The 56,514-nt window shown below is 60.6% G+C and carries 51 protein-coding genes and 1 rRNA gene (2 of these 52 running past the window's edge); 29 read left to right on the forward strand and 23 right to left on the reverse strand.

Annotated elements, in window-relative coordinates:
- The 3 genes from K529_RS17760 to K529_RS17770 all read right to left on the reverse strand — a co-directional run.
- Positions 1-496 (reverse strand): 16S ribosomal RNA (locus tag K529_RS17760) (it extends 968 nt beyond the left edge of the window).
- Positions 497-1,356: 860 nt separating this feature from the next.
- Positions 1,357-2,661 carry a guanine deaminase gene (gene guaD / locus K529_RS17765; protein WP_046002587.1) on the reverse strand — a complete coding sequence of 435 codons (1,305 nt, stop codon included), beginning with the start codon at positions 2,659-2,661 and terminating at the stop codon, positions 1,357-1,359.
- Positions 2,662-2,794: 133 nt separating this feature from the next.
- The gene (locus K529_RS17770) at positions 2,795-4,054 is read right to left on the reverse strand and encodes a urate hydroxylase PuuD (protein WP_046002588.1); all 1,260 of its coding nucleotides are present in this window, start codon (positions 4,052-4,054) and stop codon (positions 2,795-2,797) included.
- Positions 4,055-4,163: 109 nt separating this feature from the next.
- Here K529_RS17770 and K529_RS17775 point away from each other — a divergent pair, with 109 nt between their 5' ends.
- Positions 4,164-5,078 carry a LysR family transcriptional regulator gene (locus tag K529_RS17775; protein WP_005643915.1) on the forward strand — a complete coding sequence of 305 codons (915 nt, stop codon included), beginning with the start codon at positions 4,164-4,166 and terminating at the stop codon, positions 5,076-5,078.
- A gap of 60 nt (positions 5,079-5,138) precedes the next feature.
- Here the strand turns inward: K529_RS17775 and uraH are convergent, their stop codons facing one another.
- Positions 5,139-5,495, reverse strand: coding sequence for a hydroxyisourate hydrolase (gene uraH, locus K529_RS17780; RefSeq protein WP_005640629.1), 357 nt, complete (start codon positions 5,493-5,495; stop codon positions 5,139-5,141).
- Between the two features lie 198 nt (positions 5,496-5,693).
- Here uraH and puuE point away from each other — a divergent pair, with 198 nt between their 5' ends.
- The 3 genes from puuE to K529_RS17795 all read left to right on the forward strand — a co-directional run bounded on the left by puuE (position 5,694) and on the right by K529_RS17795 (position 9,130).
- Positions 5,694-7,109, forward strand: a complete 1,416-nt coding sequence (gene puuE, locus K529_RS17785; RefSeq protein ID WP_005640631.1) for an allantoinase PuuE — start codon at positions 5,694-5,696, stop codon at positions 7,107-7,109.
- Positions 7,106-7,612 (forward strand): ureidoglycolate lyase, encoded by a 507-nt coding sequence (locus K529_RS17790; RefSeq protein WP_005640633.1) that lies wholly within the window; start codon positions 7,106-7,108, stop codon positions 7,610-7,612. Before puuE ends, K529_RS17790 begins: the two co-directional genes overlap by 4 nt.
- Positions 7,613-7,690: 78 nt before the next feature.
- On the forward strand, positions 7,691-9,130 hold the full coding sequence (locus K529_RS17795) for a uracil-xanthine permease family protein (RefSeq protein ID WP_005640635.1): 1,440 nt from the start codon (positions 7,691-7,693) through the stop codon (positions 9,128-9,130).
- Positions 9,131-9,199: 69 nt separating this feature from the next.
- Here K529_RS17795 and K529_RS17800 read toward each other — a convergent pair whose 3' ends face one another.
- Positions 9,200-10,030, reverse strand: coding sequence for a bifunctional allantoicase/(S)-ureidoglycine aminohydrolase (locus K529_RS17800; protein ID WP_005640636.1), 831 nt, complete (start codon positions 10,028-10,030; stop codon positions 9,200-9,202).
- Between the two features lie 209 nt (positions 10,031-10,239).
- Between K529_RS17800 and K529_RS17805 the strand changes: the two genes are divergently transcribed.
- The gene (locus tag K529_RS17805; RefSeq protein ID WP_046002594.1) at positions 10,240-11,508 is read left to right on the forward strand and encodes a glycerate kinase type-2 family protein; all 1,269 of its coding nucleotides are present in this window, start codon (positions 10,240-10,242) and stop codon (positions 11,506-11,508) included.
- Here the strand turns inward: K529_RS17805 and hpaR are convergent.
- Entirely contained in the window at positions 11,505-11,939 is a 435-nt protein-coding gene (gene hpaR, locus K529_RS17810) for a homoprotocatechuate degradation operon regulator HpaR (protein ID WP_005659260.1), read from the reverse strand. The two genes, K529_RS17805 and hpaR, sit on opposite strands and share 4 nt — an antisense overlap.
- A 128-nt stretch (positions 11,940-12,067) precedes the next feature.
- Between hpaR and K529_RS17815 the strand changes: the two genes are divergently transcribed.
- From K529_RS17815 to K529_RS17845, 7 genes are all read left to right on the forward strand, one after another.
- Positions 12,068-12,463: a 5-carboxymethyl-2-hydroxymuconate Delta-isomerase gene (locus K529_RS17815; protein ID WP_046002589.1), complete on the forward strand. Its 396-nt coding sequence runs from the start codon at positions 12,068-12,070 to the stop codon at positions 12,461-12,463.
- Entirely contained in the window at positions 12,460-13,971 is a 1,512-nt protein-coding gene (gene hpaE, locus K529_RS17820) for a 5-carboxymethyl-2-hydroxymuconate semialdehyde dehydrogenase (RefSeq protein ID WP_046002590.1), read from the forward strand. Before K529_RS17815 ends, hpaE begins: the two co-directional genes overlap by 4 nt.
- Before the next feature lie 98 nt (positions 13,972-14,069).
- Positions 14,070-15,050 carry a 3,4-dihydroxyphenylacetate 2,3-dioxygenase gene (gene hpaD, locus K529_RS17825; RefSeq protein WP_005628864.1) on the forward strand — a complete coding sequence of 327 codons (981 nt, stop codon included), beginning with the start codon at positions 14,070-14,072 and terminating at the stop codon, positions 15,048-15,050.
- A gap of 76 nt (positions 15,051-15,126) precedes the next feature.
- Positions 15,127-16,539, forward strand: a complete 1,413-nt coding sequence (locus tag K529_RS17830; protein ID WP_005628862.1) for a pyridoxal phosphate-dependent decarboxylase family protein — start codon at positions 15,127-15,129, stop codon at positions 16,537-16,539.
- On the forward strand, positions 16,539-17,396 hold the full coding sequence (locus K529_RS17835) for a fumarylacetoacetate hydrolase family protein (protein ID WP_005628859.1): 858 nt from the start codon (positions 16,539-16,541) through the stop codon (positions 17,394-17,396). The genes K529_RS17830 and K529_RS17835 overlap by 1 nt, the downstream gene beginning before the upstream one ends.
- The gene (gene hpaH, locus K529_RS17840) at positions 17,393-18,193 is read left to right on the forward strand and encodes a 2-oxo-hept-4-ene-1,7-dioate hydratase (RefSeq protein WP_046002591.1); all 801 of its coding nucleotides are present in this window, start codon (positions 17,393-17,395) and stop codon (positions 18,191-18,193) included. The genes K529_RS17835 and hpaH overlap by 4 nt, the downstream gene beginning before the upstream one ends.
- 12 nt (positions 18,194-18,205) lie before the next feature.
- Entirely contained in the window at positions 18,206-18,970 is a 765-nt protein-coding gene (locus K529_RS17845) for an aldolase/citrate lyase family protein (protein ID WP_046002592.1), read from the forward strand.
- Between the two features lie 49 nt (positions 18,971-19,019).
- Here K529_RS17845 and K529_RS17850 read toward each other — a convergent pair whose 3' ends face one another.
- The 4 genes from K529_RS17850 to K529_RS17865 all read right to left on the reverse strand — a co-directional run bounded on the left by K529_RS17850 (position 19,020) and on the right by K529_RS17865 (position 24,452).
- Positions 19,020-20,972, reverse strand: a complete 1,953-nt coding sequence (locus K529_RS17850) for an amidohydrolase (protein WP_046002593.1) — start codon at positions 20,970-20,972, stop codon at positions 19,020-19,022.
- Between the two features lie 137 nt (positions 20,973-21,109).
- Positions 21,110-21,433 carry a hypothetical protein gene (locus tag K529_RS17855; RefSeq protein WP_005635187.1) on the reverse strand — a complete coding sequence of 108 codons (324 nt, stop codon included), beginning with the start codon at positions 21,431-21,433 and terminating at the stop codon, positions 21,110-21,112.
- A 166-nt stretch (positions 21,434-21,599) separates the two neighbouring features.
- Positions 21,600-23,243, reverse strand: coding sequence for a DUF4139 domain-containing protein (locus K529_RS17860; RefSeq protein ID WP_046002595.1), 1,644 nt, complete (start codon positions 23,241-23,243; stop codon positions 21,600-21,602).
- 186 nt (positions 23,244-23,429) lie between these two features.
- On the reverse strand, positions 23,430-24,452 hold the full coding sequence (locus tag K529_RS17865) for an aspartate-semialdehyde dehydrogenase (RefSeq protein ID WP_005613058.1): 1,023 nt from the start codon (positions 24,450-24,452) through the stop codon (positions 23,430-23,432).
- A gap of 262 nt (positions 24,453-24,714) precedes the next feature.
- Here K529_RS17865 and K529_RS17870 point away from each other — a divergent pair, with 262 nt between their 5' ends.
- A complete protein-coding gene (locus tag K529_RS17870) occupies positions 24,715-25,866 on the forward strand; it encodes a DUF3095 domain-containing protein (protein ID WP_005613055.1) in 1,152 nt (383 codons plus the stop codon).
- 72 nt (positions 25,867-25,938) lie between these two features.
- On the opposite strand, the gene K529_RS17875 is transcribed toward K529_RS17870, so the two are convergent.
- Positions 25,939-26,589 (reverse strand): carbonic anhydrase, encoded by a 651-nt coding sequence (locus K529_RS17875; protein WP_005613053.1) that lies wholly within the window; start codon positions 26,587-26,589, stop codon positions 25,939-25,941.
- A 153-nt stretch (positions 26,590-26,742) separates the two neighbouring features.
- Here K529_RS17875 and K529_RS17880 point away from each other — a divergent pair, with 153 nt between their 5' ends.
- The 3 genes from K529_RS17880 (at position 26,743) to K529_RS17890 (ending at position 29,410) form a co-directional block, all read left to right on the forward strand.
- Positions 26,743-27,123 carry a hypothetical protein gene (locus tag K529_RS17880; RefSeq protein ID WP_225264454.1) on the forward strand — a complete coding sequence of 127 codons (381 nt, stop codon included), beginning with the start codon at positions 26,743-26,745 and terminating at the stop codon, positions 27,121-27,123.
- Positions 27,124-27,254: 131 nt separating this feature from the next.
- Positions 27,255-28,673, forward strand: coding sequence for a leucyl aminopeptidase family protein (locus K529_RS17885; RefSeq protein ID WP_080929613.1), 1,419 nt, complete (start codon positions 27,255-27,257; stop codon positions 28,671-28,673).
- Positions 28,670-29,410 (forward strand): C40 family peptidase, encoded by a 741-nt coding sequence (locus tag K529_RS17890; protein ID WP_005688401.1) that lies wholly within the window; start codon positions 28,670-28,672, stop codon positions 29,408-29,410. The genes K529_RS17885 and K529_RS17890 overlap by 4 nt, the downstream gene beginning before the upstream one ends.
- A 177-nt stretch (positions 29,411-29,587) precedes the next feature.
- On the opposite strand, the gene K529_RS17895 is transcribed toward K529_RS17890, so the two are convergent.
- The 3 genes from K529_RS17895 to K529_RS17905 all read right to left on the reverse strand — a co-directional run bounded on the left by K529_RS17895 (position 29,588) and on the right by K529_RS17905 (position 31,380).
- A complete protein-coding gene (locus K529_RS17895; RefSeq protein ID WP_046002911.1) occupies positions 29,588-29,932 on the reverse strand; it encodes a DUF2794 domain-containing protein in 345 nt (114 codons plus the stop codon).
- 31 nt (positions 29,933-29,963) lie between these two features.
- Entirely contained in the window at positions 29,964-30,677 is a 714-nt protein-coding gene (locus K529_RS17900; RefSeq protein ID WP_065317497.1) for an ArsR/SmtB family transcription factor, read from the reverse strand.
- A gap of 85 nt (positions 30,678-30,762) precedes the next feature.
- Positions 30,763-31,380, reverse strand: coding sequence for a TetR/AcrR family transcriptional regulator (locus K529_RS17905; protein ID WP_005616767.1), 618 nt, complete (start codon positions 31,378-31,380; stop codon positions 30,763-30,765).
- 239 nt (positions 31,381-31,619) lie between these two features.
- Between K529_RS17905 and K529_RS17910 the strand changes: the two genes are divergently transcribed.
- The 4 genes from K529_RS17910 (at position 31,620) to K529_RS17925 (ending at position 35,598) form a co-directional block, all read left to right on the forward strand.
- A complete protein-coding gene (locus tag K529_RS17910) occupies positions 31,620-32,552 on the forward strand; it encodes an AEC family transporter (RefSeq protein ID WP_005616764.1) in 933 nt (310 codons plus the stop codon).
- A gap of 244 nt (positions 32,553-32,796) precedes the next feature.
- Complete coding sequence (gene fghA, locus K529_RS17915; protein ID WP_065317507.1) at positions 32,797-33,630, forward strand: S-formylglutathione hydrolase; 834 nt, start codon at positions 32,797-32,799, stop codon at positions 33,628-33,630.
- Positions 33,631-33,634: 4 nt separating this feature from the next.
- A complete protein-coding gene (gene sthA / locus K529_RS17920; protein ID WP_046002903.1) occupies positions 33,635-35,149 on the forward strand; it encodes a Si-specific NAD(P)(+) transhydrogenase in 1,515 nt (504 codons plus the stop codon).
- Complete coding sequence (locus K529_RS17925; protein WP_046002904.1) at positions 35,146-35,598, forward strand: YaiI/YqxD family protein; 453 nt, start codon at positions 35,146-35,148, stop codon at positions 35,596-35,598. The genes sthA and K529_RS17925 overlap by 4 nt, the downstream gene beginning before the upstream one ends.
- Before the next feature lie 7 nt (positions 35,599-35,605).
- Here the strand turns inward: K529_RS17925 and K529_RS17930 are convergent, their stop codons facing one another.
- Entirely contained in the window at positions 35,606-36,094 is a 489-nt protein-coding gene (locus tag K529_RS17930) for an SMI1/KNR4 family protein (RefSeq protein WP_005650400.1), read from the reverse strand.
- 682 nt (positions 36,095-36,776) lie between these two features.
- Here K529_RS17930 and K529_RS17940 point away from each other — a divergent pair.
- The 3 genes from K529_RS17940 to K529_RS17950 all read left to right on the forward strand — a co-directional run bounded on the left by K529_RS17940 (position 36,777) and on the right by K529_RS17950 (position 39,257).
- Positions 36,777-37,244: a c-type cytochrome gene (locus tag K529_RS17940; RefSeq protein WP_005650395.1), complete on the forward strand. Its 468-nt coding sequence runs from the start codon at positions 36,777-36,779 to the stop codon at positions 37,242-37,244.
- A gap of 136 nt (positions 37,245-37,380) precedes the next feature.
- The gene (gene idi / locus K529_RS17945; protein WP_005650393.1) at positions 37,381-37,935 is read left to right on the forward strand and encodes an isopentenyl-diphosphate Delta-isomerase; all 555 of its coding nucleotides are present in this window, start codon (positions 37,381-37,383) and stop codon (positions 37,933-37,935) included.
- A gap of 68 nt (positions 37,936-38,003) precedes the next feature.
- Positions 38,004-39,257 (forward strand): flavin-dependent oxidoreductase, encoded by a 1,254-nt coding sequence (locus tag K529_RS17950; RefSeq protein ID WP_005650391.1) that lies wholly within the window; start codon positions 38,004-38,006, stop codon positions 39,255-39,257.
- A 97-nt stretch (positions 39,258-39,354) separates the two neighbouring features.
- Here the strand turns inward: K529_RS17950 and glpK are convergent, their stop codons facing one another.
- The 3 genes from glpK to panB form a co-directional block, all read right to left on the reverse strand.
- Entirely contained in the window at positions 39,355-40,839 is a 1,485-nt protein-coding gene (gene glpK, locus K529_RS17955) for a glycerol kinase GlpK (protein WP_046002575.1), read from the reverse strand.
- Between the two features lie 108 nt (positions 40,840-40,947).
- Entirely contained in the window at positions 40,948-41,790 is an 843-nt protein-coding gene (panC, locus tag K529_RS17960; RefSeq protein ID WP_046002574.1) for a pantoate--beta-alanine ligase, read from the reverse strand.
- 13 nt (positions 41,791-41,803) lie between these two features.
- Entirely contained in the window at positions 41,804-42,634 is an 831-nt protein-coding gene (gene panB, locus K529_RS17965) for a 3-methyl-2-oxobutanoate hydroxymethyltransferase (RefSeq protein ID WP_005629067.1), read from the reverse strand.
- A 226-nt stretch (positions 42,635-42,860) separates the two neighbouring features.
- Here panB and K529_RS17970 point away from each other — a divergent pair, with 226 nt between their 5' ends.
- The 5 genes from K529_RS17970 (at position 42,861) to K529_RS17990 (ending at position 48,432) form a co-directional block, all read left to right on the forward strand.
- On the forward strand, positions 42,861-44,339 hold the full coding sequence (locus tag K529_RS17970; protein WP_005629066.1) for an ABC transporter substrate-binding protein: 1,479 nt from the start codon (positions 42,861-42,863) through the stop codon (positions 44,337-44,339).
- Between the two features lie 137 nt (positions 44,340-44,476).
- A complete protein-coding gene (locus tag K529_RS17975) occupies positions 44,477-45,424 on the forward strand; it encodes an ABC transporter permease (RefSeq protein ID WP_046002573.1) in 948 nt (315 codons plus the stop codon).
- A 124-nt stretch (positions 45,425-45,548) separates the two neighbouring features.
- Positions 45,549-46,364: an ABC transporter permease gene (locus K529_RS17980; RefSeq protein ID WP_009176077.1), complete on the forward strand. Its 816-nt coding sequence runs from the start codon at positions 45,549-45,551 to the stop codon at positions 46,362-46,364.
- On the forward strand, positions 46,361-47,971 hold the full coding sequence (locus K529_RS17985; RefSeq protein ID WP_046002572.1) for an ABC transporter ATP-binding protein: 1,611 nt from the start codon (positions 46,361-46,363) through the stop codon (positions 47,969-47,971). Before K529_RS17980 ends, K529_RS17985 begins: the two co-directional genes overlap by 4 nt.
- Entirely contained in the window at positions 47,968-48,432 is a 465-nt protein-coding gene (locus tag K529_RS17990) for a GNAT family N-acetyltransferase (protein WP_005620466.1), read from the forward strand. The genes K529_RS17985 and K529_RS17990 overlap by 4 nt, the downstream gene beginning before the upstream one ends.
- A 24-nt stretch (positions 48,433-48,456) precedes the next feature.
- On the opposite strand, the gene pncB is transcribed toward K529_RS17990, so the two are convergent.
- From pncB to pncA, 3 genes are all read right to left on the reverse strand, one after another.
- Positions 48,457-49,746: a nicotinate phosphoribosyltransferase gene (gene pncB / locus K529_RS17995; protein ID WP_005620468.1), complete on the reverse strand. Its 1,290-nt coding sequence runs from the start codon at positions 49,744-49,746 to the stop codon at positions 48,457-48,459.
- A 62-nt stretch (positions 49,747-49,808) separates the two neighbouring features.
- Complete coding sequence (locus K529_RS18000; RefSeq protein WP_005620470.1) at positions 49,809-52,079, reverse strand: PAS domain-containing sensor histidine kinase; 2,271 nt, start codon at positions 52,077-52,079, stop codon at positions 49,809-49,811.
- Between the two features lie 85 nt (positions 52,080-52,164).
- Positions 52,165-52,758, reverse strand: a complete 594-nt coding sequence (pncA, locus tag K529_RS18005) for a bifunctional nicotinamidase/pyrazinamidase (protein ID WP_227512293.1) — start codon at positions 52,756-52,758, stop codon at positions 52,165-52,167.
- Positions 52,759-52,963: 205 nt separating this feature from the next.
- On the opposite strand from pncA, the gene trhO reads away from it, so the two are divergent.
- Entirely contained in the window at positions 52,964-53,857 is an 894-nt protein-coding gene (trhO, locus tag K529_RS18010; protein ID WP_005620474.1) for an oxygen-dependent tRNA uridine(34) hydroxylase TrhO, read from the forward strand.
- Here the strand turns inward: trhO and K529_RS18015 are convergent.
- Positions 53,854-55,542 (reverse strand): O-linked N-acetylglucosamine transferase, SPINDLY family protein, encoded by a 1,689-nt coding sequence (locus K529_RS18015; protein ID WP_005620476.1) that lies wholly within the window; start codon positions 55,540-55,542, stop codon positions 53,854-53,856. The genes trhO and K529_RS18015 overlap by 4 nt on opposite strands.
- Before the next feature lie 279 nt (positions 55,543-55,821).
- On the reverse strand, positions 55,822-56,514 hold the 3' portion of the coding sequence (locus K529_RS18020) for a nucleoside hydrolase (protein ID WP_005620478.1). Its footprint extends 231 nt past the window's final position; only the last 693 of its 924 coding nucleotides appear in the window; its start codon lies beyond the right edge, outside the window — the gene reads right to left on this strand; the stop codon is at positions 55,822-55,824.

A 56,514-nucleotide genomic window follows, 5' to 3' on the forward strand; every position in this document is an offset into this window, starting at 1 on the left:
CAACGCTAACCCCCTCCGTATTACCGCGGCTGCTGGCACGGAGTTAGCCGGGGTTTCTTTACCTGCTACAGTCATTATCTTCACAGGCGAAAGAGCTTTACGACCCTAAGGCCTTCATCACTCACGCGGCATGGCTGGATCAGGGTTGCCCCCATTGTCCAAGATTCCCCACTGCTGCCTCCCGTAGGAGTCTGGGCCGTGTCTCAGTCCCAGTGTTGCTGATCATCCTCTAAAACCAGCTATAGATCGTAGACTTGGTAGGCCGTTACCCCACCAACTATCTAATCTAACGCGGGCCGATCCAAAGGCGATAAATCTTTCCCCCGAAGGGCACATAGGGTATTACTCACCGTTTCCAGTGGCTATTCCCTACCTTTGGGTACGTTCCCACGCGTTACTAACCCGTCCGCCGCTAGATCCGAAGATCTCGCTCGACTTGCATGTGTTAGGCCTGCCGCCAGCGTTCGTTCTGAGCCAGGATCAAACTCTCAAGTTGAAAGCAACTTACGTTGCTATCCTTGACGTTCGAACCTCTGCACATCACTGGTTGCTTTAACAAAATCAATCAACCACGGGGGGCTGACTAACTTGCGATCTGACCCGGCTAGGAACCAGAATTGCAACCAATTATTCTCTGTCTGTTGTGCTTGGTTTCAAAAGAAACCGAAGCCGAACAAGACAGTGAAGCTGACACTCCATCATCGAACTTGCGTCCTAAGAGCGTTGATATACAGACGTTGATCCATCGAAATGAACCAAACCGCCCACATATCTCTTCAGTTATCCAACAATGTCAAAGAGCAAACATCCAAGACCCAAAAGCAGACCGTCGCGCAAATATTGCAGCGCCACCGCCCACATCCAACCATGAATGCCCCAGTCTCTCCTGAGCGTCTAAACCGTCTTTCCGGCCCGTCATCTCCCGTCGCTCCCGCCTCGCCTCGCTGGCTCAGCGTCCCGTCCGGTGTCTCTCAGCAGCGCCTCAGCGCCGCCGGTGAAGGGGGTTCTATGGTTAGACCAACAAACCCGCAACCCCAAAATTCAAAAATCACACAACAAAAGTGAAGTTTCTATCATTACTACATAATATCAATAACTTAACCACTCACATTTCCTCAAGCACACACCCAGACCACACTCCAAAAACCTCAAACCAATCACCCCCACACACCCAAATCCCCCATCAACACCCCTTATCCACAACCAAACCCCACTTACCCACAGACTCGGCACCGGAATCAAACAAGATCCGCCCGGAATCACACCAAAGCCCCCGACTCAAATCCACAAACCAAAACGGGCGCAGAGGAAAAAAACCGCCGCGCCCGTCACATTCCATAGATACCTTGCTGGACGTCAGCTTCTTGGCTTCATCGCCTCGCCCGCCACATAGGTTTCTGCAACGGCGCGATCATCGCCGAGCATCTGCAGGATGAACAGCTCTTCGCTCAGCGAGGTTGCCGCCTCTGCCCTCAGCGCCATTGCCGGAGTGGCTTTTGCATTCAGCACCACGATGTCGGCCTCCGTTCCAACATCCAAGGTGCCGATCTGATCGACCTGCCCCAGCACCTCAGCATTGCCACGGGTGATCCAGTGGAAGGCCCGCAGCGGGTGCAGCTTCTGGTTCTGCAATTGCAAGATCTTGTAGCCCTCATTCAGGGTCTGCAGCATAGAGTAACTGGTGCCCGCGCCAATGTCGGTGGCGATGCCATTGAGGATGCCCTTGGCGCGCAGGCCCGCATCATCGAACAACCCGCTGCCGAGGAACAGATTGGACGTCGGGCAAAACACCGGTTTACCCCCGGTTGCGGTCAGAAGCTCGATCTCGCGCGGCTCTAGGTGGATCGCATGCCCCAAGAGGGTCTTGTCACTGACAAGCCCGTAGCGTTCATAGATGCCCAGATAGTCCGGCGCATCCGGATAGAGGCTGAGAGTAAAATCGATCTCGTCGCGGTTCTCAGACAGATGCGTCTGCACATAGGCGTCGGGGTGTTCGGCAACCAAGGCCCCGGCGGCCTCCAATTGTGCGGGCGTCGAGGTAATCGCGAACCGAGGCGAAATCGCGTATGACCGCCGCCCCTTGCCGTGCCAGCGCTCGATCAGCGCCTTGGTCTCGTCATAGCCCAGCTGCGCCGTATCAGTCAGACCCTCGGGTGCATTGCGATCCATCATCACCTTGCCGCCGATCATCCGCATATTGCGGCCGGCGGCTTCGGCGAAATAGGCGTCGGCCGAGGTGGGGTGCACGGAACAGAAGGCGACTGCCGTGGTGGTGCCATGCCCCAGGATCAGATCGAAGAACCCGCGGGCCATCCGTTCCGCGTGCGCAGGGTCTGCAAACTGCACCTCCGCAGGGAATGTATAGGTGTTGAGCCAATCGAGCAGTTGTTCGCCCCAGGAGGCCACCACCTGCACCTGTGGGAAATGCAGATGCAGATCAATAAAGCCGGGCATCAGGAGATGCGGGCGATGATCCACCACCTCTGCCTCGGGGACCTCGCGCACAATATCGCTGTAGTCGCCATGGGCCGTGATGCGGCCCTCTCGGATCAGGATCGCGCCATCTTCGCGATAGCTATAGGCGGCGGTATCCTCGGGGCCGGTTGGCTCGGCGTGAAAACTCAGCGTGCGGCCACGCAGGATTTTGGCAACAGCGGACATTCGGCTCGCCTTTCGTCAGATATATAGAGAGAGTGTCAGCCCCGGCCACACCGCACGCGCGGTGTCTGGCCCGGCGGGCGTCGGATGGGCGCAGGATCAGGGCGGGAGTCGCAGCCCCGGCCTCGGGGGTGGCTCAGTTGCCCGCCATATAGAAGGGCAGGTCTTTTGCGCCATCGGCATACCATTTGCGGATCAGCGCGCGCTCTTCGTCTTCCATATAGGTCACATTGGCGGGCGGCATCGCGTGGGTCGCGCCAGCCTGCAAGTAAATCTGACGCGCGTGTTTGGCCACATCCGCAGGAGTCTCCAGCAGCACATTCTTGGGCGCGCGGCGGATACCGTCATAATAAGGCTCGCGCGAGTGGCACATGGCGCAGCGCCCCGGCACCGTATTCATCACATCCTCAAAATGTTCCGAGCCAGCAAAGGCCAGCTCGGTTTGGGTCAGCTCTCGTGCCTCGGATTCCTCATAGGTGTCCTGCACGAGGGGGGCTTGGCTCAATGCCATGATGGCAATGAACAACAGTATGGTCACAGGCCAGGTCCAGGTCGGATTGCCGGTGCCAGCGTGGCAGGTGTTGAAGTAATGACGGATCGTCACCCCCATCAGGAACACCAGCGCCGCGATCAGCCAGTTATACTCGGTGGCAAAGGCCAGCGGGTAGTGGTTGGACAGCATCAAGAAGATCACCGGCAAGGTCAGATAGTTGTTATGGGTCGAGCGCAGCTTGGCGATCTTTCCATACTTTGCATCCGGCGTGCGGCCTTCCTGCAGGTCTTTCACCACGATGCGCTGGTTCGGCATGATGATGAAGAACACATTGGCCGTCATGATGGTGGCGGTAAAGGCCCCCAGATGCAGCATCACGGCACGACCCGTGAAGATCTGATTGTAGCCATAGCCCATGGCCACCAGCAGCACGAACAGCAGCACCATCAGCAGCGTCGGCTTCTCGCCCAAGGGCGATTTGCACAGGAAGTCATAGACCAGCCAGCCCACGCTGAGCGATGCGCCCGAAATCAGGATGCCCTGCCAAAGGGCCAGATCGGCCTTTCCAGCGTCGATCAGATAAAGCTCGCCGCCCGCCCAGTAAACGATCATCAACAGGCCAGCACCAGAGAGCCATGTGGCGTAACTCTCCCATTTAAACCAGATCAGATGGTCCGGCATGTTCGCCGGTGCCACCAGATATTTCTGGATGTGGTAAAAACCACCGCCATGCACCTGCCATTCCTCGCCATGGGCACCGACCGGCAAATGCGGGACTTTCCGCAGCCCCAGATCAAGCGCCACAAAATAAAAGGACGATCCGATCCAGGCGATGGCGGTGATGACGTGTAGCCAGCGGACGGCAAAGGCAAGCCAGTCCCACATGATTACAAGCTCTTGCATAGCTCACTCCTTGCGCGTTTGCCCTGACCCTAGGCGAGCGGGTTATTTTCGTGTATCAGGAAAAAATTCCAAGCTGCTTCAAACATAAGCTAACAATGAAATCCCCGTCATGGCCTATCTGAACAATATCCGCACTTTCGTCCGCGTCTATGAGCTCGGCAATATGTCCGCCGCAGCGCGGGATATGCGTATTTCTGCCGCCGTGGCCTCGTCACGGATTTCGCAGCTCGAAGAACACCTGAAAGTGCGCCTGTTCCAGCGCACCACCCGGCTGCTGCACCCCACGGAACAGGGCCAGTTGTTCTACCATGGTGCGGTCAAGATCCTCGAGGCCGTCGAAGAAGCCGAGGCCGACATCTCCAATGTGACGCAGACCCCGCGCGGCACGCTCTATGTGGCGGCACCTTTGGGGGTCGGACAGCGGTTGATTGCCCCGGCGGTGCCGCAGTTCAACGCGGCCTACCCGCTCATTAATATTCGCCTGCGCCTGTCGGATCGCAAACTCGACCTCGCGGCCGAAGGGCTGGATGCGGCTTTCTTTCTGGGCCTGCCCGAAGATTCCAACCTCAAGATCCGCAAGATCACTGATTGTCCGCGCGTGCTCTGCGCATCGCCTGCCTATATCAAGGCGCGCGGCATGCCGACATCCAGCGCCGAGCTGAAAACCGAGGCCCATGATTGCCTCAACCTGCGCTACCCCGGCGCGCCGGAATTTCAGTGGCCCCTGCATGGCCCCGAAGGCATCCGCCGGGTCGCCGTTTCAGGCCCCTATGAATCAGACCACGGCGATGTGCTCACCCAATGGGCGCTGGACGGCCATGGGATCATTCTGAAACCGGTGTTTGAAATCTCCGAGCATCTCGCCTCCGGTCGCTTGGTCCCGGTGCTGCCGGACGAGCCGCCCGCCACCATTCAGATGGCCTGTCTTTATATGCACCGCCGCCATCAGGACCCCAAGGTGCGGTTGTTCCTCGATTTCATGGTGGACCACATCCTTGCATCTCTTCCGGCGGATGCCGCCTGAGCCATGAAAAAGGGCAGCACCTTGCGGCCTGCCCTTCATCTTTTCCCAAATACCTATGCGTCAGCTGCCGCGATAGGTGGAATACCCATGGGGCGACAGCAGAAGCGGCACATGATAGTGGCTCTCTGCCTCGCTCATGCCGAACCGGATCGGCACCTCGTCCAGAAACAGCGGATCATCCCCCGCCTGACCCGAGGCGCGCAGGTAATCCCCGCAGAAGAAAATCAGCTCATACGTGCCGGTCATGAAGGTCTCGGCAGGCAGGATCGGGGAATCGGTGCGCCCGTCGGCATTGGTCACGGTCTCGGCGATCTTCTTATGGGAATTACCGCTCACCTTATATAGCGCGATCTTGATGCCCTCCGCGGGGCACCCCCGCGCCGTGTCCAGAACATGTGTGGTCAGATATCCGCTCATCTGTTGCCTTTCCTCTCAGGCCCTTGGGCGCGCTGCCCCTCGGCCGATCATATGCTGCTGAATTTGCCGCCATATTGCGCCCGCGCTGCCCGAGATGCACGCACGAGCATCAAACAGCACTTTCAAAAATTGCGGTAAAGCCCAAGGACCATTTCCTATGTATAACAATGAAACGACAAATAAACCGGAGACTCGCAATTGACACGCTATCCCCGCGATATGCGTGGATATGGGGCGCAGGCCCCTCATCCCGCTTGGCCCAATTCCGCAAAGATCGCCGTCCAGTTCGTGCTGAACTACGAAGAAGGTGGCGAGAACTGCACCCTGCACGGCGATGCGGCCTCCGAGGCATTCCTCTCTGACATCCCCGGTGCGGCGCAATGGCCCGCCCAGCGCCACTGGAATATGGAATCGATTTATGAATATGGCGCGCGCGCAGGCTTTTGGCGCCTGCACCGCCTGTTCACTGGCGCTGGTATCCCGCTGACCATCTATGGCGTCGCCACTGCCCTTGCTCGCAGCCCCGAACAGCTGCAGGCGATGAAGGACGCAGATTGGGAAATCGCCTCCCACGGCCTCAAATGGGTCGAACATAAGGACATGCCCGAGGATGAAGAACGCGCCGCCATCAAAGAGGCGATCCGCCTTCATACCGAGGTGGTCGGCGACCGTCCCCGCGGCTGGTACACCGGGCGCTGCAGCGCCAATACCGTGCGCCTCGTGGCCGAGGAGGGCGGCTTTGATTACATCTCGGACACTTATGATGACGACCTGCCCTATTGGCTGGAAGTCGGCGACCGCGATCAGCTGATCATTCCTTACACGCTAGAGGCCAACGATATGCGCTTCGCCACGGCCCCCGGCTGGGTCACGGGCGAGGATTTCGGGCAATATCTGACCGATGCCTTTGATGCGCTTTATGCCGAAGGCGACGCAGGCGCGCCCAAGATGATGACCATTGGCTTGCATTGCCGTCTGGTGGGACGTCCGGGCAAAATCGCCGCGCTCAAACGCTTTATCGATCATATCCAGAGCCACGAGGGCGTCTGGTGCCCGCGCCGTCTTGAGATCGCTGAACATTGGGCCAGCACCCATCCCCATCAGCGTCGCACCCGTCCCAGCCAAATGGACCGCGAGACATTTGTGGCCACTTATGGGTCGATCTTTGAACATTCCCCCTGGATTGCGGATCGCGCCTTTGACCTCGAACTTGGCCCGGCGCATGACTGCGCGACGGGTGTGCACAACGCGCTGTGCCGCATGTTCCGCACCGCAAGCGAGGAAGAGCGCCTCGGCGTGCTGACAGCGCACCCCGATCTTGCGGGCAAACTCGCCGCAGCCGGTCGCCTAACGGCCGAGAGCACCTCGGAACAAGCCAGCGCCGGGCTGAACCTCTTGACCGACGAGGAACGCGAGACGTTCACCGCGCTCAACACCACATATGTGGAAAAACACGGCTTTCCCTTCATCATCGCGGTGCGCGACCACGATAAGGCCTCGATCATGTCAGCCTTCCAGCGCCGCATCGACAATGACCGCACCACGGAATTTGCCGAGGCCTGCAAACAGGTCGAACGCATCGCCCAGTTCCGCCTGATGGATATCCTGCCATGAGCCGCGCGCTTATTGCCCGCCCCCTGACCGCCGAGGCGTTTGCCCCATTTGGTGATGTGCTGGTGCCCAAGGCGCAGCCGGATAAGATCATCAATCAGGGCAAATGTGGCCGTCACCATGATCTGGCGCAGTTGGATTTTGCGCAGGGTCGTGCCGGCATCAGCCTCTTTGTCTCCGAGGCGCGCCACCTGCCCTACACCGTGGATCTGGTGGAGCGTCACCCCGAAGGCAGTCAGGCCTTCGTGCCCCTTGATGGGGTGCCGATGATTGTGATCGTCGCCCCCGATGTGGGCGGCACACCCGGCACGCCATTGGCCTTCCTGAGCCAGCCGGGCCAGTCGATCAACCTGCATCGCGGTGTCTGGCACGGCGTACTCGCGCCGTATGAAGCCCCCGGCCAATATATTGTCGTCGACCGGATCGGCGATGGCACCAACCTCGAAGAACACTGGTTTGATGACCCGTGGATCGTCACCGAGATCACATTGGACACGGAGAGCTAGCCTCCGATCTCGCAATCCGGATCATCCCGACCCGCCAAATGAGGCCGGGAGATTCCCCCAACCAACAGGGAACAGAAAATGTCTGATACGTCTATCGGGACGCCGGAGCAGCTCCGCGATCCCGACTATATGCCCCCATTGGGCAAAGCCATCCCGCTGGGCATCCAGCATGTGCTGGCGATGTTCGTCTCCAACGTAACGCCTGCCATCATCGTCGCCGGGGCTGCCGGGTTTGGGTTTGGCTCCAACTCTCCCGACTTTCCGGAACTCCTCTACCTGATCCAGATGTCGATGCTCTTTGCCGGTATCGCCACCTTGTTTCAGACTTTCTCTGTTGGCCCCATCGGGGCGAAACTGCCGATTGTGCAGGGCACATCTTTTGCCTTCCTGCCAATCATGATCCCGCTGGTGGCGGGCAAAGGCGTCGATGGTCTGGCCGCGCTCTTTGGCGGGGTTCTTATCGGTGGCCTGTTCCACGCCTGTCTCGGCCTTGTGATTGGCAAGATCCGCTTTGCGCTGCCCCCCCTTGTGACCGGTCTTGTGGTCACCATGATCGGTCTGGCGCTGGTCAAGGTCGGCATCCAATACGCTGCCGGCGGTGTTCCCGCGATTGGCACCCCTGAATATGGCTCATTGCTGAACTGGTCAGCAGCGATTGTGGTGATCGTGGTCACGCTGGGGCTGAAGTTCTTCACCCGCGGCATGCTCTCTGTGGCAGCGGTGCTCTTGGGGCTGGTTGTCGGCTATATCTACGCGCTGATGGTCGGCATACTGAGCTTTGACTCCATCGCAGGCAGCTGGAGCAACGCCGCCGCCTTTGCGCTGCCGCAGCCGTTTAAATACGGGTTTGAGTTCTCCTTCGCCGCCATCTTGGGCTTCTGCCTGATGGCCTTTGTCTCTGCCGTTGAAACCGTGGGCGATGTCTCGGGCATCACCAAAGGCGGTGCGGGGCGCGAAGCCACCGACAAGGAGATCGAGGGCGCAACCTTTGCCGATGGGTTTGGCTCCGCCCTTGCGGGCGCATTTGGCGCAATGCCCAACACCTCCTTCAGCCAGAACGTGGGCCTGATTGCCATGACCGGCGTCATGAGCCGCCACGTGGTCACCTGCGGGGCGATCTTCCTGATCATCTGCGGCCTCATCCCCAAGGTCGGCGCCGTAATCCGCACCGTCCCGATTGAGGTTCTCGGCGGCGGCGTCATCGTGATGTTTGGCATGGTGGTCGCAGCCGGTATCTCGATCCTGTCGGATGTGGACTGGAACCGGCGCAATATGGTGATCTTTGCGATCTCGCTCTCCGTCGGGCTTGGCCTGCAACTGGAACCGGGCGCGCTTCAGCATATGCCCGACACCGCGCGCATCCTGCTGACCAGCGGCCTGTTGCCCGCCGCCGTGATCTCTATCGTGTTGAACCTGATCCTGCCCGAAGAGCTGGCGGATGAGTCGACCGAAGAAGTCTCCGGCGGCATGTCGGGCCACTCCAAAGGCTCGCTTGGCACCTCGCGCGACGCGCATTGAGAGGCACCAGAATAACAGCAAAAGGGCCGCATCGCGCGGCCCTTTTTCCGTTTAATAACCTGTCTGCCTTCAGCGCAATGGCGCGAGCGGCATGTGGCGGTTCACATCCTTATAGAGCAGATAGCGGAACTTGCCCGGCCCACCCGCATAACAGGCCTGCGGGCAGAAGGCGCGCAGCCACATATAATCGCCCGCTTCCACCTCGACCCAATCCTGATTGAGCCGGTAAACCGCCTTGCCTTCCAGCACATAGAGCCCATGCTCCATCACATGCGTCTCAGCAAAGGGAATGACCGCGCCCGGCTCAAAGGTAACAATCGTCACATGCATGTCGTGACGCAGGTCAGCCGGGTCAACAAAGCGCGACGTGGCCCATTTGCCCTCGGTGCCGGGCATCGCCGTGGGTGTCACATCCTGCTCATTGGTCACAAAGGCCTCGGGCTGATCCAGCCCCTCCACCGCCTGATAGGCCTTGCGCACCCAGTGAAACCGCACTGGCGCATCGCTTGTGTTCTTCAGCGTCCAATCTGAGGCGGGCGGCACAAAGGCATAGCCTCCCTCACTCATCTGATGCGCTGTCCCATCAATGGTCAGCTCCATCTGGCCCTCGACCACAAACAAGACCGCCTCAACGCCGGTTTCGGTTTCAGGCCGTGTGGAGCCACCACCGGGCAGCACCTCGGCGATATAGTGCGAAAACGTCTCGGCAAATCCCGACAGGGGCCGCGCGATCACCCAGAACCGTGCCTTATCCCAAAACGGCAAAAGGCTGGTGACGATATCGCTGTTGGTGCCCTTCGGGATCACCGCATAAGCCTCGGTAAACATCGCCCGGTCCGTCAGGAGCTGGGTCTGCGGCGGCAGCCCCCCGTGGGGCGCGTAATAGGTGGGTTTTGTCATCGCATAACCTTCTTGAAATCTCTGTGCCCATCAAACCGTGCCCACGGCGTTAGGCCAATCCCTATGATGGCCCCTTTCGCATGAAGGATTATATGGCTCGATTTGAAAGCCGCGCGGCTTTTGCCCTCATATCTTGCGCCAACCTGCCATTGACCCGCACAAAAAGAGCCGCGCAATATGGCGCAACTTTCACCATAAAGGGGCCGCTGATGACCCACAGCCTGCAACAGACCGCGCTGGAGCTTTTTCAATCGGCCATTGACCGCGCCGATCCTGCCGCCGCCGTGCAGGCCCAACTCAGCGCAGAGCCACTTGCCCCGCTTGCGCCGGGTGGCCGCCGCATCGTGATTGCGGTGGGCAAAGCCGCTGTTCCGATGATGCGCGCAGCTCTTGCCGCCCTGCCGGACGCACCGTCCGAGGCTCTTGTCATCACCAACCCCGAAAACCACGCAGATGTGCCCGGTGCTGAGGTCATCGCGGGCGCGCACCCGGTTCCCGACCAAACCAGTGCGGCAGCAGGAGCGCGCGTGCTCTCCCTCGTCAAGGATCTCAACGCATCAGATCAGCTCTTTATGCTGATTTCAGGTGGCGGCTCGGCGCTGATGGTGGCCCCTGCCCCCGGCCTGACCCTCGCGGATAAGGCCCGCGTGAATGAGGTTCTGCTGGCCTCGGGCCTCGACATCAACCGGATGAACCTGATCCGCCAGTCCCTCTCGGACCTCAAAGGGGGCGGCCTCTGCCGTGCCGCCGCCCCGGCCCGCGTCACCGCCTTCATTCTGTCGGATGTCATTGGCGACGATCTGCGTGCCATTGCCTCTGGCCCCACGGTTGCTCCCTTGGGCAGCAGAGGTGACGCCCGCGCCTTGCTGCAGTCCGAGGGGCTCTGGAACCAGCTCCCCGCTGCGGTTCAGGCGCATCTCAACACCCCCGAGGACAGCGCCAAAACACCCCCTGCACAAAATGTCCTGATCGGCTCCAATCGTTTCAGCCTGGAGGCGATGCGCGACCGGGCCAAGGCCTCAGGCTGGCATGTCCCCGATCTGGTGGATGATCTCACCGGCGATGTGTCAGACGCCGCCCAACGCATTCTCGATGTTGCAACATCCACCACCACAGACCGCCCTACCGCGTATCTGTTTGGCGGTGAGACCACGGTGCGCCTGACTGGAACGGGGCGCGGCGGGCGCAATCAGGAACTCGCACTGGGGATCGCGCAGGCGGCAGATAAGCTTCCGGGCGAGTGGGTCTTTCTTTCAGGCGGCACAGATGGGCGCGACGGGCCCACGGATGCAGCCGGTGGCCTTGTCACCTCGCAAACATGGGGGGCGATCACCGCCTCAGGTGCCGACCCAGCGGCGCTCTTGGCGAATAACGACAGCTACGCCGCCCTCAAAGCCGTAGATGCTTTGGTAACTGTTGGCGGCACCGGCACCAATGTGGCCGATGTGCAGATCCTTCTGATGCGGCCCACCGCCTAGAGATCAAGCCCGTTCAGCTTGCGCAACAGATCCAGCAGCGCCTCATAATCCTCTGTCCCCATCTTCTCGCGCGTGCGCTCAATCAGGGCGAGGCTGGCGTCGATGTTTTCCTCGATCACCCGCATGCCAGACTCGGTCAGCGTAATCACCTGCCGCCGCCGGTCGGTCTCATCGCGTGCGCGGTCAATCAGACCCTTTTCCTGCAGTTTTTGCAAAATCCGCGTCAGACTCGGCAACAACAGGCAGGCCTGATCGGCAATCTGCGTCGGGTCGATCGGGCCGCTTTCCTGCACCACCCGCAACACGCGCCATTGTTGTTCGGTCAGATCCTGTCCGTTCAACAACTGTCGCACCGGCCCCATCACCCGTTCGCGCGCGCGCAACAAGGCAATAGGCAAAGATCGATCGGTTCTGGGCAATGCATGTGTCATGCTCCCCTGTATCGCCGCCAAACCCTGCCTTGGCAATCACTTATCAAAGTTAAGTATTTTTCAAGGCACCCGTTGACAGGGATGCCGCACAAACATAACATGTTAAGCAGTTTGGGAGGAGGACCCGAATGCCCCATATCACCTTGGACTACGCGCCCCGGCTGGCGCAGCTTATCGACATGCAAGGCCTGTGCGATCACATCCGCCGCGCCGCCATCGACACCGGTATTCTTCCCATGGCGGGCGTGCGGGTGCGCGCTTTTGCCGCCGACTATATCAGCATCGCCGATGGCAACCCCGACCACATGTATCTTGATATCTCGGTGCGCCTGCGCGGCGGTCGCACGCTGGAGGCCCGCAAGGCCGCCACCCAACAGATCTTTGACGCCGCCCGCGCCTTCCTCGCGCCTGCGATGAAAACCCACCCCATCGCGCTGTCGCTGGAGATGCGCGACATCGACCCCGAGCTTTCCCCCAAATGCGGCACCATCCGCGACCATCTGAGCACAGGAGACCCCGCATGAGCGACCTCGCCTCCAACCTCGACAAACTCGCAGGTTTTCTTGAAAAACACCGGGCCTCCGGCATCACCAACCTGATCAACGGCGAGGCCCGCCCCGCCGCCTCTGGCCAGACGTTTGAGACGACCTCGCCTGTCGACGAAAGCGTGATCTGCTCGGTTACCCGCGGTGGCGCAGACGACATTGATGCCGCCGCAAAGGCCGCCAAAGCCGCCTTCCCCGCCTGGCGCGACCTGCCTGCGACCGAACGCAAGGCGATCCTGCATCGCATCGCCGATGGCATCGTTGCCCGCGCCGAGGAAATCGCGCTCTGCGAGTGCTGGGATACCGGTCAGGCGCTGCGTTTCATGTCCAAGGCCGCCCTGCGCGGTGCTGAGAACTTCCGTTTCTTTGCCGACCGGGCGCTCTCGGCCCGCGATGGCCAGATGCTGCCCTCGCCGACGCTGATGAACGTCACCACCCGCGTGCCCATCGGCCCCGTCGGTGTCGTCACGCCGTGGAACACGCCCTTTATGCTCTCCACGTGGAAGATCGCGCCCGCCCTCGCCGCAGGCTGCACTCTGGTCCATAAACCGGCGGAATTTTCCCCGCTCACCGCTCGCATCCTTGCCGAGATTGCCCATGACGCAGGCCTGCCCGCAGGGGTCTGGAACCTCGTCAATGGCTTGGGCGAGGAAGCAGGCCGTGCCCTCACCAAACACCCCGACATCAAGGCCATCGCCTTTGTCGGCGAGAGCAAAACCGGCTCGATGATCATGGCCCAAGGCGCGCCGACCCTGAAACGGGTGCATTTTGAACTCGGCGGCAAAAACCCGGTGGTGGTCTTTGACGACGCCGATCTGGACCGCGCGCTCGATGCCGCGATCTTCATGATCTATTCTCTGAACGGCGAACGCTGCACCTCTTCCTCGCGCCTGCTCATTCAGGACAGCATCGCCGAGGAATTTGAGGCCAAACTGATCCAACGTGTAAACAGCATCAAGGTCGGCCACCCGCTTGATCCCAAAACCGAGGTCGGCCCGCTCATTCACAAGGTCCACTTCGACAAGGTGACCTCCTATTTCGACATCGCGCGGCAGGACGGCGCAACCGTCGCCGCAGGCGGCAGCCGCCACGGCGACACCGGTTGGTTTGTGACGCCCACGCTCTTCACCGGGGCGACCAATCAGATGACCATCGCCCGCGAGGAAATCTTCGGCCCGGTCCTCACCGCTATCCGCTTCACCGACGAAGACGAAGCGCTGAACATCGCCAATGACACCCAATATGGCCTCACCGCCTATGTATGGACCAACGATGTGACCCGCGCCATGCGCTTCACCAACCAGCTTGAGGCCGGGATGATCTGGGTGAACTCGGAAAACGTCCGCCACCTGCCCACGCCTTTTGGTGGCGTCAAAGCATCCGGCATCGGGCGCGACGGCGGCGACTGGAGCTTTGAGTTCTACATGGAACAAAAGCACATCGGCTTTGCGATCGGGCACCACAAGATCCCCCGCCTCGGCGACTGAGACCTTCAGATTCTCCCAAATATCCCGGGGAGCGCGAGGGGCAGAGCCCCTCGCATGTCGCCCTAACATTCGGCCTGTCTATTCGGAGGAGACCCGACATGCCCATTCCCGCACCGACCCTCTATCCGCCCTTCAACATCACCCGCCTCAGCCATGTTGAATACGGCGTCACCGACCTTGCAGCCTCCCGCGCCTTCTACGTCGACATCCTCGGCCTGCAAGTCACGGCAGAGGACGACAGCCGCATCTACCTGCGTGCGATGGAGGAACGTGGCCATCACTGTATCATCCTGCGCCAATCCGACACGGCGGGCGTCTCCTGCCTTGGCTTCAAACTTTTTGATACCCCCGAACTCGATAAGGCCGCCGCCTTCTTTGAGGGCAAGGGCCTGCCGGTGGAGTGGATCGAACGCCCCTTCATGGGACCGAGCTTCCGCACCCGCGATCCATGGGGTGTGCCGCTGGAGTTTTACGTCAAGATGGACCGCCTGCCGCCGATCCATCAACAGTACAGGCTCTATAATGGCGTAAAACCCCTGCGCATCGACCACTTCAACATGTTCTCGGCCAATCTCGACGAGGCCATCGCCTTTTATGGCGAGATGGGTTTTCGCGTCACTGAATATACCGAGGATGACGAGTCTGGCCGCGTCTGGGCCGCATGGATGCACCGCAAGGGCGGCGTGCATGATGTGGCCTTCACCAATGGAACCGGCCCGCGTCTGCATCACACCGCCTTTTGGGTGCCAACCCCGCTCAACATCATCGACCTCCTCGATCTGATGTCGACCACCGGCTATGTCGCCAATATCGAACGCGGCCCCGGTCGCCACGGCATTTCCAACGCGTTTTTCCTTTATGTGCGCGACCCCGATGGTCATCGGATTGAGATCTATTGCTCGGACTATCAGACCTGCGACGCGGATCTGGAGCCGATCAAATGGTCCCTCACCGACCCGCAGCGCCAGACCCTCTGGGGCGCACCCGCACCGCGCAGTTGGTTCGAAGAAGGCTCGCTGTTTGACGGTGCAGAAATCCGCGAAAGTGACCTCAAAGCGCAGCCGATCATCGCGCCGTAAGAAGACAAAGGGACAGCGCCCGATCCTGGAAAGGTCGGGCGCTGTCCGGGCTTAAGCCCGGACAAGGGAGCACAAAATGAACTGGACCGATTTCGCATCCTGGGGCCGCAAGGTCGCCGACTGGGCGCAGGATTATCACCTCACCGTGGGCGAACGCCCGGTGCGCGCGCAGACCAAACCCGGCGATATGCTGAACGCCCTGCCCGAAACCCCGCCGGAACACGGCGAGGGGATGGAGGCGATCTTTGCCGATTTTGAGGAAAAGGTGATGCCCGGCATCACCCATTGGCAGCACCCGCGCTTCTTTGCCTATTTCGCCTCCAACGCCGCCGCGCCCTCGGTGCTCGCAGAATTCCTGACCTCCGCCATCGCGCCGCAATGCATGCTCTGGCAGACCTCTCCGGCAGCAACCGAGATGGAAACTCGGATGATGGATTGGCTACGCCAATCCCTTGGCCTGCCCGGGGAATTTCGCGGCGTCATTCAGGACAGCGCTTCCTCCGCGACCCTTGCCGCCGTCCTGACCATGCGCGAACGGGCCTTGAACTGGCAGGGCAATCAACAAGGGCTCGCGGGCCAGCCCACCTTGCGTATCTATTGTTCGGCGGAGGTGCACACCTCGGTGGACCGTGCGATCTGGGTTGCGGGCATCGGTCAGGCCAACCTCGTGCGCGTACCCATCAAGGGCGACTGGCGCGGCATGGATCCCGCCGCGCTTAACGCAGCCATTGAGGCCGACAAGGCCGCGAGCCTTCACCCCGCTGGCGTCATCCTCTGTGTGGGCGGCACCGGCACCGCTGCAACAGATCCCATCGCGGACTGCATCAAAGTGGCTCAAAATCACGGGCTTTACACCCATGTGGATGCCGCTTGGGCCGGTTCCGCGATGATCTGCCCGGAATTTCGCACCTATTGGCCCGGCGTTGAGGGCGCCGACAGCATCGTCTTCAATCCGCACAAATGGCTCGGCGCGCAGTTTGATTGCTCGGCGCATTTCCTGAAGAACGCGGATGATCTGGTGCGCACCCTCGCCATCAGCCCGGAATACCTCAAGACCCACGGTCACGACGGCATCGTTAACTATTCGGAATGGTCGGTGCCGTTGGGTCGCCGCTTCCGCGCGCTGAAGATCTGGTTCCTGATCCGCACCTACGGCATTGAAGGATTGCGACAACGCATCCGCAATCACGTTGCATGGTCGCGCCAGCTTCACGACGCGCTTGCGCAAGAGCCGGATTTTGAAATCGTCACCCCGCCGATGTGGTCGCTCTGGACCTTCCGCTACGCGCCTGATGGGGCCACGGACCTTGATGCGCTGAACCTTGAGCTGGTCAACAGGATCAATGACGACGGCCGCATCTACCTCACCCAGACCCGCGTCGACGGCGCGCTGGTGATCCGGTTTCAAGCGGGCGCGTTTGAAACAACCGAGGCTGACATCATGCGCGCCCATGATGTGATCACAGAACTTGCACGAGGACTGACCTGATGCGTTTTGCCACCTACACCGCCGCCGCTGAAACCTTCTATGGCGTCATCACCGACGCGGGCGCAATCGCCCTCTCGCCAGAGTTTCCCGAGTGGCCCACCTTACGGGAGGTTATTGAAAACAAGGGCCTCCATACCCTCGCCCAAGCCGCGCAGGGGCGGGATGTGACCCATTCCCTCGACCAGATCACCTATCAGATCCCGGTGCCCCGCCCGGAAAAGATCATCTGCGTCGGCGTCAACTTCCCCAATCGCAACGAAGAATATAAGGACGGACAAGACGCCCCGCCGAACATGTCGCTGTTTCCACGATTTGCGCGCAGCTTTACCGGGGCGGACCGTCCCCTGATCCGCCCGCCGGAAAGCCCGCAACTGGATTATGAAGGCGAGATCGCCATTGTGATTGGCAAGGGCGGACGCCGCATCACTGAGGCAGATGCCTATGACCATATCGCCGCGATAACCCTCTGTAATGAAGGCACAATCCGCGACTGGGTGCGCCATGCTAAATTCAACGTGACGCAGGGCAAGAATTGGGACAGCTCCGGTGCAATCGGCCCGTGGCTGGTGCCCTTTACCGCGCCAGCGCAGCTTGATGACGTGCGCATCACCACCAAGGTCAATGGCGAGTCGCGCCAGGATGATCGCACCTCCCGGATGCTGTTCCCGATCCGCCGTCAGATCGCCTATATCTCCACCTTCACCACGCTGGTTCCGGGCGACATCATCGTCACCGGCACCCCCACCGGCGCAGGCGCACGGTTTGATCCGCCAAAGTTCCTCCAACCCGGCGACGTGATCGAGGTAGAGGGCGAAGGCATCGGCATTCTGCGCAACACGGTGGAGGATGAGGCATGACCCCGGATCAACACGCAGAGGCCGCCGCCCAGCTGCTGCGCGCCGAGCAGACAGGTCAGCAATGCGGTCTCCTTTCGCTCGCCTATCCGGGCATGACGCTGGATGATGCCTATGCGGTGCAAAAGGCGCTGGTGGCGCAGAAACTTGCGCAAGGTCGCCGCAAAATCGGCTGGAAGATCGGCCTCACCAGCCGCGCCATGCAGCAGGCGCTGAATATCACCACGCCGGACTCGGGCGTGCTCCTCGATGACATGGTGTTTGAAAATGCCAGCACCGTGCCAGAGGGGCGTTTTATCCAACCCCGCGTCGAGGCCGAGATCGCCTTTGTGATGAAATCCCCGCTTGCAGGACGCGATTGCACCCGCGAGGACATCCTGAAGGCCACCGATTATGTGGCCCCGTCGCTGGAGATCCTCGACACCCGCATCCTGCGCGCCGATCCCGCCACGGGGCAGGCGCGGATCATCACCGACACCATCAGCGACAACGCCGCCAATGCGGGCATTGTGATGGGCGCAAACAGGCACGCGGTCGACGCCTTTGATCTGCGCCGCGTCGGTGCGATCCTGAAACGCGATGGCGTGGTGGAGGAAACCGGGCTGGGTGCGGGCGTGCTGGACGATCCGGTCACATCCGTACTGTGGCTCGCGCGGCGCATGGCGGACTATGGACAACAGATCGAGGCGGGCGATATCGTGCTGTCGGGGTCGTTCATTCGCCCTGTCGAGTGCCCCGCCGGAACAGAACTCCACGCCGATTTTGCCGATTTCGGCACCGTTGAAATTTCATTTCAGTAAAAGAGGTTAGACATGGCTGCGCCCGTAAATCACTTCAAACAGGCCCTCAAAGAGGGTCAGCGCCAGATCGGTTGCTGGTGTACCTTTGGCGAGGCTATCACCACCGAGTTGATGGGCACCGCAGGGTTTGATTGGCTGGTGGTGGACGGCGAACACGCGCCCAATGACATCCGCTCGATCCGCGACCAGCTGGTTGCACTTGCGACCTCGTCGGCCGAACCGGTGGTCCGCGTGCCGATCGGCGAGGCATGGCTGATCAAACAGGTGCTCGACGCTGGTGCGCAGACCGTGCTGGTGCCGATGGTGGAAACCGCAGATCAGGCCGCCGAGTTGGTGCGTGCGTGCCACTACCCGCCCCACGGCACCCGCGGCGTCGGCGCGACGGGTGCGCGGGCGACCCGGTTTGGCGCGGTGCAGAACTACATTCCCACGGCGGATGCGCAAATCTGTATCCTGTTGCAGGTAGAAAACCGCAAGGGCATTGAAAACCTGGATGAAATCCTCGCACTAGAGGGTATCGACGGGATCTTTATTGGCCCCTCGGATCTGTCGACCGACATGGGTCATGAGGGCAATTCCGCCCACCCGGAGGTGCGCGCCGTGATTGCTGACGCGATCAGCAGGATCAAGGCTGCGGGCAAGGCGCCCGGCATCCTTGGTGTCACGGATGAGGCGACGCAGGCCTATGCCGATATGGGCGCGCAGTTCCTCGCGGTGGGGATTGATGTGCTGTTGCTGGCACAGGGCGCACGAGCACTCGCGGCCAAGTGGCGCTGACGCAAACCTCTTGGGCAGACCTGCTGCGGACTGCCCCAAGCCTGATCGCTTAGGGGATTAACGTGTCTTTTGCGCGCTCAAACCCCGGCGCAAGCGTTGCAAAAAGATAATCCGACACGCAGGTCGCCCCATGGCGTGGCGTGCTGGCGGCCCTCAGCGCCACCCGACGCCGCACTCCGCTCAGGCTGGTCGGCATCTCGCGCGTCAGGGCCGCCCGACGCAACAGTTCCGAGCCAGTGTCGAGCCGACCCGGCACGGGACGCCACTGCAAGAGCGAGCCTTCGTCACGTTCGGATGCATCATAGACCACCACATCCTCTTTGATGGTGCGCAACACCCGGATCTGGTCGATGGTTTCGGGATCTACCGCCGTCGGGTCGGCAGAGAGCACCACAAGATCTGCCAGCTTCCCCACCTCGAGCGAGCCTTTGCTGTCTTCCTCGAAATGCTGCCACGCAGGCCAGATCGTCATCGCCTTTAACGCGGTCATCGCGTCGACCCGATGAGCCGGACCAATGATATCACCACTGCGGCTGCGCCGGGTCACGGTCGCATCGAGCACCCGCATCGAGTCGGGAAACGCCACCGGCGCGTCATGGTGACTGGAAAACCGCATGCCCCGTTGCAACACCCAGCCCGTCGGAGAAATATCGTCCGCAGCCTCCGGCCCCACCGTGCGATCCCGATGCCAATCTCCCCAGTAAAACGTGTGCATGGGAAACAGCGACGGAAAGATATCAAGCGCCTTGATCCGATCCACCTGATCCTCACGCAGGAATTGGCCATGGATCAAAACGGCGCGCCGGTCCTCATTGCCGTGCCGCGTGGCCGCCGCATCAATCGCCGCAAGCAGCAGATCGCTCGCCGCCTCGCCATTGGAATGGGTGAGGATCTGCACGTCGTTCTCAAAGGCCCAGTCAATGGCATCAAAGACCTGATCGGGGCTGGCAGCCGGATAGCCCACATAGTCGCCGCGCATCTGCGGGGGCGGCGCGTAATAGGGCCGGTCCCGCCACGCGGTAAACCCCTGCGGAGACCCATCAATGGTGAGTTTCGCGCCCCCGACGCGCAGCCGGTTGACGTAATCACGAGACTGTTGTGCGACAATAAAGTCCCGATCCACCAGAACGTCGGGATAGGCCACCACATCGACCTTCAGCCCATCGGTCTGCGCCGCCAGTGCCTGCATGACCTGCACTTGGCCGGTGCTGGCGCGCCCCTCTTGCGCCGTGGTGTAGCCGTATGAGGCCACCAGATCGACACCCGCGCGCACCATCTCGATCGAGCCCTCCGCATCAAGCCCACCCAGAATTCGTCCCAGCGCCACAAAATGCGGCGTCTCTTCCAGCACGCCATTGGGGGTCTTGCCATCCGCCTCGCGCCGGATCACGCCACCGGGCATCTCTTCGCTCTGCGCAGTGATCCCCGCCAGTGCAAGTGCTGCGGTATTTGCCACCGCGAGGTGACCGGATTGATGCACGATATAGACGGGGATATCGGCACGCACCGCGTCCAGATCCTGCCGGGTGGGATGTGCCAGTTCTGCCAATTGGGAATCGTCATAGCCAAACCCCACAACGGCCCCGAACCGCTCCACCTGTTCCGGTCGTGAGTCGATAAAGTCACGCAGGATGTCTTGCAGCTCAGCGATGCTGTTGCCGCGGCCATCAGGCGCGGGCAGCAGATTGGCCGCCATGGCCTGCAACCCAACAGCGGCCACATGACCATGGGCATCCACAAAACCCGGCAACAACGCAGCGCCTTCAAGATCAACCACGCGGGTTGAATCGCCGCGCCACGACATGACCTGCTGTTCTGCGCCGACCGCGGTGATCCGGCCATCGCGCACGGCCACAGCCTCGGCGCGCGGGGCGCTGTCATCCATGGTCAGGACCGGACCGCCCAGATAGATTGTATCGGCCACTTCCTGCGCCGAGACCGTCCCAGCGCAAAGCGCAACACATAGGGGCAACAGCCCCAGTTTCAGTCCTGAACCTGACATTGCCGCACCCCTGAATCGTTGATCGAGATGCGGAAATATTGCCACGCGTGCGCGATTTCGACAAGGCGCAACCGGAGGCTGCAAACACCCATCACCCACTCAGGGCAGGACGGGAGGCAAAGCCCGTCTTTCAGATGTCAGTGCATCTGCAAAGGGCTACCAAAGCGTTCTTCCAGCTCTGCACGGGGATGGCCCAGCAGTCCGAATGTGCAGATTTCAACCCGGCTTTGCAGATCAACCAGACGCAGACGCCCCGCGCGCGGTTTCATGTCAAACCCCTTGCCACGCAGCATTTCGCGCAGGGTTGGCCAGCTGTCGGCACGGGTCAGCGGCTCGTTCAAATTGGCTCTGAGCAGCATCATCGACTCGGAATCCAGACGCGCCCGCGTGCTGGCGCAGCCCCACGCGGTTTGCCCATAGGCCATGTCTTCACTGTCGTTCTTCTGATCACCATAACTCATCAAATCACCCTCCAATCCACTCTGACTCAAGGGTACTTGCTTCAGAGGCGAAATTGGGGCGCTCAAAGGTTGGCTTGGCGGCGCAAAGGTACAGTTTGTCGCACTTTTGACAGGTTCAAACCGCCTGACCTGCCCGATTGAGCAGGTCAGACTAAGGCCACTTCGGTTAGCGCAGCACCTTGCCTTCGGGCCAGCCAAGGCGGGTGTTGAGGGTAATCACGCGGGTCTCTCCCGGCTGCATTTCCAGATCCCAGGCAAGGATGCCGCGCTGTTTGTCGACGTTTTCCTCTGATGGGGTGGGCTTGGCGGACCATGTGATTTCCAGATCCTCCTGTTCGCTGAAGGGCACCAGATCAAGCACCCGCAACGGCCAGACCTGACCGGTGAGGTTTTCCACCTCGATCTCTGCCACGGTGTCGCGCTGGTTGCTGCGCGAGATCACGCCGCGCCCGCCTTCGCTCTGATCCAGAAGATCCCGTTTGATGCGCAACCCATCAATGGGGCCAAAGCCCAGATCCCGCTCGGCCTCGGGGGTCAGCCCCACGAAATACCCGGACCCGATCAGCTCTCCGTCGACAAGAAAGCGGCTGTTGGCGCTGGCGAGCAACTCCTCGCCGCTGGTGTTCACAATGCGCGCGATGCGAAAGGCGGTGGGATCGCGGCGCGGCGCTGCACGGGCGGAGACCTCTGCGCTAAAGGTGACGTCCGGCAGGTTCAGATAGGCCAGCTCCGCCCCCGAGCGCAGGTTGACCGGCACGTCAAAGCTGTAGGAAACCCCCGCCTCGCTGGCGACGACACCAAATGACGAACCAGCTTCCTCAACTATTACCGGGGCCTCGACTGCCAGTTCAGCGTCGCTCATCACCCGGCTCTCTGATGTGAACCGCTGTTTGGCCTCGTACGCGTCCTCGATCCAGCGCCGATTGGGGCGCAGGTCATGCGGATTGATCCGCTGATCCGGGGTTGAGGTAGAGACCCGCAGCGCCACATCCACCCAGTCCTCGCCGGTGGCCTGCTGGATCATCACATCCCGGCGCAAGGTGACCTGCGGCCTCACCCCTGTTTCCAGATTGAACTCGTAAGACGGCCCCCATGACACCGCATCATTGGGGTAGCTGAGGCTGAGCGGCACCGTCACCTCCTCATCCGCCTCGACATCCAACGCGAGGAACATCTGTTCATCATCCTGCTGCGACAGCGCCTGAAGCTCCGCCTGTGCACGGGCTAGATCTGCTTCCAGATCCTTCATTTGGCGCTGAAACCCGCGCTCCTGCGCTTTGGCCCGCAAAATGGTCTCGCGCGCCTCGGCGGTTTCCTCGCGCACCGTGCTCACCAACGCGCGCAGCTGATCGGGGTCGGGCAATGCGGCCCCCTCGCCCCGATTGAGCGCGTTGAGAAAGGCGATCGCCGCCTCTGCCCCTGCGGCCGCTAGTCGCGCCTCCTCCGAGGTCCGGCGCAGCGAGTCTATCTGATCCTCGATGTCTGCCACGCGCGCCTCAGCCGCTTCTTGCTCGGGCGTTGAGGCGTCTTCTAAGACCGGGAAGCTCTCGCGCAGATAGAGCCCGATCCGGCGCACGCCGGGATGGCTGACCCGAAGGCTCTCGATCTCATCCACGAAAGGCATGCCGCTAATCACGATCCGGTGGCGGCCTGCGGGCAGCGTGACTTCGGCGGTGCGGGTGATCAATGCCTCGCTGGGATAGACGGTCACCGCGCTGACGCGGCTGGTGGCGGAAAAGGTCTCCGCCAATGCGGTCGTAGACAACAGGGCCGCAGCCCCAACAAGGACAGAAGAGAGAACAAAGCGCATCAAAATCACCAAGCTGACAATAGGATGCGGCGAGCGTCTTCTGCTCAGGACAAAAAAGCAAGAGGCGCCCCAGTGGGACGCCTCTCGATGATCGGATATTGGCCGATGGAAGGTAGTCACCGTCCGGCCGATAGGTCGGACAGCCCCCACCCAGGCTTGGGCGCTGTCCTTCTTTCTAGCTGGCGATCAGCCCTTTTTTAGGACCTCACGGCCCAAGAGCTCGGCGATCTGTACCGCGTTCAGCGCGGCCCCTTTGCGCAGGTTGTCAGAGACACACCACAGGTTCAGACCGTTATCCAGCGTCGAGTCCTGACGGATACGGCTGATGAAGGTGGCAAAATCGCCAACGCATTCTTTCGGCGTCACGTAGCCGCCGTCTTCGCGCTTGTCGATCACCATGATGCCCGGTGCCTCGCGCAGGATGTCGCGGGCCTCGTCTTCATCAAGGAATTCCTCAAACTCGATGTTGATCGCCTCGGAGTGGCCCACAAACACCGGCACGCGCACGCAGGTCGCAGTCAGCTTGATCGACGGGTCGATGATCTTCTTGGTTTCCGCGACCATCTTCCACTCTTCTTTGGTGGAGCCATCGTCGAGGAAGACATCGATATGCGGGATCACGTTGAACGCGATGTCCTTGGGGTAGACCTTGCGCTGGTAATCGTCGGTCGGGTTGTAATGCGCCTTGGTCTGATCCCAGAGCTCATCGATGGCGTCCTTGCCGGAGCCGGAGACCGACTGATAGGTCGACACCACAACGCGCTTGATCTTGGCGCGGTCATGCAAGGGTTTCAGCGCCACAACCATCTGCGCGGTCGAGCAGTTGGGGTTGGCGATGATGTTTTTCTTGGAATAGCCGTGCACGGCCTCCGGGTTCACCTCGGGCACGATCAGCGGAACGTCGCGATCGTAACGATAGAGCGAAGAGTTGTCGATCACGACACAGCCTGCCGCAGCCGCCTTGGGCGCGTATTTCTTCGTCGCGTCAGAGCCAATGGCAAACAGCGCCATGTCCCAGCCGGTGAAGTCAAAGGTGTCGAGATCCTGGGTCTTCAGTGTCTTGTCCGCGAATGTGACCTCAGTGCCCAGCGAACGACGGGACGCCAGAACGGCAATCTCATCCACCGGGAACTGGCGCTCGGCCAGAATATTCAGCATTTCACGGCCCACGTTGCCCGTGGCGCCGGCGACAACGACGCGATAACCCATGTTAGTTTCTCCAATATAGTCCGGCCTCATGACCGGCTGCGGTGTGATATAGTTTCTGCGCCTGCATTGAAAGGCGCGATTCAGCCGAAAACCCCGCCAAACCCGGTTTTGTTCCATAGAATCACGAATTTCTTTGCCAATCAGGTGGTGACGCGCAGGTTTCACCCTGTCACAGCTGCGCGAGGTCGGCTTGCTCTGGCCGCGATGCGCTACATTTTGCCATCCGATGTCGTTAGGGATGTCACGATCACAAAGGCACGCCATGACCCGCGCGGACCCATTTTACGATGCCCTGCAAAAGGTGCGCACCTTCGAGAACCTCACCGCCAGCACGCGGTTCACACCGCTGCCGCAGGACTGGTACGTCGGCTGCTGCGACATCGTGGATTCGACGGGGCTGCTGGCGCAGGGGCATTACAAAACCGTCAATATGATCGGAGCATCGGCGATTGCGGCGCTGATGAATGCCTTTGGCCATGCGCCCTTTCCCTTTGTGTTTGGTGGCGATGGGACATCCTTTGCGGTGCCGCCGCATCTGGCGGAATGCGCCCAGCAGGAACTGGCCAAACTGCGCGCATGGGTGGCGCAGGAATTTGACGTGGAGCTGCGCGCCGCCCTCTTGCCGGTGGGCAAGATACGCAAAGAGGGACGCGATGTGCGTGTGGCGCGGTTTGCCGCCTCCGCACATCTGGATTACGCCATGTTCGAAGGCGGCGGGCTTGCGTGGTTAGAAGAGCAGATGAAAGCGGGCCGCTTTGAAATTCCACCTGCAGACCCCGTGCAACCGCCGGACCTTGAGGGGCTGTCTTGTCGCTGGAACGCTGTGCCAGCGGTGAACGGTCAGATCCTGTCGCTCTTGGTGCTGCCGCACCCGGAGGCCGACACGACCGAATTTAACGCGCTGATTGCGGCGATTCTGTCTGAAGTGGCCGGATCAGAACGTGCAGGCCATCCTTTGCCCGAAACCGGACCAAATATGCAGTTTCCACCGCCCGGACTGGATGTCGAGGCGCGATTGTCGCGTGGCAATGCCCCCGCAATTTTTCGTAAATTGACGCTGTTATTTCAATCCGCGATGGCTGGGCTGATGTTTTTGCGTGGACGCCCCACCGGCGCCTTTGATCCCACGCATTACCGCAACATGATCTCTGCCAATGCCGATTTTCGCAAGTTTGACGACGGGCTGAAAATGACACTGGATTGCAGCGACGAGACGCGTGCGGCGCTGGAAAAACTGCTCTCTCAGGCACAGGCAGACGGGATTGCGCGCTATGGGCTGCATACCCAGAGTGAGGCGTTGGTCACATGTATCGTGCCCTCGCCGATGCAGGACGACCATATGCATTTTGTCGATGGGGCCTCTGGCGGCTACGCGCAGGCGGCGCAGATGCTGAAAGCCATGCCGCAGCGCTGATATTCCACCACCCCCCGTGACATCCGGGCAGCCTGCGCACTCCGCGCCGCTGCCCGCAGTCTCAGTGGGTCCTCAGACCGGGTGGAAGGCGCTCGATTTCGGGTCGTAGCACTCCAGCCCACCCTCACCGATATCCGTCCAAAGCCCATGCAGGCTGAGTTCCCCGGACTTCACCGCGCTCTCAATAAAGGGGAAGGTCATCAGGTTTTCAAGGCTCGCAACGACCGCCTGACGTTCAAACTGGCGCGCCTGTTCCTCGTCATCCGCGATATCCTCCACAGCCGTGAAGCGCGGTTTCAGAATGTCCATCCAGCGCCCGACAAAGCTGGTCTTTTCCTCCAGTGCAGGCGCATGCCCTTTGCACATGTCGATACAGCCCTGAACGCCGCCACATTGCGAATGGCCCAGCACGATCAGATGCGCCACTTTCAGCACCGTCACAGCATATTCGACCGTGGCCGAGGTGCCGTGGTGGTCGCCATCGGGCGCATAGGGCGGCACCAGATTGGCAATATTGCGGTGGATGAAAAACTCACCCTGATCGGCCCCAAAAATCGAGGTCACATGCACCCGGCTGTCACAGCAGGAGATCACCATGGCACGCGGGCGCTGACCCTCTTTGGCCAGTCGGCGATACCAGCCTTGGTTCTCTTCATAGGATGTGGCTTTCCAGCCGTGGTAACGGGTTACCAGATAGTTCGGCAGGGGCTTTGCATAATCCATGTCTTCACCTCGGGTTGTCGACTGTCGGGCTTGATAACCGCAATTCGCACCAAATTCGAGAGATATACGCATCCAATGGAAACCTTTTGACAACCACTGGGGCGCAGATTGGGCCTATGCCGTGGGGGCATACCGAATACGGGGTGAATTGTGGTGGCTAACATACTTACAGTCAAACATAGGGAAAACGTCCATTTGGACCCGCAAAAGCTCAGCGAACTCTATTCGCAGCTTGGCGAAACAAGTGCCGAGGACGTTGTCTGCCGCGCCATAGAGGAACTCGCCGTGCGCCTGACGCATTGCGAACGTCTGTGGCGGCAGAATGATGTTGAGAACCTGCGCAAAAGCGCACGATCGCTGATCGCGATCTCTGAACAGATCGGCATGATGGCGATGGCCAATATCGCACGCGATGTGACTGGTGCCATTGATGCCGATGATTCTCCAGCGGTGGCGGCGACACTGTTCCGCCTGATCCGCGTTGGCGAAAGCTCCCTGACTGCGGTCTGGGAACAACACGACCTGACGGTCTGACGGACTCGCCGCCTGAGCGGCGCATCCATGTAGGTTTCGAGTTTGGCCCGGTTGGGCTTGCGGCGGCGGCTGCGACGGATACTCTGGTGGCAAGAGGTGATAGACCCAAGCCATACCAAGAGGACCTGTCCATGCAGCCCCATTTTGCCGTGCCCAATCTGGCCGTTCCAACCTTTGCCCCCGCTTCCGACGCGGGGCTTCCCCTGTACATCGTCACTGAACGCACACTGGACGCCTGGCTGGCGCAACAGGACGGCACCACCGCAGGCTGGGCGCGCTCCATGGGCTTTGGCGGCGCATGGGGGCAGGTTGTGGTGCTGCCGGGTGCAGATGGCACCATCCACGGCGCATTGATTGGTGCAGGCACGCCCAAAACCCGCCAGCGCCAGCGATTTCTTTTGGCCGCAGCCGCTGCAAAACTGCCCGAAGGCACCTATGCGCTGGCCTCGGATCTGCCCGCGGATCTGTCGGCAGAGGTCGAGTGCTTTGGCTGGTTGATGGCGCAATATGCCTTTGATCGCTATGCAAAAACCAACGGAGCCAAGGCCCGCCTGATCGCCCCTGACGGTGTTGATGCCGCCCGCGTAGAGGCGATGGCCGCAGGCGAAACCTTTACCCGCACGCTGATCAACACCCCGGCCGAGGACATGGGACCGGCAGAGTTGCAGCAGGCCGTCGAATCGCTGGCCGAGGTGCACGGAGCCACCGTGAGCACCGTGATCGGCGAAGATTTGCTGGCGCAGAACTTCCCGCTCATTCACACCGTGGGCCGCGCCGCGGACCGTGCGCCGCGCCTGATCGACATGCGCTGGGGCAACGAGGGGCCGACGCTCACGCTGGTGGGCAAGGGCGTGTGTTTCGACACCGGTGGTCTGAACCTCAAACCCGGTGCCAGCATGGCCTTGATGAAAAAAGACATGGGCGGCTCTGCAAATGTGCTGGGACTGGCGCATATGATCATGGCGACCGGTCTCAGGCTGCAATTGCGGGTGCTGATCCCGGCGGTCGAAAACGCCGTCTCCGGCCCTGCCTTCCGTCCCGGTGATATCTTCACCTCCCGCAAGGGGCTGACGGTTGAGATCAACAACACCGATGCCGAGGGCCGTCTGGTGCTGGCCGATGCGCTGGCGCTGGCTCAGGAAGACACCCCCGATCTGCTGATTTCCATGGCCACCCTGACCGGGGCGGCACGGGTGGCTGTCGGCGCCGACATTGCCCCGTTTTTTACCGACCGCGAGGGCGATGCGGTGACACTGGCGAGCAACGCACAGGACGCGGCAGATCCGGTCTGGCGGCTGCCGTTTCATGACCCCTACGAGGCGATGATCGAGCCCGGCATCGCCGATCTGGACAACGCCCCCGCGGGGGGATTTGCCGGGGCGATCGCCGCCGCTTTGTTCCTGCGCCGCTTTGCCGGTGATGCGCGCTACATGCATTTCGACGTCTTTGGCTGGAGCCCCTCCAGCCTGCCCGCACGGCCCAAAGGCGGCGTTGGTCAAGGCACCCGCGCCTTGTTCCAGGCCCTACCAGAAATGCTGGGGCTGTCATGACCCGCACCCGCATCTCCCGCCCCGTTGCAGACCTGTGCAAAGCGCCGAATGGCGCGCGCGACCGGCAATTGCTGATGGGCGATCACGCCGAGATCCTGTCACGTCAGGACGGCTGGTGCCACCTGCGCGCCGAAAAGGATGGCTACACGGGTTGGGTCGCCGAAGATCATCTGGCAGACCCGCTTGCCATGACCCATTGGGTCAGCGCCCCCGCCACCCATGCCTATACGCGCGCGGATCTGAAATCGCCGGAGCTGACCTCGCTCAGCCTTGGCAGTCAGCTGGCGGTCCGGGGCACAGAGGCACGTTTTGCCCAGACAGATCAGGGATTTGTGCCGCTGGCCCATCTGACCCCGCTGGACACGCGCGCGCCAGATCCGGTGGCAGTCGCCGAAACGCTCTTGGGTACGCCTTATCTTTGGGGGGGCAATAGCCGCTTTGGCATTGATTGTTCCGGTCTGGTGCAACTGTCCTGCCATGCCTGCGGTATCGAATGCCCCGGCGACAGCGGCCCGCAGGAGGCGTCTTTGGGCAGGCTTTTACCCGAGGGCAGCCCTTATGAGCGGGGAGATCTCTTGTTCTGGAAGGGCCATGTGGGATGGGTGCGTGACCCGCTGACGTTGCTGCATGCCAATGCCCACACCATGGCGGTGACGCTGGAGCCCCTTCAGGCCGCCATCACCCGCATTATAGAACAGGGTGACGGGCCGGTAACCGCCCATAAACGCTTGGGCTGAACCGCCGTTAACTCATGACTGGCGAAAACCTCGCAATTCAGAGACGGTCGGATCGCGCAAGCGATCCGATCCGGGCCGGGGCCGCGCGGGGCCAGAGGCCCCGCGCGGCCCCGGCCATCCCCCACAAAACCCGTGAACTGCGGCGCAACCGCCGTTTAATCCACGGCTATTCCACGGCTATTCCACGGCGCGGATCAGTTTGCGCTCCAGAACCCGAAGCACTGTTTTGAGATCATTGCCGCGTTTCAGGATCTGGCCATCCATCCCCACAACCGAATATTGCCCCTGCCGATTGCGCAGCTTGGGGCGTTTCTCAATCCGATAAAGCGGGTTCTCGGCGGTGCGGCGAAATACGGAAAACACCGCCATTTCGCGTAGATGCGACAGGCCGTAGTCGCGCCATTCCCCGGCGGCAACCATGCGACCATAAAGCGACATGATCACAGAAAGTTCGCTCCGGTGGAAAACGACCTGCTCGGGCGGTGGCGAAGGCGGGAAGGCCCCGGTGCTCTGTTGGTTCATCCTTCTAAGGTCCGCGCATTTGCGCTGCAAATCAAGCCTCTTCGCAGCTTGTGAGACCTGAGAGCCCCGCAAGTGCGCTGCCAAGGCCCAGCCGCTCCTCCAGGGCGCGGTGCCCCGGTGTGGTCACCTCCAGCCCACGTCCGCGCAGCGGACGCCGCAGCCATCCCGCCTCCAGCGCATGGGTCAGGATCTGCCGCCCCATGGGACCGGCGATATGCAGACGCCGCTCTGTCCAGTCCATACAGGGCCGTGCAAAGGGCGCGCGCGTAACACGGTCTGGCAGGCACACGCCCAACCCCACCCAGATCTCGCCCGCAACCGGATGAAAGCCGCCGCCTTCTTCGCGCAGATGCCCGCGCGCGATCAGCGCATCGGTCATCGCCACCGCAAGCGGTCCGGCGAGGTGATCATAACAGCTGCGCACCTGCGCCAGCCCACCTGCCTTGCGCCGCTGCGCCCGGTAAAGGCTGTCCATCGGCGCAATCGCCGCGAGCTGTTCCAGCGCCTGCGCGACCTCCGGTCCGGACAGGCGGTGAAACACACAGCGCCCCCGCTTTTCTGCCACCACGAGGCCCGCATCCTGCAACAGACGCAGATGCGCCGACGCGGTCTGCGGCGTAACACCGGCGGCGCTGGCCAGTTCCTTATTGGTGAATGAGCGCCCCTCCATCAGCTCGCAGAGCATCCGGGTGCGACTGGCATCCGCGATAGCCTGCCCGATGATATCAAAACGTGGTGTTGCCATGGGATCACCCTAGCGCTGATGCAGGGAGTTGCCCACGACAAACACTTCGCCCAGCGCCGAAGTCTCAGCGCGCGGGATCGCTCCGTCAGACCCCGTAGCGGGCGAGGAACATGTCGACGGTGGCGTCAGCGACGCGGTGAATTTCAGCCTCCGCAACGCTGTCGCGCAGGTTAAAGATCATCCGCGGGAACAGATCGGTGCGCAGCAAGGCGGCCCATTGCTCGGTTGCCATATCGAAATCCTCGATCTGCAATTCGCCCCGTGCGGTGGCAGTGCGCAAATAAGATTTGAGCTTTTCGCGCTCCATTTGCGGGCCGCTGGCAAAGAACTCCCGCCCCAGATCGGGGAAGCGTTCGGTCTCTGCCACACAGATGCGGTAGATCTTTTGTCCCACGTCAGACAGGATCACCGACAGAATATGGCGTGCCACCAGCGTCAGCACCTGACGCGGGCTGGAGCCTTCGGGGATGTCCGACTGCCGGGTGGCATGTCGGGCACATTCATTGCGCGCCACTTCCATAAACAACAAGCGTTTATCGGGGAAATAGCTATATAGGGTCGCCTTAGAAACACCGGCTTCACGGGCAATATCGTCAACACTGGCGCCTTCAAAACCATCGGCCAAAAAGACCTTGCGAGCCCCATCCAGCACCTGATCAAACTTCCGCCCCCTGCGCACGACAGCTGCGCTTTGGTTCGTCACTCTTTCCATCCTCCTCGCACGCAACCGAGGCCGTCCCTTGCCCCTTGGTGTGGTTGCGTCACCAATACCTGCTCACACTTCGTTTGCGCAGCGGACGATATCAAGCCGCTGTAACGGAATGCAGTTTTTCAGCCATAGCGCACAAGGAAGCAGCAGGAAAGCGACAGTCTTGTGATCGCTCAGAACCTGTGTGCAAAAAGTCTTTTTCTTCTGGTCAACTCAGGTTACCAATTTTCGCCATGGCCGAGATTTTCTTTCGCACGCTTCCGTTCTTTGCAATCATCGGCCTTGGCTATTGGGCGGGGCGCACCCGGTTTTTCACTGATGAGGCGACGGCCTATCTTACGAAATTCGTGTTCTTCTTTCCGCTCTCGGCGATGATCTTTCGCTTTGCCGCGAACCTCTCTGTCACAGAAATTTTCGACCCCAATCTGATCATCGGCTATCTGGTGGGCACGCTTGGCGTCTATCTGGTGGCGACCGTAGTGGCGATGCTGCGGCGGCAGGATATTTCGACCGCCGCGGTCGAGGCCCAATGTGCAGCGATTGGCAATGTCGGCTTTCTTGGCATCCCAATGATGGTGATCCTCTTTGGAGAGGCCTCTGTCGGGCCGATGATGCTGGTGCTGGCGGTGGATCTGGTGGTGTTTTCCTCGCTGATCGTGGTGCTGATCAATGCCCATCGCGGCGCGGGGCTGAGCCTTGCAACGCTGCGGCTGGTGGGCGTGGGGCTGTTGAAAAACCCGATGATCCTGTCGATTGTTGCCGGTCTTGCATGGTCCGCAGGGCAGGTGCCGATCCCGACGCCGATGAATGATTTCCTGGCGATTTTGGGAGGCGCAGCCACCCCCGGTGCGCTGTTTGCGATTGGCGCATCACTGGCCTCCAAATCCGCCGAGCGGGTGGAGGTCGCAGGCTGGCTGTCGTTTGCCAAACTGGTGTTGCACCCCTTGGGCGTAGCAGCGGGGGTGCTGTGGTTGATGCCGGTTACGCCATTTTCTGCCGCGGTGGCGATTTCTGCGGCGTCGCTGCCGGTGGCGGGCAATGTTTATATGCTGGCGCAACACTATGGCGTTGCACCGCAACGGGCCTCGGCAGCGATCCTGATTTCAACTGTGGTGTCGATCTTGACGGTGCCCTTTGTCATCGCTTGGGCGAACACGCTGTTGTAGCGCCACAGAGGACAGCCCCCGACCTCGGGTGGGGGTGAAGCCCCCTCCCTGGGGGGAGGTCGGGGGCTGTCCGACCTATCGGCCGGACGCACTTTACCGCACATCGGAAAAGCGATCTTTAGCCAATTGCAACCTTCCGGCGCAAAAAGGGTTTAAGACGGCGCGGCAGCACTGGATTAATCCGCCCCACCCCGTTAGCGATGGGCCAACACCGATTTCGAGGAGAGCTTCGATGGAAACCACACTGGAAACCGTGTCCGAGAACTGCGCCTTTGGCGGCGTTCAGGGCGTCTATCGCCACCAGAGCAGCAGCACAAATTGCGAAATGACCTTTGGCCTGTTCCTGCCCGAAGAGGCCAAGGACGGCCCGGTGCCGCTCCTGTGGTATCTCTCGGGCCTGACCTGCACCCATGAAAACGCCATGACAAAGGCCGGCGCGCAGGCGTGGTGCGCCGAGCAAGGCATCGCCATGGTGTTTCCCGACACCAGCCCGCGCGGCGAAGGCGTTGCCAATGACGAGGCTTATGATCTGGGACAGGGTGCGGGGTTTTACGTCAACGCCACCCAAGATCCATGGGCGCCGCATTTCCAGATGTGGGACTATGTGGCCGAAGAACTGCCCGCGCTCTTGGGCGAACGGTTCAACCTCGACATGTCCCGTCAGGCCATCACCGGCCATTCCATGGGCGGTCACGGCGCGTTGACGCTGGCGATGAACCTGCCGGGGCGCTACCGGTCGGTGTCCGCCTTTGCGCCGATCTGCAACCCCACCAACAGCGACTGGGGCCGTAAACAGCTCAGCGCCTATCTCGGTGCGGATGAGAGCCTCTGGGCCAAACATGACGCGTCTCTCTTGATGCGCGATGTGGGCTTTGATGGCCCCGTTCTGATCGATACAGGCACGGCGGATCAATTTGGCGACTTGCTGAAAACCGAAGCGCTCGCCAGTGCCATCGCGGAACGCCGTCAGGAGGCCAGCTTGCGGATGCAGAAGGGCTATGACCACAGCTACTTCTTTGTCTCCACCTTCATGGAGGAGCACGTCTCCTTCCACGCAGACGCCCTCTACCGGGAGTAACACCATGACCGAGACCCCTTCCAAATTCGACTATGACCTGATCGTCATCGGCTCCGGCCCCTCTGGCCGCACCGCCGCCATTCAGGCCGCCAAGCTCAAGCGCCGGGTGCTGGTGATTGACCGCAAGGATCGCCTGGGTGGGGTCTCTGTTCATACCGGCACGGTGCCCTCCAAGACGCTGCGGGAAACCGTGCTGAACCTCACCGGCTGGCGCGAGCGCAGTTTTTATGGTCGCGCCTACCGGGTGAAGGATCAGATCAAGGCCGAAGACCTGAAGGCGCGGCTGCATATGACGCTCGATCACGAGGTCGACGTGCTGGAACATCAGTTCAACCGCAACCACGTCGATATGCTGGCGGGCATGGCGCATTTCACCGGCCCCAATGAGGTCGAGGTGGAAGTCGAGGCGGGCGACACCACCCGCGTCACCGGTGAGAAATTCCTGATTGCCACCGGCACCCGCACCTACCGCCCCGATACCGTGCCCTTTAATGGCAAGACCGTGGTGGATGGCGACGAGTTCCTGGAGATGGAGGAAATCCCGCGCTCGCTGATCGTCGTGGGGGCAGGCGTCATTGGCGTGGAATATGCCACTATGTTTTCGGCGCTGGATGTGCGCGTCACCCTGATCGAGCCGCGCGACAGCTTCCTTGATTTCATCGACCGCACGCTCATTCAGGAGTTCACCCACCAGATCCGCGAAAATGGCGTCGATCTGCGGCTGGGGTCTGCGATTGAAAAGATCGAGGATGAAGGCAGCCATATCGAAGTGACGCTGGAAAACGGCCGCCATATCCGTGGCGAGATGCTGTTGTTTGCCGCCGGGCGCATGGGCAACACGGATCGCCTGAACCTCAAGGCCGTGGGGCTGGAGACGGATCATCGCGGCCGCCTTGAGGTGGAGCGCAAGACCTATCAGACCAAAGTGTCCCATATCTATGCCACCGGCGATGTGATCGGGCACCCCTCACTGGCATCCACCTCGCTGCAACAGGGCCGCGTTGCGGCCTGTCATGCGATGGATGTGCCCACCGTACCCGAAAGCCCGTGGTTTCCATATGGCATCTACTCGGTGCCGGAAATGTCCACCTGTGGGATGTCCGAAGAAGAGCTGAAAGAGCGCGGCGTCCCGTATGAGGTCGGCATCGCGCGGTTCCGCGAAACCTCGCGCGGGCACATTATGGGGCTGGAGCACGGCATGCTGAAGATGCTGTTTTCGCTCAAGACCCGCCGGGTGCTGGGCGTGCAGATCGTCGGCGAAGGCGCGACCGAGCTTATTCACATCGCCCAGGCGGTGCTGAACCTCAAGGGTACGGTGGACTACTTCGTGCAGAACACCTTCAACTATCCGACCCTGGCCGAGGCCTATAAAATCGCAGGTCTCGACGCCTTCAACCGGATGCCAATCCCGGATGAATACAAGGACCTGCGCGCGCCCTCCAAGGTCAAGAAAGCCTCGGCAAAGAAGGCAGAAGCGACAAAGGACGACCCCGCCAAAAAGGACAAGGCAGCAGAGTGAGCGCGCTATACATCGACGCCGACGCCTGCCCGGTCAAAGCCGAGGCAGAGCGGGTCGCCACCCGCCACAAATGGCGCATGTTTGTGGTCTCCAACGGGGGCCTCAGGCCCTCGCAAAACCCGCTGGTGGAAAACGTCATCGTGGATGCAGGCGCGGATGTGGCCGACATGTGGATCGCCGAACGCTGCGGGCCGGGCGATGTGGTGGTGACGGGAGACATCCCGCTGGCCGCCAAATGCATCGAGGCCGGCGCACGGGTGCTGCGCCACAATGGCGAACGCTTTACCGAGGCCAACATCGGCCAACAACTGGCGATGCGCGACCTGATGGCCGACCTGCGCGCGGCCAATCCCTTGGGCATGCAAGGCGGCGGCAAAGGGTTCTCAAAGGCGGATCGGTCGCGGTTTCTGGACGCGCTGGAGCGCGAAATCCGCGCGGCGAAGGCCTAGGCGACGATCAAAAATCGTCGTAGTTTAACCCCTTACTCCAGTCCTCACTATAACTGGAGATCCAATCTTCAAAGCTGGTGCCTACTTGATCGAGGGTACCGAAGTCATTGTCCCAGAAATACACAGGTGCAGTGTTTCCCTGCCCGCTGGACAAGTCGCGCATATCATAGACGAATGAGCTTCCCAGACTGTCAGAAGCGATTGGGAGAAGATACTCCGGCAATCCGGCCGCATGGCTCTGTGGAGTATAGTCCACAATTTCGGATGGCGAATAAAGATGGTTCAGATCATGGAGGTCGGCTTCTCTCTCAACAATCGCATCCAGCAAGGCTAGAGTTGGGTGGGGCAATCCTGCTGCAAGAACCGCGGATTTGTAATCGGCGGGAAGCGATAGCTGGAGCGACATCTCTGCGATCTGGAAATCAGATGCCGCAACATGTTCAGGCGGATGGCTCGGGTTTGTCCATTGCAACGCAAATGCAAAAAGCGCGTCCATTCTGAAATCTCTTTTAAATAATGTCCTTTTCTCAACCCAACCTCTCTCGAACGGTTGCGCCTGTCAAACCCGCTTCTGAGAAGTCGTGAAAATGTGCCGCGTGCCGAGGGGCATACGGGGGAGCTATCGGGGAGCAATTGTTGTCTTGCTGGAACTCGTTTCAGTCTTGCTTTGTGTCGCAAGCGATGATCCAGCACATAGGTCAGCCAATAAAGATGGCGGCGCCGCCACAAAGGCGGAGGTGGCCGGGGATATCCCCCCGCGTACTCAACGTTATCTCTGCACTGCTCCCCAGAAAGGGAAGCCGGTTCCTGGTGGTGCCGGAGGTTTTACGCCCGGCGGATGATCGCGATCTGGGTCAGAATAGCCCTGTGGGTTTAGGATTTCATAAGCCAAGCGCGCGCTTGGGGCGCAACGGGCATGCGAGGCTCTGCCTCGCGCTCCGGGATATTTGGCGTTAGAAGAAAAGCGCAGCCTCCCTTCTCTTCTAACCGCAAATATCCTGGGGTGAATTGGCCGCAGGCCAAGAGGGCGAAGCCCGTTATTTTTGCCGTCCCAAAGCCCCCAAGTTTTGACCTCGCCGCGTCAATGCGAACCGCCATGTCGTTTATGTCGCGTTGACTCTGACACGCTTTAAATCCGAGGTTGCGGGCAGCGACTTGACTGCACAGGAGCCAGCCTAATGAAACAGATGTTCAGTACAGCCATTGTGATTGCTCTCGCCCTCCCCAGCCTTGCCATGGCCGAAGGAGACGCTGAGAAAGGGCAAAAGGCGTTTAACAAATGCAAATCCTGCCATCAGATCGTCTCGGATGAGGGGGAGACCATCACCAAAGGCGGCCGAACCGGGCCGAACCTCTGGGGGATTGCGGGGCGCCAAGCGGGCACCGTGGAGGATTTTCGCTATGGGGACGATCTTGTCGCCGCAGGCGAAGCTGGGCTGGTCTGGGATGAGGCGCAATTCACCTCCTATCTTGAGGATCCGCGCGGTTTCCTCAGAGAGTATCTCGATGACAATAAAGCCAAATCCAAGATGGCCTTTCGCATGAAGAAGGGCGGCGAGGACGTGTTCGCTTATCTTGCGCAATTTGGCCCGGCCCCCTCCGAGGCGGCTGAGAGTGACGCAGCCGAAACCAGCAGCAGCGACTGACACAGAGATCGGCAAAGTTCTGCAATCAGCGCCGCGGTTCAAGGGCCGCGGCGTCTTGTGTCATGGTCTGCACACTTGAGATATGTCACCGCTTGTCCTAGATGACCGTTTTTGCGCAACCATCCTCAGGAGTGACATGACCGAGCGCCGTCCAGATCTGATCCCCGCATGGGTTGACGGGACCCTTACCCCGGTGGACAAGCTGCGTGCCCATCAGGAGGGGCTGCGGCACAAGGCCGTTTCCGTCTTTGTGGTGCGTGGGCGTGAGATCCTGATGCAGCGTCGGGCGATGGGCAAATACCACACGCCCGGCCTCTGGGCGAACACCTGTTGCACGCATCCTCAGTGGCGCGAGGCCTCGGATCGCTGCGCGGTGCGCCGCCTTGACGAAGAGCTGGGCCTTACGGGCCTGCATCCCGAATATCGTCACACGCTGGAATACCGCGCCGATGTGGGGGATGGCCTCATTGAGCATGAGGTGGTGGACGTCTACCTCGCGCATATGATCGCCCCGCTCGGGCTGGCTCCAAACCCGGCAGAGGTGATGGAGACGCGCTGGGTGGACTATCATGATCTTCTGGCCGAAGTGGGGCGTCACCCGGAGCGCTTCACCCCTTGGGTGAAAATCTATCTGGCCGAGTATGCCAATGTGATTTTTGGCCCTGATCTCATCGTTTCTTCGCGGCCCTGATCCTGTCAGCTGTCTTGCCTTTTCCGGCTTGGGCATGGTCATATGCCGCGCGGGAGGAGCCAGAACAGATGACAGTATTGATTGCAGGCGGCGGTATCGCGGGCCTTAGCCTTGGGTTGACGCTGCACCAGATTGGGGTGCCGTTTCGGGTCTTTGAGGCCACGCGCGCGCTGAAACCCATGGGGGTGGGCATCAACCTGCAACCCAATGCGGTGCGAGAGCTGTTTGACCTTGGGCTGGAGGTGGAGCTTGACGCGATTGGTGTGCGCACACGGCAGCTTGGGTTTTATTCCAAACTTGGCAATACCATCTGGGAAGAGCCGCGCGGCCTGAAGGCGGGCTATGCATGGCCGCAGTTCTCGGTGCATCGCGGCGAATTGCAGATGCTCTTGTATCGCGCTTTGCTGGAACGGGCCGGACCTGAGGCCGTGACCACCGGGGCGCGGGCCGTGGGCTGGGAAGATACAAGTGACGGCGCGGTTTTACACCTTGAGGATGGGCGCAATGTATCCGGGCGCATGGTTATCGCTGCCGATGGTATTCATTCTGCTTTGCGCGCCTGTCAGTACCCCAGTGAGGGCGCGCCGATCTGGGATGGGCGCATCCTGTGGCGTGCCACCACCCGCGCCCCCTTGTTCAAGGGCGACGGCGCCATGGTGATGATCGGGCACGACAATTTGCGCTTTGTCTCCTATCCGATTTCTGCGCCCAATGCGGATGGGCTGGCCACGCTCAACTGGATCGCCGAGAAGCGATTTGATCCGAATCAGGATTTTCAGCGTGAGGACTGGAACCGGGCGGTGGATGTGGATCAGTTCGTCGGGGATTTTGAAGACTGGCGGTTTGACTGGATCGATGTGCCTGCGCTGATCCGGGGTGCGGATGTGGTCTATGAATATCCGATGGTGGATCGCGACCCGCTGCCACGCTGGACCTTTGGCAATCGCACATTGATGGGTGATGCGGCGCATCCGACCTACCCGATCGGGTCCAACGGTGCGAGCCAAGCCATTCTGGATGCGCGCAACATAGGCGCGCAGATGCTGATACATGGGGTAAATGACGCAGCGCTCTCGGCCTATGAGGCAGAGATGCGCCCGGCGGCCACCAAGATCGGGCTGGCCAACCGGTCCGGCAATGGGCCCGATGCGGTGTTGCAGCGGGTAGAAGATCTGTGTGGCGGGGATTTTGACGAGATCGACTGTATCATTCCACGCGCGGATCTTGCGGCGCATGCGGCAAAGTACAAGGCGATCTCTGGGTTTTCCATTGAGGCGCTGAACGCGCGGCCGCGCACCATTGCGGATGGGGCGCAGGTCTAGGCGAGGTTTGAACGCAGGGTTCGGAGGCAGGGGGCTCTGCCCCCTGCACCCCCGGGATATTTCTTGTGAGAAGAAAACGGGCGCGCGGATCGCGGCGTTAGACGCCGATGACCGCCTGCACGGCGCGTTTCCAGCGGGCATAGGCCTCTTCGCGGCGGCCTGCGTCCAGCATCGGTGTGAACTCGCGATCCAGCGCCCAAGTGGCTGCAAAACCGTCCTGATCGGGGTAAACACCTGCTTTCATGCCTGCAAGCCATGCCGCGCCCAGCGCGGTGGTTTCCTGCATGACGGGGCGGTCCACGGCAGCACCGAGCGTGTCGGAAAGGCTTTGCATCGCCCAGTCGCTGGCGCTCATACCGCCGTCAACGCGCAGGGTGACATTGGCGTCACCCTCCCAATCGGCGCGCATCGCTTCCCAGAGATCGCGGGTCTGGTAGGCGACGCTTTGCAGCGCGGCGCGGGCAAATTCCGCAGGACCGGAGTTGCGGGTGAGCCCGAACATACCGCCCCGGCAATCGGGTTCCCAATAGGGTGCGCCAAGGCCTGTGAACGCAGGCACAAGGATCACATCCTGAGTGGGATCTGCCTTATCGGCCAGCACGCCCGACTCGCTGGCTTTGCCAATGATCCCCAGCCCGTCGCGCAGCCATTGCACCGCAGCCCCCGCAATAAAGATCGACCCTTCCAGCGCGTAGGTGGGTTTGCCATCAAGCTGATAGGCAATGGTGGTCAGCATGCGGTTTTTGGAGAGCACCGGCGTGTCACCTGTGTTCAAAAGCGCAAAGCAGCCGGTGCCATAGGTAGATTTCATCATCCCCGGCTGAAAACAGGTCTGGCCGACGGTGGCCGCCTGCTGATCACCTGCAACGCCCAGAATGGGGATCGCGCCGCCAAAGTGGTCCTCGACCGTGGTGCCAAAATCGGCGGCGCAGTCCAGAACCTCGGGCAGCATGGCTTGTGGCACATCCAGCATCGCGCAGATCTCGTTGCTCCAAGCGCCGGATTTGATGTCATACATCAAGGTGCGCGCAGCGTTGGTGGCGTCCGTCACATGCGACTGTCCGCCGGTGAGACGCCAGATCAAAAAACTGTCGATGGTGCCGAACAACAGCTCTCCGGCTTTGGCACGGCTGCGCGCGCCCTCCACCGTGTCGAGAATCCATTTGACCTTGGTGCCGGAGAAATAGGGATCGAGCAAAAGCCCGGTGGTGTCGCGCACCACGCCCTCATGGCCATCATCGCGCAAGAGCTCGCAAATCTCGGCGGTGCGGCGGTCCTGCCAGACGATGGCGTTGTGGATGGCGCGGCCGGTGGATTTATCCCAGACCACGGTGGTTTCGCGCTGATTGGTGATGCCGATGCCAGCAATATCTGAGGCGGAAATACCCTTGTCCGACAGCACCTTGCGGCAGGTGGAGAGCGTCGTGGACCACAGATCCTCTGGGTCGTGCTCCACCCAGCCCGCGTTGGGGTAGTGCTGGGGAAACTCCTCTTGCGCGACGGCAGCCACCTGCATATCGCCGTCAAACAGGATCGCGCGGGTCGATGTGGTGCCCTGATCGATCGCGAGAATATAGGTCATGTGCTCCCCCTCCAAATCATCTCTTGGAGCGGAGATTAGACATAAATCTGTTAGCGCGACCAGCCCCTACTAATAAATTAGTAGCAGTGCCGCTGTGGCGGGCGCGCTTCAGACGGCGATATTGTCGATCAAACGCACCCCGTCGAGCCATGCCGCCACAAGCATCCGGGCAGGACGATCCAGACGGGTCATGGTCGCCAGATCCTCGGCGCAGCGCAGATCGATATACTCGATCTCTGAAAACCCCAGATCCCGGAGCCGGGCGCGCATCTCGGCCTCGAGCGGAGCGTAGTCTTCGCCTGCGCGCAGACGGGCGGCGGCGGCTTCCATCATGGGGTTCAACTGGCCTGCGGTTTCAGTGGCAGCTGGCGACAGACGCATATTGCGCGACGACATAGCAAGGCCGGATGGTTCGCGCACGGTGGGGCAGCCGATGACCTCGATGGGGATATCCAGATCGCGGGCCATGCGCCGCACCACCATCAACTGCTGATAATCCTTTTCGCCAAAGAAGGCCTGATCGGCACCGGACTGCAGGAACAGTTTGGCGACAACGGTGGCGACGCCCTCAAAATGGCCGGGGCGGTTGGGGCCTTCCATCACCTCAGTGATGCCGCTGAGGCTGACGGTGGTAGCGTAGCCTTCGGGGTAGATCTGGTCCGGGTCGGGCACATAAATCGCATCGACGCCAAAGGGCGCGAGTTTTTCGGCGTCCTCATGTTCGGTCCGGGGGTAGTTGGCGAGATCTTCGGGGCTGTTGAACTGTTTGGGGTTCACAAAGATCGTCACCACCACATGATCACAGGCGGATTTGGCGGCCTCGACCAGCGACAGATGGCCTGCGTGCAAAGCCCCCATGGTTGGCACCAAACCAAGGGTTTCGCCCTTCAGCATCCAGTCGCGGCGCAGGGTGCGCAGATCTTCCAGGCGGCGCAGGATCGGAGTTGTCATCAGGGGCGGTCCTTCAGTCTTTTTTGGGGGCGTGGTCGGCAAAGATGTGCTCTTCGCTCGGGAAGGCGCGGGCGCGCACTTCTGCAGCATACTCGGCAATGGCCTCTTCGGCGGCGGGGCCAAGCTCGGCGTAGCGTTTGACGAACTTGGGCTTGAACGCGCCGAAAAAGCCCAGCATGTCGTCCACCACCAAGACCTGCCCGTCGCAGCCCACCGATGCCCCGATCCCGATGGTCGGGATGTCGATGATCTCGGTCACTTGATCGGCGAGATTTGCGGGCACCTTTTCCAGCACCACCGCAAAAGCTCCGGCATCCGTCACCGCACGGGCGTCTGAAATCAACGGTTTGGCGGCCTCATCGCGGCCCTGTACCTTATAGCCGCCCAGCGTGTTGATCGACTGCGGCGTCAGGCCGATATGCGCCATCACGGGGATGCCGCGCTTGATCAAAAACCGGATGGTGTCGGCCATCTCTACACCGCCTTCGAGTTTCACCGCCGCCGCGCCGGTTTCTGCCATCAGGCGGGCAGCATTGGCAAAGGCCTGCTCGGGGCCTTGTTCATAGCTGCCAAAGGGCATGTCGATCACCATCATCGCGCGCTTGAGCCCTCGGGCCACGGCGGCGCCATGCAGCACCATCATGTCCATGGTCACACCAAGCGTCGAGGGCAACCCGTGCAGCACCATGCCGACGCTGTCGCCCACCAGCACAAAATCGCAATGATCATCCATCAATTGCGCCATCGGTGTGGTGTAGGCGGTGAGGCTGACGATGGGGCTTTGCCCTTTCATCGCCCGAATATCCTCGGCAGTCAGGGCGGTTTTTCGCGTTGATGCGCTCATGTCTTGGCTCCTCGTCAAGCACCTCTGAGACGTCTCATAGCCAACTGTCACAGGGTCAAAGCGGACAAAGTTTGTCGTCGATACCATTTGCAACCCCTGCTTACCAGCGGTGCGGCAGTGCAGCAAAGCTTGATTACGCGTGGGAAAAGTCCTTTTGTGCGAATAACGCCAGCGTGAAATGGCGAATGAATCGCGGTGGTGCGCCACCGGCAGAGGAGGAAAGACGATGAAACTCAAGACCCACTTTGCGGCAGCCGCATCGGCGCTGGCCCTTTTGGCATCCGCCGCGATGGCCAAGGATACCGTGACCTATGCCACCCAACTGGAGCCGCCGCATCTGGATCCGACGGGCGGTGCTGCCCAAGCCATCGACACGGTTGTGTACCTCAATATTTTTGAGGGGCTGACGCGCTTTACCCCCGACGGGGCGGTGGTGCCACTATTGGCGAAGTCTTGGGAGATTTCCGAAGACGGGCTGACTTATACCTTCACGCTGCAAGAGGGGGTGACGTTTCACGACGGCACCACGATGGATGCTGAGGACGTAAAGTTCTCGCTCGATCGTGCCCGCGCCGAAGACAGCACCAACGCGCAAAAGGTACTATTTTCCGCGATCTCTGATGTGAGCGTTGCCGACCCGCAAACCGTTGTTGTGACCCTGTCTGAACCCAACGGCAGCTTCTTGTTCAACCTTGCATGGGGCGATGCGGTGATTGTGGCGGAAGAATCTGCTGAGACGCTCAAAACCGCGCCGGTGGGCACTGGCCCTTACCGGTTCAACGAATGGGTGCAGGGCGACCGGGTCGAATTGGTGCGCAACCCAAATTACTGGGGCGACGTGCCGGAGCTGACCGGTGCCACGATCAAGTTCATCTCTGATCCCACCGCCGCCTTTGCTGCGATGATGGCCGAGGACATTGACGCCTTTGACAACTTCCCCGCGCCGGAGAACATGATCCAGTTTGAGGCAGACCCGCGTTTTCAGGTGATTATCGGCTCCACCGAGGGGGAAACGATCCTGTCCACCAACAACGCCCAAGCGCCCTTTGACAACGTGAAGGTCCGCGAGGCGCTGGCCCATGCGATTGACCGTCAGGCAATCATTGATGGGGCGATGTTTGGCTATGGCACCCCCATTGGCACCCATTTTGCACCGCACAATCCGGCCTATGTGGATCTGACCGGGCAATCGAACTATGACCCCGACAAGGCGCGCGCACTTTTGGCGGAGGCGGGTCTTGCGGATGGGTTCACCACCACGCTGCACCTGCCGCCCCCTGCTTATGCCCGTCGCGGCGGTGAAATCGTGGCCGCACAACTGGCCCAGGTTGGCATCACCGCCGAGATCATCAATGTCGAATGGGCGCAGTGGCTGGAGACTGTGTTCAAGGGCAAGACCTTCGGCCTCACCATCGTCAGCCACACGGAACCGATGGATATCGGTATCTATGGCCGCCCGGATTATTACTTTCAGTATGACAATCCGGAGTTTCAGGACGTAATGACCCGCCTGAACGCCACCACCGACCCGGATCAGCGCACGGCATTGCTGCAAGACGCGCAGCGCATGATCGCCGATGACTATGTAAACGGCTATCTGTTCCAGCTTGCAAAGCTCGGCGTGGCCAAAGCGGGTCTGCAAGGTGTCTGGGCCAATGCACCTGCCGCAGCGATTGAAATTGGCGCGCTCAGCTGGGCTGAGTAATACCAAAAACACGCCGGGTCTCTTGCGCGGGGCCCGGCGTAGACAATGCCAGATCACGCCCCCCCCCGCAGCTTTGCAAATCCGTTTTGTCACGCTGCCCCTAGACGCAACCCTCAGCGCCCCCTAACCTACCGCCAATGCTGCACTATCTCGCCAAACGACTGCTGTCGCTCGCCCTCAGCCTCACCATTGCATCGATGGTGATTTTTGCTGTTATCGAAGTCGCTCCGGGCGATCCTGCATCGTTTATGCTGGGCACCGGTGCACAAGAGGAAACCGTCGCCGCCCTGCGCAGCGAGCTGGGCCTCGATCAAAGCAAGATCAGCCGCTATCTGGACTGGGTCGGCGGTATGCTGACCGGTGATTTCGGCACCTCTTATACCTACCGCACCCCCGTCGCAAAGATGGTGGGAGAGCGGCTCTGGGTCTCTTTGCCGCTGGCGATTTATGCGCTGACGCTCTCCACATTGATTGCGCTTCCGGCGGGGATCTACGCGGCCTCGCGGCGTGGCAAGGCGGGCGACATGGCCGTGATGGGCGCAACACAGCTGGGCGTGGCGGTGCCGAACTTCTGGTTCGCGATGCTTTTGGTGCTGGTTTTTGCCATCAACCTGCGCTGGTTTTCCGCGGGGGGATTTGTCGGCTGGGACAAGGGGCTTTGGGCGGGGCTTCATGCGCTCACCCTGCCCGCCGTGGCGCTCGCGCTGCCGCAGGCGGCGATTTTGGCCCGCGTGATGCGTTCGGCGCTTCTGGAGGTTCTGGGCGAGGATTTCATGCGCTCGGCCCGCGCCAAGGGGCTGAGCCAGAAACAGGCGATCCGCCGACACGGGCTGCGCAATGCGCTTATTCCGGTGCTGACCATCATCGGCCTGCAGTTCTCATTTCTGCTGGCGGGGGCGATCATCATTGAACAGGTGTTCTATCTGCCGGGCCTTGGGCGGCTGGTGTTTCAGGCGATCTCGGCGCGCGATCTGATCGTGGTGGAAAGCGTTGTGATGCTGTTGGTCTTTGCGGTGATCCTGGTGAATTTCCTTGTCGATATGGCCTATGCGGTGGTCGATCCCCGCCTCAGGAGAGCAGCATGACGGGCATCAACTCTGAAGTTAAGTGTCCGGCCCTGCCGGACCGCGCCCGACCCTCCCCACGGGAGGGCGCTTCGCACCCACCCAGGGTCGAGCGCAGTCCTCATATCTTGCATGCGAGGGCGTCATGAACCGAAGCCTGTTTCTTGGCGGTCTCCTCTCTGGGATCATGCTGCTTTTGGCCATCGTCTCCTTTGTGTGGACGCCGTTCGATCATGCGGTGATGAACATCCCCGACAAGCTCCAGACGCCAAATGGCACGCATCTGTTGGGTACTGATCATTTTGGCCGCGATATCCTGTCGATGGTGATGGTCGGCGCGCGCACCTCGCTGGCGGTGGCCCTGCTGGCCGTCGGCATCGGCATCGGTCTGGGCGTGCCGCTTGGACTGGCGGCAGCGGCAACGCGCGGATCTTGGCTGGATGAGGTCATCATGCGCGGCAATGATCTGGTCTTTGCCTTCCCCTCGCTGGTGATCGCGATCCTGATCACCGCCGTCTTTGGCCCCAGCGCGATCAATGCCATCATCGCCATCGGCATTTTCAACATCCCCGTCTTTGCGCGCGTGGCGCGGGGTGGCAGCCTCAGCCTCTGGGCGCGGGAGTTCATTCTGGCCGCACGGGTCGCGGGCAAGTCGCGCGCGCGGATCTCGGCAGAACATATCCTGCCCAACATCGCCAATCTCCTGATCGTGCAGGGCACCATCCAGTTCTCGCTTGGCATTCTGGCCGAGGCGGGGCTGTCCTACGTGGGTCTTGGCGCCCAGCCCCCGACCCCCAGTTGGGGCCGTATGCTCGCCGAGGCCCAGACCCTTGTGAGCCTTGCGCCGCATCTGGCGATTGTGCCGGGCTGCGCGATCATCGTCACCGTGGTGGGGCTGAACCTGCTCGGTGATGGCTTGCGCGACCGCTTTGATCCCCGCCTGATGGAGGGACGCGCATGAGCCTTTTGGATATTTCCAACCTTTCGCTCTCGATCGGGGCGCTGCCGATCCTGCGGGATGTGACATTATCGATTGCCGCAGGCGAGATCCTTGCGGTGACAGGCGAGAGTGGCTCCGGCAAGTCTATGACTGCGTTTTCCGTGATGCGTCTGCTGCCGCAGGCCGCCAAGATCCAAGGCGCAATCTATCTGGAGGATGAGGACCTCTGCGCCCTCTCTGAGGTTGAGATGTGCCAGCGGCGTGGGCGCGACATCGGCATGGTGTTTCAGGAACCGATGACGGCGCTCAACCCGGTGATGACCATCGGCGCGCAGGTGATGGAGACAATCCTGCTGCATACCGACACCAGCGCGGCAGATGCGAAAGCCGAGGCCGCGCGCGTGCTGACCCGTGTTGGCCTGCCTCCCGAACGGTTCCCGATGGACCGCTACCCGCATGAGCTGTCGGGTGGCCAGCGTCAGCGCGTGGTGATCGCCATGGCCATCGCGCTCAGGCCCAAACTGCTGATCGCGGATGAACCCACCACCGCGCTGGATGTGACCACGCAGGCGCAGATTCTGGATCTGCTGCGCGATCTGGTGCGCGAGTATGGCATGGGGTTGATGATCATCACCCATGACCTCGCGGTGGTCGCAGACCTTGCCGACCGGATCGTGGTGATGCGCAAGGGCGAAGTGGTGGAGCGCGGCCCCACCCTGAGCGTGCTGACCCATCAACGCCACCCCTACACACGGATGCTGTTTGAAGCCTCCGCCCATAAGGTCGCCCTGCCTGCTGCACCAGAGGCCCCCGCGCCCCTGCTAGAGGTCCGCAACGCCGTGCGCGACTACACCACGCCCCGCAAAGGCTGGCTTGGCAAACCGGGACTGTTTCGCGCGGTGAACAACGTCAGCTTCACGCTCCACAAGGGCGAGCGTCTGGGACTGGTGGGCGAGTCGGGCTGCGGCAAATCCACCCTGACCCGGGCCATTTTAGGCCTCGAAGAGCTGCAAGGCGGAGAGCTGCTGCTGAATGGTCAGCCGCTGTTGCAACAGCGCAGCCCCGCCCAGCGGCAAGCGATGCAGGTGGTGTTTCAGGACCCCTATGGCAGCTTTAACCCCCGCCACCGGGTGGAGCGACTGGTCACCGAACCGTTTCACCTGTCGCCGGATGCCCCAACGGGCCGCGCCCGGCAGGACCTGGTGGGTCAGGTGCTTGAGGACGTCGGCCTGTCGGCGGCGGACGCGCAGAAGTATCCGCATCAGTTTTCAGGCGGGCAACGTCAGCGCATAGCCATTGCACGCGCACTGATTACCCGGCCCGAACTCATCATCTTTGACGAGGCGGTCTCCGCGCTTGATGTCTCCGTGCGGGCGCGCACGCTCGACCTGATTGCCGATCTCTGCACGGCGTATGGGCTGACATACCTCTTTATCAGCCACGATCTGAGCGTGGTGCGCGAGGTCTGTGACCGGGTGCTGGTGATGCAAAAAGGTGAAATCGTCGAGCAAGGTCCGGTGGAAGAGGTCTTTACCGCGCCCAAACACGCCTACACCCAGACGCTGCTGGCCGCCGCCCCCGTGCTGCCGGATATCACGCCGACTGAACCGCTCGAGGCCCCGGCATGAGTGTCACGCTCTCGCTGATCCTGCCGCGAGAGCGTGGACGCTTTGCCACTCTTCTAGCCCCCTATTTTGCCGAGGTTGCCCCCGCCGCGCGGATTGACCCATCAGAACGTGCGGGTCAGTTGCTCAACCGTAAGGATGTGACGGCCTTCTGGATTCATGACGACGCCACGCGCGTCGGCTTTGCCATCGTGCTGAACCTGCCCGATGATCGGCGGGAGTTTTCTGAATTCATGGTCCTGCCACAGCACCGCCGCAAGGGGCTTGGGATGGAGGCCGCCGCGCTGATCCTCAATGAGTTTCCCGGCTTCTGGCGCATGGGGATTTCGCGCCATTCCATAGGCGCGGCCGCGTTTTGGGGCACCCGTCTGAGCCTGATGCCCAATATCGCAAATTTACGCGAAGGCGCGCCCTTCACCCCCCATCAGGTGAAGAGCTTTACCTTTGAAATCACAGATCCCTAGCAGCATTGGTGCCGCACGCGCAGGTCAGACGATCACATCGATGCGTTCTTGTGCGCCGACGCCAAACACCCGTTTGTAGCGCGCGATCTCATCCTTTGGACCCATCGCTTTTTCTGGGTTGTCCGACAGTTTGACCGTAGGGCGACCATTGGCCGACACCGCCTTGCAGACGACCGAGAACGGCGCGAGGCGGTCATCAGGCACAAGGCCCCGGAAATCGTTGGTCAACAACGTCCCCCAACCAAAGGAGGCCTTTACCCGGCCAGAGAACTGTTTGTGCAGCTCTGCGATCTTGTTGACGTCCAACCCATCGGAGAAGATCACCCGTTTTTCAGTTGGGTCTTCGCCGCGGTCCTGCCACCAGCGGATTGCGATCTCTGCCGCTGTGGCCGGATCACCGCTATCGATCCGAATGCCGGTCCAACCCGCCAGCCAATCCGGCGCATTCTGCAGGAACCCTTCGGTGCCATAAGTGTCGGGCAGAATGATACGCAGGTTGCCATCGTGTTCCTCGTGCCAGTCCGAAAGAACATCATAAGGCGCTTGCGCCAGCGCCTTGTCATCTTTGGCCAGCGCGGAATAAACCATCGGCAACTCATGCGCGTTGGTGCCGATGGCCTCCACCTCGCGCCGCATCGCAATGAGACAGTTGGATGTGCCGGTAAAGGAGCTGCCAAGCCCTTCCATCATCGCCTGCACGCACCAATCCTGCCACAGGAAACTATGACGGCGACGCGTGCCAAAATCCGCAATTCCCAACCCGTCAATCTGGCGCAATTGCTCGATTTTTTCCCAGACTTTCGTCATGGCGCGGGCATAGAGCACCTGCAATTCAAACCGGCCCATGTCATTCAGCACCGCGCGCGAGCGCAACTCCATCAGCACCGCAAGCGCCGGGATTTCCCAAAGCATCACCTCAGGCCATGACCCTTCAAAGGTCAGCTCGTATTGATCGCCCTTACGCTCCAGATGATAAGGCGGCAGGCGCAGATTTTCGAACCACTCCATAAAATCCGGGCGGAACATCTGGCGTTTGCCGTAAAACGTGTTGCCGCGCAGCCATGTGCTTTCGCCACGGCTCAGGCTCAGGGAACGGATATGATCCAACTGCTCGCGCAGCTCGCCTTCGTCAATGAGCCGGGCCAGCGGCACCTTGCCTGAGCGGTTGATCAGCGAAAATGTCACCTGAGTGTCCGGTTTGTTACGGAACACCGACTGGCACATCAGAAGCTTGTAGAAATCCGTATCGATCAGGGACCGGACAATGGGATCAATCTTCCACTTGTGATTGTAGACGCGCGTTGCAATATCCAAGGGATAACCTCTTCCGGTTGTTCACCGATTGATACGCAGTGTGCGCCCCTTGAGCAAGCAGTTCAACTGCGCACTGGCGTGCGCGCGGTATCGGCAAATGTCACCAACAAGTTCAAAAGCTCTTGTCGCGACAAAGGCTTGCTGAGGAACGTATCCATGCCTGCGTCAATACAGGCCTTGCGACTGGCGTCATCGACGTTGGCTGTAAGCGCTGCGATATAGGGCTGGGCGATGTCGAAATTGCGGATCGCGCGGGTGGCGTCCAACCCGTTGACTTCTGGCATCGACATATCCATCAGGATCACCTGCGGTCGGAAGCGTTTGGCCAACTCCTGAGCCTCAGCCCCGTTTTTGGCGAACCGCAAGTCAAGCGGCGCATCGGCGAGGAATTTGCGGATCAACAGGCGGTTGACGCGATTGTCCTCTGCCACCAAAAGCCGCAGCCCGTCTAGCTGGGTCAACTCCGGCAGGCTCACTGTATCTTTGATGTCATCGGGCAGGATCGCGGGACAGGTTCCGACCCCCAGATCGAGCGTCAGCGTAAAACACGACCCCTCGCCCGGCGTTGAGGTCACATGGATATCGCCGCCCATGGCCTGCGCCAGCCCGCGCGAAATCGAAAGCCCAAGCCCGCTGCCGCCGTATTTGCGCGAAATCGCATTATCGGCCTGCGAGAAGCGTTCAAATATGCAGTCGAGTTTGTCGGCGGGGATGCCGATCCCTGTGTCCTCCACCGCAATCGAGAGCGCGATTTCATCACCAGAGAGCACGGCGCTCAGGCGAATGGTCACGCTGCCGCTGGTGGTGAACTTCACCGCGTTGCCCACCAGATTAACAAGGATCTGGCGGAGTCTGCGGTCATCCCCAGTAACCCAGACCGGCACATCCGGGTCAATTTCGACCCCAAGCGCCAGTTGTTTTTCCTCTGCTTGACTGCTGAGAAGACGCGCGGTGTCGCGCACGCAGGCATGCAGATCAAAATCCACATTGAACAGCGAGACCCCGGCGGCGTTCATCCGCGACAAATCCAAAACATCATTGATCAGCGACAAGAGCGCCCGCGAGGAGCTCAGGATCGTGTCCGCATAAAGACGCTGGTCCTCGCTCAGATCGGTGGCCTGCAACATCTGCGTCATGCCAATCACACCATTCATAGGGGTGCGGAACTCGTGGCTCATGGTGGCGAGGAATTCTTCTTTGATGCGCGCGCCTTCTTCTGCGGCAAGGCGTGCCTCTTTCAATTGGCGTTCGTATTCCTTGGTGGCGGTGACATCACGTTCCACCGCGATATAGGTTTCAATCCGGCCCGTGTCGTCAAAGACCGGCACCTGATTGGTCTCAATCCAGATGTCCTCGCCATCCTTGCGCCGGTTGATCAGCTCCGCGCGGAAGGGTTTGCCCTTGATGCGACCTTCCTCGATGGTGCGCAGTGTGTCGGGATCGGTGTTGTCGCTGTTGAGAAGGTCGCCGGGATTGCGCCCGACCAATTCATCAAAGGAATAGCCCGTCAGGCGTGAAAACCCGTCGTTGACCCACCGCACGATGCCATCACGCCCGATCAGCATCACCCCGTCATTGGCGTGCTCTGCGATCATCGCGAGGCGTCGTGCCTCCTGCTTCTGATCAAAGAGACGCATATAAGCGTCCTCAAGCGCCTGTCGTTGCAGCGCCTGCGAGCGCAAGTTCCGACGCGAATTGCGGTGCCGCTTTTGCACAAGAACCAAGAACCAGATCTGCGCGAAGAAAAACGCCAAAAGCCCCGCAACCATCAGCTGCAAATCGGCACCATGGGTTTCATGCTGCCATAGCGTATGCGACGTCAGCGCCAGCGGCAGCAATGACAGCATGATCAAACGCACCGCCGCAGGCAGCGGGGTATAGCGATAATCAAGTGCCGCACTCAGTGCCGGGCCAAGCACAACACAAAGCGCAAAGAAGGGCTCTGCCAGAACCTCATGTTCGCCGCCTTGCATATGCATCTGCACATAGGGAATGACCGCAAAACCGCATACGCTGATGGCATAGAGCAGCGAAAACAGCAAAATGACCCGTTGTGCCTGCCGCAGAGAGCCGCCCTTATCCAGCTGCTCTGGGAGGCGGCGCAAATACGAGGTCTCGGCCTTGTCGGCGACGAGGTAGAACACAAAAAAGACCATCGGCCAAAGCGGACCAAAGATCAGCGACAGAACCAGCGTCAGCCCCGCGGCCGCAGCCATGCGTGCGTAAAACAACCGTGTGCGGATCGTCGCATAGCGCGTCATCAGCCCCCGAGGGCTGAATCGCAGATTGTGCTGCGACAGTGGTCCGTCCGTATCAGGCTGTGTCTGCTCCATGTCCCATTGATCCGGTTGTACCCGCCCTCAAATGACGAGCTCCGATTTTTTGTAGTGGTTCGAGATTAACAAATGCCCCTAGACTTCATGAAAATTTCACGCCCCTTTGACGCATATTCTCGATTTGCGTATCGAGCGAGCCATCCAGATCAATGGCACGGCAGGCCTCCAGCACAACTTCTACGGAAAAACCAAGCCGTCTGGCATCGAGAGCGGAAAACGCCACGCAAAAATCAGTGGCCAGTCCAACCAGTGTCAGATCGGTAATGCCACGGGTGCGCAAATACCCCTCAAGCCCGGTCGGAGTCGTCTGATCATTTTCAAAAAACGCCGAATAGCTGTCGACCTCAGGGCGAAATCCTTTGCGGATAATGAGGTCGCCATCCGTGCGCAATTGCGGGTGAAACGCCGCCCCCTTACTGCCCTGCACGCAATGGTCCGGCCACATAACCTGTTGACCATACGACATTTCCACCGTGTCAAAAGGCACCCGCCCCGGATGCGAACTGGCAAAGGAGGAATGCCCCGACGGATGCCAGTCCTGCGTCAGGATCACCGTGTCAAATCGATCGATCATGGAATTGATCGGCGTCACCACCTGATCGCCCTCGGGCACCGAGAGATTGCCGCCCGGACAAAAATCGTTTTGCACATCAATGACCAGCAGAGCCTCTGCCATCGCCGCCTCCATTACCGCTTTTATTAACCAAAAGGAAACTGCGCCCTCGGGACATGCAAGTGCAATCACCCTCTGGGAGATTGTAGCACTTTGCGCCTGTGACTTAATAGTCAGTCAATTGTGCATTTCAGGTGTTTGTTTTGGCGCGAATGCTTGACTTTTTCGCATCTTGCAAAAGGCGGCAACTCGCTCTATCCGCCCTTGTATGTATACCATTGCCGCACTCTATCAGTTCTCCCGTTTCCCCGATCCCGCCGCCCTAAAGCCGGCGCTTCTCGACTTGTGCCTTGCGCAAGATGTGATGGGATCGCTTCTGTTGGCTCAAGAAGGCATCAACGGCACCATCGCCGGGCCGCGCGCGGGCATTGATGCGGTTCTGGCGCATATCAGATCCCTACCCGGCTGCGCCGATCTGGAATGGAAAGAGGCCAGCGCCGACCATCCCCCTTTTGGCAAAATGAAAGTGCGCCTGAAAAAAGAGATCGTCACCATGGGCCAGCCCAATGTCGATCCGCGCGCCTCTGTCGGCCATTACGTGGAGCCGGAAGACTGGAACGATCTGATCCGTTCTGACGATGTGGTGGTGATTGATACCCGCAATGATTACGAGGTGGCCATCGGTACTTTTGAGGGCGCGATTGACCCTAAGACCGAGAGCTTTCGTGACTTCCCGAACTGGTGGGAAGAGAACAAAGACCGCTTTCACAACAAACGGGTGGCGATGTTCTGCACGGGCGGTATCCGCTGCGAGAAATCCACCAACTTCCTGCTTGGTCAGGGCATCGAGGATGTCTACCATCTGAAGGGCGGCATCCTGCGGTATCTTGAAGAAATGCCACAAGAAAACAGCAGCTGGCAGGGTGAGTGTTTCGTCTTTGATAACCGAGTCTCAGTGGGCCACGGGCTGAAGGAAGGCCCGCACGAACTGTGCCACGGTTGCCGCCGCCCGATCCTGCCCGAAGACAGGCTGCGCCCGGAATTTGAGGCTGGTGTGTCTTGTCACAATTGCATCAATGAGACCAGCGAGCACGACAAGATGCGTTTTCGCGAGCGGCAGAAACAAATCCGGCTGGCCCGCGAACGTGGCGAAGTGGTCTAAGCCCCATCTCCGCCTAGCGACATATGAGCCGGAGCCTCACCTGCGAGGACACGCGCGTGACACTTCGTCAGCAGCGCCTCGTAGTTTCGCGTCCAAGTGTTTGTGTCAAAAAGCGTTGAGGCATGGCGGCATTCTTTGATCTTACGCTTCAGCGCCTGCAACTCCCCTGTGTCTGTGGCGATACGCACCGCCGCCGCGACGTAGGTCTCTTTGCTGTCAGTTGAAAGCTCGGGCACCCCGGCGGCTGACATGATGCTGGCTGCCACACGCGCCGCGAACTGACGCCCGCAGAGCGTCAGCAGCGGCACCCCTGCCCAAAGCGCGTCAGATGCAGTTGTGTGTGCGTTGTACGCAAAGCAATCCAAACAGAGATCGACCTGCGCGATCCGCTCAAGATGCTCCTGTTGCGACAAGGACCCGCAGGGCAGGATGCGCGCCGCGTCAATTCCATGGGCCTCTGCGCGGCTTGCCAATTCTGCGGACAGGTCGTTTTTGCCCGCATAAAACAGCAGCACCGAGTTTGGCACCTGCCGCAGAATATCCATCCATGTTGCGAACTCTGACGGACCCACCTTATGCGGGTGGTTGAAATTGGCGAAAATGAACTTGTCCTCGGGCAGGCCGAACTTTGAGCGCGGATGCGCGCCCGTTGGCACGACACGCGCATTATTGGTGGGCTGGTAACACCCCGGCATCCGCAGGATTTGCTCGCTGTAATATTGCTCATCCCCTGCTGGAATGGTGATATTGTCGGCGATCATATAGTCCATTTCCGCCATGGCCGTAGTGCCCGGAAAGCCAAGAAACGACACCTGAATCGGGGCCACCCGACGGGCAAATATCATCGGCCGAGAGTCGGTCGTCCTCCCCTTCAGATCCACGGCGATATCCAGGTGATCCCGGCGCGCAAGCTCTGCGGTCTGGATGGGACTAAGCGCGCTTACATCCTGATAGACATCGGCAAAATCGCGAATGATCTGATGCTGTCGGCACCGGGGGGCCGGCGTGAAATCATAGACGTAGAACTCAAACCCCGCCCGGTCATGCGCTTTGAACACCCCTTCCATCAGATGCATGGTGGCGTGCTCGCGAAAATCCGCAGAAAAATATCCGATACGAATTTTATCGTGGGGCGCGTGTGGTGGCAGCGGTTGCGCCACGACTTTGGGGGCGCTGAAGCGTGAAAACCTCAGCTGTACCGCCGGATCATCGACGAAGGTCAAAAGCATCAGCGGATCAATTACAAAATCCCCATCCAGAAGCGCCGCCAGCGCCGCATCTTCCTCCTGCTGGTCACCCCATTGCAAATACCGCCGTTTGAGACGAAGCACCCAAGGCAGGGCGAGCACGTTCTGTGGATCGCGCGCCAGTGTTTCACTCAACACCGCGAGTGCCTCCTGATCCCGCCCGGCGTCCACCAGACGCAAACCAAACGCCGCAAGAAACACCGGATTCCCCGGCGCAAATTTCAACGCCCTAGCTTGCGCCGCCAATACATCAGCCTGCTTTCCCTGCGTATCGGCGATGGCGCGCGCGAGATAGTGATAGCTGAGCGCCGTCTCCCCTTCTTCGCGCAACGAACGAAGCAACAAGTGCTTGGCCTCAATGGGGTTCTCACTTTTCAACTGCCTGACCGCATTTACAAAAAGCGGCGGATTAAGGCCTGACGGGAATGCGATGGTCATCGGAGTGTTCACAGCCTGAAACGTTGCACAATGTGCGTCGGTTTCAGTTCTGTCAGAAATACATTAAAATCTCTTCAAAACGTCATAAGGTTCAAAGCCCCCAAAAGGGTTCGCGTCGACCCTACGACCCGCGCGAAGATATTGCAGAAAAAGAGATTTTTGCAGCGCTCATCTGCGCTGCGGCGGCAAACCCTCTGACGCGCAAGGCAGACCTCTTTGATGCTTTGCGCTTGGCATTCCGGCGAGAGGCATCAGGCCCCTCACCGGTATCGGTTAATCTCAGGGCAGCAAAGACAGCCGCTTTAGGAAGAGCGCCTTTACGGCCTCTGCATCCACGTCCATCGCCACATGGGTATCGCCGCGACCGTCCTCGGCCAGCTGCGTCTTGCCAGAGGTGTCTTCTTCGACCGAAACCCCGAGCTTGACAGCGCGGGTCTTGAACAGATCGGCGTGGGTGCAGGCGATCACCGCCGCGGGATCATGCAGGGAGCAGCCATTGAGGTTTGCAACCTCCTGATAGAACTTGATGTAGAACACGCTCATATCCTTGAGCATGCCACCCAGTTCCGGCGAGCGTTCCTTGATGCCGTCGAAATCTTCCGGGGTGCAAAGGATCTTGAGCGTCACATCCAGCCCAACCATCACCACCTTGCCCGCAGCGGCGGCAAAAACCACCTCGGCGGCATGGGGGTCATGGTAGATATTGGCCTCAGCGTGGGGTGTGATATTGCCGCCTGCTTCAAGCGAGCCGCCCATAATGACGATGCGTTTGCAGTTTTTTACAAACTCCGGGTCACGCTGAACGGCAAGGGCGATATTGGTAAGCGGACCCACCGGGCAAACCACCAGCTCGCCTTTGTGCTCGCGCGCCATGCGGATCAGGAAATCGGCGGCCTCTTCAGAAACCGCCTGCCCCTTCGGATCGGCGGCGGGAATGTCGCCAAATCCCTCGTCGCCATGCACATGGGCCGA

The organism is Tritonibacter mobilis F1926, assembly GCF_000376545.2.
In the GTDB taxonomy this organism is placed as follows: Bacteria; Pseudomonadota; Alphaproteobacteria; order Rhodobacterales; family Rhodobacteraceae; genus Epibacterium; species Epibacterium mobile.

What these genes read in the sequence shown, in the direction of transcription:
- guaD (WP_046002587.1), bottom strand. Translation starts at nt 2,661, where the DNA reads ATGTCCGCTGTTGCCAAAATCCTGCGTGGCCGCACGCTGAGTTTTCAC.
- K529_RS17770 (WP_046002588.1), bottom strand. Translation starts at nt 4,054, where the DNA reads ATGCAAGAGCTTGTAATCATGTGGGACTGGCTTGCCTTTGCCGTCCGC.
- K529_RS17775 (WP_005643915.1), top strand. Translation starts at nt 4,164, where the DNA reads ATGGCCTATCTGAACAATATCCGCACTTTCGTCCGCGTCTATGAGCTC.
- uraH (WP_005640629.1), bottom strand. Translation starts at nt 5,495, where the DNA reads ATGAGCGGATATCTGACCACACATGTTCTGGACACGGCGCGGGGGTGC.
- K529_RS17790 (WP_005640633.1), top strand. Translation starts at nt 7,106, where the DNA reads ATGAGCCGCGCGCTTATTGCCCGCCCCCTGACCGCCGAGGCGTTTGCC.
- K529_RS17795 (WP_005640635.1), top strand. Translation starts at nt 7,691, where the DNA reads ATGTCTGATACGTCTATCGGGACGCCGGAGCAGCTCCGCGATCCCGAC.
- K529_RS17800 (WP_005640636.1), bottom strand. Translation starts at nt 10,030, where the DNA reads ATGACAAAACCCACCTATTACGCGCCCCACGGGGGGCTGCCGCCGCAG.
- K529_RS17805 (WP_046002594.1), top strand. Translation starts at nt 10,240, where the DNA reads ATGACCCACAGCCTGCAACAGACCGCGCTGGAGCTTTTTCAATCGGCC.
- hpaR (WP_005659260.1), bottom strand. Translation starts at nt 11,939, where the DNA reads ATGACACATGCATTGCCCAGAACCGATCGATCTTTGCCTATTGCCTTG.
- K529_RS17815 (WP_046002589.1), top strand. Translation starts at nt 12,068, where the DNA reads ATGCCCCATATCACCTTGGACTACGCGCCCCGGCTGGCGCAGCTTATC.
- hpaE (WP_046002590.1), top strand. Translation starts at nt 12,460, where the DNA reads ATGAGCGACCTCGCCTCCAACCTCGACAAACTCGCAGGTTTTCTTGAA.
- hpaD (WP_005628864.1), top strand. Translation starts at nt 14,070, where the DNA reads ATGCCCATTCCCGCACCGACCCTCTATCCGCCCTTCAACATCACCCGC.
- K529_RS17830 (WP_005628862.1), top strand. Translation starts at nt 15,127, where the DNA reads ATGAACTGGACCGATTTCGCATCCTGGGGCCGCAAGGTCGCCGACTGG.
- K529_RS17835 (WP_005628859.1), top strand. Translation starts at nt 16,539, where the DNA reads ATGCGTTTTGCCACCTACACCGCCGCCGCTGAAACCTTCTATGGCGTC.
- hpaH (WP_046002591.1), top strand. Translation starts at nt 17,393, where the DNA reads ATGACCCCGGATCAACACGCAGAGGCCGCCGCCCAGCTGCTGCGCGCC.
- K529_RS17845 (WP_046002592.1), top strand. Translation starts at nt 18,206, where the DNA reads ATGGCTGCGCCCGTAAATCACTTCAAACAGGCCCTCAAAGAGGGTCAG.
- K529_RS17850 (WP_046002593.1), bottom strand. Translation starts at nt 20,972, where the DNA reads ATGTCAGGTTCAGGACTGAAACTGGGGCTGTTGCCCCTATGTGTTGCG.
- K529_RS17855 (WP_005635187.1), bottom strand. Translation starts at nt 21,433, where the DNA reads ATGAGTTATGGTGATCAGAAGAACGACAGTGAAGACATGGCCTATGGG.
- K529_RS17860 (WP_046002595.1), bottom strand. Translation starts at nt 23,243, where the DNA reads ATGCGCTTTGTTCTCTCTTCTGTCCTTGTTGGGGCTGCGGCCCTGTTG.
- K529_RS17865 (WP_005613058.1), bottom strand. Translation starts at nt 24,452, where the DNA reads ATGGGTTATCGCGTCGTTGTCGCCGGCGCCACGGGCAACGTGGGCCGT.
- K529_RS17870 (WP_005613055.1), top strand. Translation starts at nt 24,715, where the DNA reads ATGACCCGCGCGGACCCATTTTACGATGCCCTGCAAAAGGTGCGCACC.
- K529_RS17875 (WP_005613053.1), bottom strand. Translation starts at nt 26,589, where the DNA reads ATGGATTATGCAAAGCCCCTGCCGAACTATCTGGTAACCCGTTACCAC.
- K529_RS17885 (WP_080929613.1), top strand. Translation starts at nt 27,255, where the DNA reads ATGCAGCCCCATTTTGCCGTGCCCAATCTGGCCGTTCCAACCTTTGCC.
- K529_RS17890 (WP_005688401.1), top strand. Translation starts at nt 28,670, where the DNA reads ATGACCCGCACCCGCATCTCCCGCCCCGTTGCAGACCTGTGCAAAGCG.
- K529_RS17895 (WP_046002911.1), bottom strand. Translation starts at nt 29,932, where the DNA reads ATGAACCAACAGAGCACCGGGGCCTTCCCGCCTTCGCCACCGCCCGAG.
- K529_RS17900 (WP_065317497.1), bottom strand. Translation starts at nt 30,677, where the DNA reads ATGGCAACACCACGTTTTGATATCATCGGGCAGGCTATCGCGGATGCC.
- K529_RS17910 (WP_005616764.1), top strand. Translation starts at nt 31,620, where the DNA reads ATGGCCGAGATTTTCTTTCGCACGCTTCCGTTCTTTGCAATCATCGGC.
- sthA (WP_046002903.1), top strand. Translation starts at nt 33,635, where the DNA reads ATGACCGAGACCCCTTCCAAATTCGACTATGACCTGATCGTCATCGGC.
- K529_RS17930 (WP_005650400.1), bottom strand. Translation starts at nt 36,094, where the DNA reads ATGGACGCGCTTTTTGCATTTGCGTTGCAATGGACAAACCCGAGCCAT.
- K529_RS17940 (WP_005650395.1), top strand. Translation starts at nt 36,777, where the DNA reads ATGAAACAGATGTTCAGTACAGCCATTGTGATTGCTCTCGCCCTCCCC.
- idi (WP_005650393.1), top strand. Translation starts at nt 37,381, where the DNA reads ATGACCGAGCGCCGTCCAGATCTGATCCCCGCATGGGTTGACGGGACC.
- K529_RS17950 (WP_005650391.1), top strand. Translation starts at nt 38,004, where the DNA reads ATGACAGTATTGATTGCAGGCGGCGGTATCGCGGGCCTTAGCCTTGGG.
- glpK (WP_046002575.1), bottom strand. Translation starts at nt 40,839, where the DNA reads ATGACCTATATTCTCGCGATCGATCAGGGCACCACATCGACCCGCGCG.
- panC (WP_046002574.1), bottom strand. Translation starts at nt 41,790, where the DNA reads ATGACAACTCCGATCCTGCGCCGCCTGGAAGATCTGCGCACCCTGCGC.
- panB (WP_005629067.1), bottom strand. Translation starts at nt 42,634, where the DNA reads ATGAGCGCATCAACGCGAAAAACCGCCCTGACTGCCGAGGATATTCGG.
- K529_RS17970 (WP_005629066.1), top strand. Translation starts at nt 42,861, where the DNA reads ATGAAACTCAAGACCCACTTTGCGGCAGCCGCATCGGCGCTGGCCCTT.
- K529_RS17975 (WP_046002573.1), top strand. Translation starts at nt 44,477, where the DNA reads ATGCTGCACTATCTCGCCAAACGACTGCTGTCGCTCGCCCTCAGCCTC.
- K529_RS17980 (WP_009176077.1), top strand. Translation starts at nt 45,549, where the DNA reads ATGAACCGAAGCCTGTTTCTTGGCGGTCTCCTCTCTGGGATCATGCTG.
- K529_RS17985 (WP_046002572.1), top strand. Translation starts at nt 46,361, where the DNA reads ATGAGCCTTTTGGATATTTCCAACCTTTCGCTCTCGATCGGGGCGCTG.
- K529_RS17990 (WP_005620466.1), top strand. Translation starts at nt 47,968, where the DNA reads ATGAGTGTCACGCTCTCGCTGATCCTGCCGCGAGAGCGTGGACGCTTT.
- K529_RS18000 (WP_005620470.1), bottom strand. Translation starts at nt 52,079, where the DNA reads ATGGAGCAGACACAGCCTGATACGGACGGACCACTGTCGCAGCACAAT.
- pncA (WP_227512293.1), bottom strand. Translation starts at nt 52,758, where the DNA reads ATGGCAGAGGCTCTGCTGGTCATTGATGTGCAAAACGATTTTTGTCCG.
- trhO (WP_005620474.1), top strand. Translation starts at nt 52,964, where the DNA reads ATGTATACCATTGCCGCACTCTATCAGTTCTCCCGTTTCCCCGATCCC.
- K529_RS18015 (WP_005620476.1), bottom strand. Translation starts at nt 55,542, where the DNA reads ATGACCATCGCATTCCCGTCAGGCCTTAATCCGCCGCTTTTTGTAAAT.